We start from the raw sequence: 57,671 nt of genomic DNA, 5'->3' as shown, positions 1-57,671 counted from the left end.
CGAGCATTGACTTCTGTGCCAGAGCCTTGATCGCCCACAGCGATACGCTTACCACGTAAGTCTTCAATATTTTTGATGCCAGATTTTTTGGTGGTGACGATTTGCACCACATTAGGGTACAAGACCGCAATTTGTTGGATGTTGGTAATTGGCTTATCAAAGTTGTTTTTGCCTTCGACCGCGTCGGTGACCACATCACTGAGCGCCAATACCATGTCGACTTTACCTTGGGTCAATAGATTGACGTTTTCGACTGAAGCGCCGGTGGTTTGCGTCTTTGAGTTCACCCCAAAGGTTTTGACATAGACTTCTGATAATGAAGTACCAATGATGTTGTAAGGGCCAGATGCTCCGCCAGTAGCGATGGTAAGAAACTTGGTATCCAGCTTGTCGGCGGCAGTGTCAGTAGCAGCGCTATCTGTTGCCGTACTGTCAGTATTTTCTGAACTTGGTGATGAGCATGCGGTTAGGCCTAAAGTGGCGCTTAGCATCGCTGATAAAAATAACGGAGATTTTAGAGAGTTGAACATTGCATTCATCCTTGAAATAATCGATTTAATACCTCTAACGGCATCACTATATAAATATTAATGCGTTACAGACCTGTAATAGTATAGCAATTCCCACCATAAATAAACCAAAGCCTTTTATGTCTCAAAACCTTGTAGATAAAGCAACTTGAGTTAAAAATAGCGATTCGGAGTATTGATATTTGTTTAGTAAAGTTCTGCTATGCGAAACAAAGTTTCATTATTCAAGCTATTTAAACAAAAATTAAGCACAGTGTAAACCTTTATCATCGTCTTAATAGCATCAAGGTTATTTATTACGGAGTCAAAAAATGCTTACCAAGAATGAATAGGGCGTGTCTTCAGTTCACTCGATAGTCATCTAAATGGGTTAAAAATGGCTAAATCTTGCCAAACATCGTCAAATAGCTAGTTAGTATCCCGATATTGTCTGCATTATTTTGCTTGTTTGACGGCAATTTATCTCATTTTTACTACCATTTTTGAAATGAAGACACGCTTTAAACTATATTTCTGCATTTATTTTGTGTCTGTAATAGATAGTCTCTTAGGATTAACTGTACCTTAGAAAAACATTCTAAATAACTGAAAATCAACGAATAATAATACTACCCTTATCGAAAGCGGCTACACTAGCAAGCTAGGATATGGTCAATACCATATAAGTTATATACGCTGTCAGGCTCGATTAATCTACTATTGCGAGTACTTTCACTCGTCTTAATAGTCTCCAAGTTATATAGAACTGACTATCGTGCTATATTTTGAAACCATAGTTTAGAATCGAAAATAATGATCTCTCTTATAAAAAAAGGATTGACCGATGAGCACCGAATTTACGCCGCAAGAAGGCTCTTGCTCTTGTTATAGCAACACTTATACGATTAACCATACTCCGATAGCTCGCTTTATTTGTCACTGCACTATCTGTCAGGACTATACGGGTAAGGCTTATAACGATGTCACGGTTTTGTTTAAGTCAGATCTCAGCGAAATGGACATCAATAAAACGCGTTTTCGTCGTTGGAAAATGCCACCGAATATCAGCCGTGGACTGTGTAAGCGCTGTCATAAGCCCAGTATAGAGATGGCTGTGGGCGGTGCTCTGGTCTTCATTCCTACCGATAACTATCCTAATGCAGCCGCTCTACCTGAACCGACGATGCATCTGTTTTACAATCGCCGTGTTAAAGATGTGGACGACAATCTGCCTAAATATAACGGTGTTGTGCAAAGTCAGACAATGGCGGTTAAGGAGCTGGCTCAAGGAATGTATAAGAGAGTCACTAAGCGCTAGCAGTATCCGTTCAAAAGACTAGTTATCTTCCTTATTAAGTTTTTTTAGTTAAATACCTATTGTCAAACATCTGGAAACGTCCTATGACTTTAAAAGAAGAAGACACTGTAAAACACTCTGCTGACATCGCTATCATTGGCGGTAGCGGTCTGTATCAAATGGCAGACTTGACTAACCAGCGTAGCGTCAGCATCTCAACACCTTATGGCAAGCCGTCCGATGATATTATCTTAGGGGAATTGAATGGTGTGACCGTTGCTTTTTTGACCCGTCATGGTCAAGGGCATAAATTTACACCTTCTAAAGTACCTTATCGCGCCAATATTTATGCGCTAAAAACTCTAGGCGTGCGCTATATCATTTCAGTATCAGCGGTGGGTTCATTGCAAGAAGAGCTTAAACCGTTAGACATGGTCGTCCCTGATCAAATGATCGACATGACTAAACATCGTGCCAGCACATTTTTTGGTAAAGGTGCAGTTGCGCATGTCTCGATGGCGGATCCTTTATGCCCGAAAGTCGCTGATATTCTGAATCGCGCTTACACTCAAGCGAATATCAATGAAGGGCAATGTCATGCACAAGCGACTTATGTGTGTATCGAAGGCCCGCAATTCTCGACTCGTGCAGAGTCACACTGGTATCGCCAAATGAACGCTGACATCATCGGCATGACGAATATGCCAGAAGCCAAGCTGGCGCGGGAAGCTAGCATCGCTTACGCGACTTTAGCTTTGGTCACAGATTTTGATAGCTGGCATCCTACTAAAGAAGACGTCAGCGCCGATTATGCGATTCAAAACCTCATGAAAAATGCCGATAATGCTCAATCAGTCATTAAAGAAGCGGTTGCTTTGTTAGCCGTTGAACAACCTAAATCAATTGCTCATCATGCGCTTGCTCAAGCGTTAGTGACACCTATTGAAGCGATGAGTATTGAGATTAAAACTAAACTTGCAGCGCTGTTGCCCGAGTAAAATTAAAGGTAATATCAAAAATAATATAAAAAGTAGTATTAATTCTATTCGCATAAAAAAGCCATCAAACTGTTTGATGGCTTTTTTGGTTTAAGCAAGAGAAGGAAAAATAAGTCAAAAATTAGCAATTTCGTCACCATCAAGCCAGCCTTTAGGCAAATACTGCAAATCTTCAGGCTCATCAATATCAGGCAAAGAGTCTAAAAAGGCCAATGACCAGTTTAATTCTGCCAAGCGCTGTTGAGTAATCTTTGCTACGCTCGGCGTGCTCCATTGGATATCATTAAATAAACGAGCAGCAACTTGTTTAAAGCCAAACAGCACATAACCGCCATCAAAGGCTGGTATCATCACGCTATCCTGAGTGTCTAATCGCTGTGCAGCCCGTTGAATGATGATAGAACTAAGGCTAGGACAATCTGTGCCTATCAAAATCACTTGCTTAAAACGCGCTAATGCTTGTTGACTCGCCGTGAACATACGCAAACCCAAATCACCATCTGCTTGCTCTGACCATCGCAGCGAGTCAGGCAAACCAAGCGTTTGCCAGCATGGATCGCTTGGCGCAGGGCTGACACACAGCTCAATGCTAAAGCCCGTAGCCACAGCTTGCTCGATACTATGTAAAAGTAATTGCCGTGCCATTCTCGCTGCACCATCAATGCCAAGCGCAGGTTGCAAACGGGTCTTTGCCATGCCCTGTGCAGGGAATTTTGCAAAAATAATAATGCAGGTTTTTTGATTTTGAGTCATATTGAAATTTTTCTATTATTTATAATAACGCGCGTTAATGTTATCAGCCGACACGCCACGCCAATAATCAAAACGTAACTGCCACATTAAGACAATCGTCCGCCATGTGCCATACTGCTGCCAACGTCTTGCTGATGTGATGACTTTATTTTTCAGACAAGCAGGTTTAGCAATACCTTTTAGTTGCTTGCATAATTCAACATCTTCCATCAACGCTTGATTAGGATAGCCGCCCATTTGCGCAAATAAAGATTGACTGATAAAAATAGCTTGGTCGCCTGTAGCGATATGAGTTAAACGTGAGCGCCAATTAATCATGGCACTGACCACCCAAAGCATCGGCTGACGACTATTTAGCTGCACATCAAAACGTCCCCAGTTTGCTAGTGTCATCGCCCTAGAAATACTATCGATAGCGTCAATTGGCAACCGCGTATCGGCATGTAAAAATAGCAAAACATCGCCAGTGGCTAATGCTGCACCCGCATTCATTTGCCGCGCACGCCCTGCTTTGGACGTAATAACTTGCCAATCAATTTTACACTCACTGCCAAGCACTAACTCATTAATAAAACTTCGAACGATGCCAATAGAATCATCGTTTGAGCCCCCATCGACCAAGATAACTTGCTGTGGCATTGGCTTTAGACTGTTAATATTGGCAAACAAATGAGGCAAATTATTCGCCTCATTTATTACTGGAATAATAATAGAAACCGTAGCTATAGCGGTCATAATTGGCAGTGCTCGCTGTTATGTTTTATCAGTATTATTTCTTATTCAGATTCCAATTATAGCTAGTATAGTCGATCTTAGTTTTGCCACTTTTTAAATCAGCGCTTTGCGATTTATTAAGCCCTAAAGATGAGCTATAACGAGCTAAGAATCCTTCCAAATCTTTGGTACCGCGCCAATTCGACTCAAAGTCTTCTTTATACCATTTAAAAATGGGAGAAACCTCAAGCGTGCCGCCTTTAAGACGGTTACGACTACTATCTGCGAGGAATTTACTTGTGACTTGCTCTAATTGCTTATCCAGTTTGCTACCGGTAAAAGCATCATTTAATAGCGCAGGACAGCCGATGCTAGCACAATTCACCGCAAAGTGAATGCGCGGTTCATTATAGCGTTTAGAGCCACGGATTAGATTGTGCTCGATGTCATCAAGTGAACGCTTTTTGCCTAATAGCGTGACAAAATCTTGTTTCCATGGCGAGCCAAATATCCCACCGATATCTTTGATCGATTTGAGATTCGGATACTTAGTCAGTATCAACTCTACCGTGCCAGCATTGTAGACGTTAATCAAAAATGCCAACTGCTCATCTTTGCTCCAACCATTGAACTCTGATTGACTGACTTTGCTAGTTGCTGCCATGTAGCTATCAAGCTTGCTTTGATCCGCTTTCATACCGTTATAATTAACGACCGAGGCTTTACCACCATTGGTCATAGTGACATTTTTACTCAGCAAGCTATCCCAAGTACTATGATTAAAATCAGCATAACTTGCCATACTAGCCAATAGCACAGAAGTAGCTACTGCTGTCTTAATCAGTAAACGCTTGCTTGAAAAACTACCTGTACTCTTACTTATGTTATTAAAGATGTTCATAATTAACTCCGTTTAGATCGAGGATGTTTTTGCTATTGTCTGCCCTGCTGTCTCTTCTTCCAGCGCGCCACCGCAGCTACTTCCCTGTCCTGCTGTACAGCCATAGCAGTGATCTGCAATCGCAATATCATCGCCAGTAGGATTTTGCGTTAATAAATCGCTCAGATGCCGACGGGACTTGTTGGGTACTGGAATCTCTAACTGCTGGTTAAAGTCACAATCAAATAACTCTCCCAGCCAATTGACACTGATCGTCGAGCGGCACATGACTTCGGCTAAATTGCCAGCCACGTAATTGGCCTTAAGCAAGTCCATATAGGGATGGAATTGGTTTTTGGCCAATAGCACCGCACCAAAGCGCTGAATCGGCATATTGGTCAAAGCAAATAACTGATGAAATTCGATATCGAAATGTTCTTTTAGCTCACGTTTATAGTCCGCCTCTAGCTGTTGCTGATTGGGCGGTAGCGTGGCGCCTTGCGGGTTATAAACGAGGTTCAGCGTTAAGTTTGAGCCAGCTTTGCCATAACCTAAGGCATTGAGCTTATGCAGTCCCAATATACTGTCGTCAAACGCACCCTTGCCGCGCTGCTTATCGACGTTTTCTAATGAATAACAAGGCATTGATGCCACCACGTCGACTTCATTGTCTGCCAAAAACTGCGCCATATCCTCATAGCCTTCTGCCATCAGAATTGTTAAATTACAGCGATCAATCACTTTGACACCCAAAGCGCGCGCGGCGGTAACCAGATACTTAAAGTCTTCATGCATCTCAGGCGCGCCACCGGTTAAATCAAGCGTATCCATATCTTGTACTTTTAGTACGTCCAGTATCAGCTCGACCAGCTCACGCGACATCATCTCCGTACGATAAGGACTGGCTGCCACGTGGCAATGTACGCAGGACATATTGCACAAATAGCCCATGTTCACTTGTAGCGTAGTTAACTCACGACGTTTGATGGCTGGAAAGTCAGTAAATTCGAGTAGTTCAATGGTAGATTTCATAAAATTATAGAATCCGTGTTGTGATATTTACTCAACTGCTTAGGGTCTGTTTACTATTCTTCTAATCGATTTGCAGTTAAGATCAAGTTTATCTAATCAATGATACCCTATTATGTCACTAGCATTTTTAATCATTGTGTATTCAATAAATATATTCAATCTTTATAAGCTATCGAAAATATGTTGAGAGAATAGCTCGCAGTATTAGTGCCAGTCATAGTTGAATTCAAATTATTACGATACAAGGAAGCTGGGTGTAAGCGATACATGAGCACGCTTAGCGAGGATAACGGTGTGGCGGATTTATATGGATTTGACTATAGCTTAATTTGCATTGACGAAACGCTTATCAATATAGCGTTTAAGATACCAAACCCAGCGACCTTGCAAACTCACACTGCCCCAACTGGCAATGGCATACTTATCGCCACAAGATAATAAATACAAAGTGCGATTTTTGGGCTGATAGCTTTGTAAGGGTTTATTTTGATCTACCATAAAAGTTAATAAATTATCTGCTGCGACTGCACCGCCATGTACGGCATGAACCCCTGAGTGCGCGACATCTTTATCCACGCGCGTTGCCACATCACCGACGGCGAATACATTATTATGAGAGACACTTTGCTGCAGCGCATTTACTGCGATAAAGCCGTTGTCAACTGTGGCAATATCCGTACTGGCTGTCCACGCTGCACCAGTCACGCCAGTGGCAGCGATAACCGCATCCATTAAAAAGGATTGCTGCAATGACGCTCTCTCAGTAATCAATGTCCCATTCTGATAGGCGATGGCGCGCTCGTAGATAACTTCAATACTCAGACGATTAAGCTGCTTGATAACACGATGTCTAAACTTTTGATTAAAACCAGCCAATAGCACATCACCGCAGATTAAAAACACTTGATGATTCGGGTGAATATGCTGCAAGGCGACTTGGGCAGCCATAACCAGCTCGATTGCCGCTGCGCCAGCCCCGATAATAGCCAATTGATAATGTGCTGAGCGCTGAGCGGTAGCAAGCACTTGCGACCACTGATTCACAAAGCTATGTAACGGACGAATCGCAATGACACTATTAGTGTCAGCACTATTAGTGTCAGCATTATTAGTGTCAGCATTATTAGTGTCAGCATTATTTAACCAGTGCATATCCGTATCCGCGCCAGTGTTTAACGACACTACCTCATAGCTATGATCATAGTCGTCAGCGGTCATGACTCGCTGTGATTTGGCGTCTATCTTTACGATTGGCTGCTGAATGAAATGCACGCCAGCCTGCTTGCATTGTGCCGCAATATCTATACGGATATCATCTAGTATATAGTGCCCCGCCATCCAGCCAGGCAACATACCTGAATAGATCGACTGCGGTTGCTCGCTGATTAATGTGATATCCGCATTTATTAGAGGCGTCCCACGGAGTCGACGCAACAGACCAATATGCGCATGACCAGCACCTACCAAGAGCAACTTTTTTAAGGGCATTATTTTTATAGGTATATTTTTTATGGGCATTTTATCGCTCAATGTTTTTGATACTTTTAAATAGTTTTGACTGGTTTACTAGGGTGTACCAACGCTGGAAACTTAGGAAAGATAAAAACGCTATCGAAATTAAAACATAAGTTAAAAGCATTTAAAGCAAGACTATTGTACGATAACGACGCCGCAGTAAATAATATTGACCTGATAAGGCTTTATGATTAAATTGATGGTAGCAATCATTCATCCCAATTATAAAACCTGACTGGCTGCTTAATTTGTAAATAAGTCATATTGACCATGCATTTAGCACCCATCGCTCAATGCTTAAAAAATTTAGAAACAGTCTGTTTTCATTCTCTAACCATGCAAGGATTCTACGCTTATGAGTACCTCTGACCAGATCACCTCTTCTGACAATACCCACTATCTGAATCATACATTTTTTGAGCCGCGTGATAGTGATAAAAAAATTAAGGCCACTTTACTAATCGTCCACGGCATGTCAGAACACAGCGGTCGCTATGCGGACTTTGCTCAGTTTTTGGCTGATAATGGTATTGCAGTAGCAACCTACGATCAGCTCGGTCATGGTCAAACGGTAAAAACAAAGGCTGATTTGGGATTTTTTGGCAGTGAGCATCCAGTGCAGTCTTTATTACAAGACGTCATCGTTATGGCTGATAGCCTAAAATCGCGTCATCCTCATGTGCCGCACTTTGTTATGGGTCACTCTATGGGCTCGTTTATCGTCCGTAATGTACTCAAACATCACGCACAAGACTTTGCTGGGGCCATCTTAATGGGCACTGCAGACGCCAACCCATTGACCAAAGTACTATTACCTATTAATAAACTATTGGCCAAAGCGGCACCAAAAAAACCAAATACTGTATTTGCTAAAGTAATGAACAAAGTACTGAATAGCAAACTTGATAACCGTATTTCTGACTCGCAGTTTGCGTGGATCAGTGAAAATCCCGCCAATATCGCCGCTTATGAAGCCGATCCACTCACCGGTTTTGACTTTACTAACAATGGTTTTATGACGCTATTCACCTTGATGACAACAGGTCTCCATAAAGGCTGGGCTGCGACGATTGCAAAAGACTTTCCCCTGTTCTTTGTCAGTGGCAAAAGTGATCCCATCGGTGATATGGGCAGCGGCATTCGCAACATTGTCAGTCGCCTAAAGAAACAAAACTTCAATAATGTGGAAGTAAAGCTCTACCCAAACATGCGCCATGAGCCCCTTCACGAGCAGGCGAACAAGGTGGTGTATCACGATATCTTAGAATGGATAGAACGCAATAGCTCATCGTTCTAAATGGCATTACTTATTATCAATACAGACCTTTGCGCCCAACTTATTTGCTAAAAGTCGTCAAATTAGCGACAATGTGGCAGGCAATATTTTTAGTCGATTTTTGACGCTATCTTTAACTATAAGATTTATTTACTTTTCATTCATCTTAGGAATTTTTATCCATGTCATTACAACAAACCATCGAACAAGCCTTTGAAAACCGCAACGAATACAGCCCATCTACTATGCCACAAGATGTGCGTGATGCTATCGAGCAAGTGCTTGAGCAGTTAGATAACGGTACACTGCGAGTTGCAGAAAAAAAGGATGGCGAGTGGGTCGTCAATCAGTGGGCAAAAAAAGCCGTCTTACTATCGTTCCGCTTAAACGATAATTACGTGCAAGCCGCTGGTGAGCACATACAGTTTTATGACAAGGTGCCAACTAAGTTTGCCAACTGGACCGAAGCACAGTTCAAAGAAGCTGGCGTACGCGTAGTGCCACCAGCCGTGGCCCGTAAAGGCTCATACATCGCAGCCGGTGCGGTATTGATGCCGTCGTATGTTAATATTGGCGCGTATGTCGATCAAGGCGCGATGGTAGATACGTGGGCGACCGTAGGTTCATGTGCTCAAATCGGCAAAAACGTGCATCTGTCAGGTGGTGTTGGTATCGGCGGTGTATTAGAGCCATTACAAGCCAATCCAACGATTATTGAGGACAACTGCTTTATCGGTGCGCGTTCTGAAATCGTTGAAGGCGTTATCGTTGAAGAAGGCTCAGTCATCTCGATGGGTGTATTTATCGGTCAGTCAACGCGTATTTATGATCGCGAAACGGGCGAGATTCATCGTGGCCGTGTACCAGCAGGCTCAGTTGTCGTACCAGGTAGCCTACCATCAGAAGATGGCACACACAGCTTATATGCTGCTATCATCGTCAAAAAAGTCGATGCACAAACCCGTGCTAAAACATCAGTAAATGAGTTATTACGTTTAGCCTAAATATGTACAGTGTATAATCATTTAGCACGTACAATCATTGTTTTACATAAAGATGCTGGAGTCATCCTCCAGCATCTTTTTTGCAGCTTAATATAGGCTGTTGCGTTATAATCCATTTTTTTGGTTTGGCTTTATCCAAACGCAAAACTCCCATACCAGAACCTGCCTTTTTATTACGATTGATAAATGCTTAATCTCATTATCAATCTTTAACTGTATTTGACATATTATGAGTGAATCACTATTACGCACCGCCGCCATTCCTGTCACTGATCCTGAAGCGGGTCTACGTTTGACAGAAATCTTTTATTCTTTGCAAGGTGAAGCACTGACCTCAGGCTTGCCGACGATATTCGTACGCTTGACCGGCTGCCCGCTGCGCTGTGTTTATTGTGATACCGAATATGCCTTTACGGGCGGCGAACGTCAGTCGCTAGAAGCCATTATAGAGACCATCAAAAGCTATCCTTGCAAGCGTATTTGTCTGACGGGTGGCGAACCATTAGCACAGCCGAATGCCATTGAACTGATGAAGCGCTTACTGAGTGATGATTATGAAATCTCGCTTGAAACCGCAGGCGCGCTCACGGTAGAAAACGTACCGCCAGCAGTCAGTAAAGTGATGGATCTCAAAACGCCAAGCTCAGGCGAAGTCGATAAAAACCTATGGTCAAATCTGGACTATCTGACTCAGCATGATCAGCTTAAGTTCGTCATCATGAACCATGCCGATTATGAGTGGGCAAAAGCCATGTTGATCGAGCATAAGCTAAATGAATTGGTCAGCACCGTTTGGTTTTCTCCGATGTTTAATGTCGCAGACGATATTGACGAAGAGGCCAGCCCCGATGTGCCAGTATTGGCGCGCGAGTTGGCTGAATGGATATTGGCCGATGCCCTGCCCGTGCGCTTTCAATTACAACTGCACAAAATCATCTGGGCAGATGCCAAAGGCAAATAGAAAAGCGCATAAAAAAGCAGGTAAAAACCGCTAAACGAACTGACATATAGCCGACGGTAAGGATTCAGGGATGGTCAAACTCATTTTACTCGGCTTGTTGGCGGGTGCGTTCTTTAGTTCCACTTTTATTTTAAACGAGCTGATGAGTGATGCAGGTGGTCACTGGTTTTGGTCAGCCAGTCTCCGCTATGTCTTTATGTGGCTGATTATCACCGCTATTATCGTTATGCAGCATGGTTTTAGTCGTATCAAAGAATTGGCGATTATCTTTCGTCAGCATTGGCGCTTTTGGTGTATCACTGGCAGTATTGGTTTTGGTATCTTTTACACGGGCATCTGTTATGCCGGTGATCATGTCGCCGGTTGGGTGGTGGCGGCGACATTTATGTTTACCGTGGTGACTAGCCTCCTCGTCCTACTGGCATTTGGGCAACGCTTTGACAAAAAATTCATTTTTTACGCCATGCTGGTATTCATCGGAGTGATACTGGTCAATGTCAGCGAAGGTCTGCGCGCTGCTGCGCTCGGAGGTATAAATGCCACCCCAATGGCAGAGATGCTACTGTATGGTGCGCTGCCTGCACTGATAGCCGCTTTTAGCTATCCAATCGGCAATCAGTTGGTCTGGCAGGTGTCTCACAACGCTCGCAAGCATACCGCTGCGCAGCGCAAGGTCAGAGAAAACAGCCTTCTGCAAAGTACTATTGACACTCACAACCAACCACTCGTCACAGAAGCCTACGCTTTACCTGTCGATAGCACTCACTCAGCGGATGCTGATAGTTCTAGTATCAAAACCGACACTGATATTGACCCTGAAAAGCTAAAAGCCAAAACGGCGGCTGAAACGCACTCACCCTTACAAACCTTGATTGCTCGTATCCCCGCTATCGAAACGGTGCTGCTGCAAAATGCCTTTAATAAAGTATGGCTAATGACTCTAGGTAGTTTGCCATTTTGGCTGGTTTTAGGCATTATAGTGCGTCCTGAGTTACCCGAAAGCACACAGCTGTTCAATACTTTGCTCGTGGCTCTGTTAGCAGGGGTAGCAGCAACCAGTATTTTTTTATATGCGCGCGAACAAGCCGTCACCTCCAGTGAAGTGGCGGGCGTTGATTCTACCCAAGCCAGCGAGGTGATATTTGCCTTGATTGGCGGTATATTATTACTCAATAACGAGATACCTTCGGCACTGGGGTTGATAGGTATTGGATTGATTATGTTGGGATTGGTACTATTTGCCAAAGATGGATGAGACCAAAATAACGCTATGATGAATAATTTTATTTTTCCTGATATTCTGCTGTATTTGCTCGATATGGTTGGCGTGATTGCTTGTGCTATCGCCGGTACTTTGCTCGCTCAGCATAAAGGCTTTGATATTGCTGGCTGCATCTTAGTTTCAATGGTCAATGCCATTGGCGGTGGTACGCTACGTGATATGGCGCTAGATCGTCATCCGCTATTTTGGATGTCAGATCTCAACTATGTGATTGTCATCACTATCACCTCCCTTATCCTGCAGATCTTTTTTCATCTCTATCATAAGATTGATAACGCCCTCAAACTCTTCGATGCCATTGGGCTAGCAGCCTTTAGCGTCATTGGTTTTAAGATAGCATTGACCCAAGGTATGTCACCAGTGATTGCCATTATGATGGGCGTTTGGACAGCCATTATTGGCGGTATGCTGCGTGATATTATTTGTAATGAGATACCGTTGGTGCTGCAGCGCGAGATTTATATCTCTGCCAGTATCGCAGGCTCGGTCACTTATCTGCTGCTTGACAGTTTGGGCATGGATGCTGGATTAAATGAATTCGTGATGCTAGGCGTTATCTTTGCGGTGCGTATGTTAGCGCTGCGCTTTGATTGGCATCTTCCTTCTATTCGCTTGGTTAAATAAGACCAGTTTATAGGGTTTAAAAAGTAAGCGCTGTTGTATTGGGGTCTGTTGAACATTCAAATGTGGCACTGGCAGTGGCTATTTTTTAGACAATACGCAGTGAAATTTTTGACGCCTAGTCATTCTAGGTTAGATAATTTCGCCATGTATTGGCAAAAAATAGCCCTGCCCTAAAAGGCTGATACTAAAATCACCCCAAACGTTGTTGTAAACCTAGCTAAGGTCTCGACATTATCGTCGGTTTACGCCTGATTTGATAAAAGGTTTGGGACGATTTTAGCAATCAGCAGTCCTAATATTTGAATGTTCAACAGACCCTGATTTACAATGATTATATAATTATCATAAAAACTTACTGAGACTCGCTCATGTTGACTATCGCATTGGATCCTACGGAACTGATCACGACGTTCGACCCGCGTTCTTTGCTCTACTTGTTTGACATGATTGGCATTGTGGCCTGTAGTATTTCAGGGACGATACTGGCAAAACATAAAAAGTTCGACGTCTTTGGCTGTTTATTGGTGTCGATCGTCACTGCTATCGGCGGCGGCACCGTCCGTGATGTGATTTTGGATCGTCATCCGCTGTTTTGGATGGTAGATATGAGCTATCTGACCGTTATTACCTTCTGCTCATTAGCGACGCAAATATTTTTTCATCCCAACTCAAGGCGCGTCGATAGATTCCTCAAGCTCTCCGATACCATCGGTCTGTCTGCCTTTACCCTAATTGGTATCAAGGTTGCTGATAGCATGGGCACCAATGTACCCGTGGCATTATTACTTGGGGTGATTACGATTATTGTCGGCGGTATCATCCGCGATATGATCTGCAACGAGATTCCGCTGGTATTGCAGCAAGAGATTTATATCACGGCGGCTTTGACGGGCGGCATTCTCTACTTTGCCCTGCACAACCTAGGCGTGACTGATTGGGTTGCTGACATCTCTGCCATGATGACGATTTTTACGATAAGAATGCTCGCCATTCGCTACGATTGGCAATTTCCTGCTCTTGAATGGAAATACTAAACCCTAGGGTGTGTCTTCAATTCATTCGATAGTCATCTAAATGGGCTAAAAATGGCCAAATATCGTCGAATAGCTTGTTAATATCCCGATATTATCTACGCTATTTTTCTTGTTTGACGGCAATTTATCTCATTTTTATCGCCATTTCTGAAATGAAGACACGCCCTAGAATGCAAATATTAAAAAAGCGTCAACTTTAAACTCAGTTGACGCCTTATTATTGTCTGTTCGTGGTCTTATAATAAAGCAATATGCTTATTCACTGACCACAGCTAAATCCCTTACCATCAGCTGTAAGCTTTGTTTGCCGTTCCACTCGTTGATGTCTAGCTGAAACAATACGTGCACTTTTTCGGCACGATAATCCCATACCTCGCTATCGAAGTTAAAATAAATCGCTTCAATCGGATACTGCACATCAGGATAACGCAGTGATAATTTGAGGTGCTTGTCCTTTAGTATCTTAAAGCTCAATACTTCGAACACCCCATCAAATATCGGCGGTGCAAAGCCATGACCCCAAATACTGGCATTGGCCAAATGCTCAGCAAACCATAAGCTAAAGTCGCCTGCTTGCAAGGGGCCATCGGTGAATTTTTGCTCGGCAAAAACCTCATCCTCCATCTCTGCCATAACAGCATCGAAAGCTGTCACGAAGGCGTCAAAGTTGCGACGCTTCAAGGTTAGCCCAGCAGCCATCGCATGACCACCGAAATGGCTGATTAGATCAGGATAGCGTTCAGCAACTTGCTCAATCGCATCACGAATATGCACGCCAGCGATAGACCGCGCCGAACCTTTAATGGCATCGTCGTCACCTGTACGCTCTGTATCTGCTGGCGCAAAAACGATACTGGGCAAATAATGACTTTCTTTCAAACGACCAGCGACGATACCGATAACGCCTTGATGCCAGTCATCTCGATATAAAATAATGCTGCGATTTCGATTATTCACAGTCTCTTTATCAGTTTTAGACTGAATAAGGATTTCATCGCTCTCGTCAGTAGCAGTATTCTCATCGTTTTCATTTGCAACAGTAGCTAATGCTTGCACAATATTATCTGCTTGCGCGCGCATCTCGCCTTCTACGTGACGACGGGTACGGTTTAGCTGCTCAAGCTCTTGCGCCAAGCGCTGCGCCGTACTCCAGTCTTCGGTCAATAAACACTCGATACCAATGCGCATATTGTCCATACGTCCGGCAGCATTGATACGAGGTCCTAACACAAAACCAAAATCTTGCGCCTGCATTTTTTTGGGATCACGGCCCGCTTGCTCAAGCAGTGCCAAGATACCCAGACAACAGCGCCCTTGCCGAATAGCTGCCAGTCCGTGATGCACCAAGATGCGATTGTTCTTATCAAGTACACCAACGTCCGCAATCGTCCCTAGCGCTACCAAATCCAAATATTGACTGACTTGCACGGTAGACTTATTGGCTTCACGGCGCAGCTTGGCTAAACGTCCGAGCACATAAAAAGCCACGCCGACCCCTACGAGCGCTTTACTAGTAAAATTGCAATCGAGTTGATTGGGATTGACCACCGCTTCTGCAGGTGGTGTCTCTTTGGTCGTCAGATGATGATCCGTAATGATGACAGTGATGCCGTCGGCCTGCGCACGCGCCACGCCTTCATGACTTGAGATACCATTATCTACCGTGACGATCAACTCTGGCTGATACGTCTTAATGCCTAATTCGACAATTTCTGGCGTCAAACCATAGCCGTACTTAAAGCGATCAGGTACTAAAAAATCGACGACTGCACCCATTTTCGTGAGTGCACGCATCATCAGCGCGGTACTGGTCGCGCCATCACAATCAAAATCACCAACGATTAGGATACGCTGACCCCTATCAATAGCGACATCTAATAGCCGCACCGCCTCAGTGACGCCGTGTAGCATCTCAGCGGGCAGAAGACCAGATAGTCCAGTCTCAAGCTCGTCGGGCTGAGTAATACCGCGAGCTGCATACAAGCGAGCGAGCGTTAATGATTGGGCGGCAAGTGGTTGCAACGCGGTGGGCAGCTCGTCAGTGCGAGTGCTGGTATAACGGGGGGTTAAATTTAGCATGAGGCTATTCTACTGGCTTTGGCAGAGGGTCACAATGATAAACTTTAGCGACTTGGTTTATCATTCTTTATTGCATTACATTGCAATAAATCATACTTTACTGCCTGCATAAATCAAGTTATCCATGCTTACCTGTCTAGCGCACATAACTGCGCATTTACAAAAACGATGCATAGTGACCGTATTTTTCTGCATTTTGCTACAAAGCAATGATTGTATGCCGCTTATAAATCCATAAAATAGTAACCAACTGAGAGACTTGCTATCTATTGAGACTTTTAATCTGATTTTTTTATTTTAACTATTTATAAGGATGCGTTATGAAAACCACACCACTGGCTGAAAAACTACCAAATACCATCGATCCTAGCTTAGACTTGGAAAAAGTAAAGAAAGACTGCCAAAAGCTGGTCAAAAAACGTGCCAAATATTCTGCTGGTGTCGCCATCGTTCCTGTACCCTTCTTTGATGTCGCTGTGGATGCAGGCATGCTTACTCAGCTATTGCCAGAAATCAGTGAACGCTTTGGTTTGATTGAAGGCCGTCAATCAGCAGTTGATCTAGAGTCGCGCGCGATTCACTGGGGCACGCTGAAAGATCGTACTGTCGATTTTGCAGGCTTAATGGCGACACGCGGTATCGTCAAAAAGACGGTACAAGGTTTCGGTGGTCGTATCGCTGCCAAGCAAGTGACGAAGTTCATCCCGCTGGGTGGTCAAATGGTTGCAGCCACCATGGGCTATATGATTTTCAAAAAAATCGCCAATGACCATATCAATGAGTGCTACAAGCTTGCAAAAGACATTCAGCAAAAGCAACACGGTAAGAATGTCTAACGCTATTAAACAATAGAAAATAGCTTTATAAAATAAACCCGCTAAGACTTATTGCCTTAGCGGGTTTTTTGTATTTGTTGATACTGTTATAAATGCATTCGGTATTTTTTCACTTTAAACGACGATATCCCTAATCTTGTTCCGCTATGTTGATTATCACACTGGCATTCTCAAAACCGCGCTCGATATGTACCTGCCCCGACCAATTGTCTGACAAGCTCATTACCTCGCCAAATACAATTTGCGATTGTTGATCCATTTTTAATAATTCTCTAAGTGGCTTATGCTGAGACGTCACTGGAATCAAGGTTTGCAAAATATCTGCTAAAACTGGCAAGTTGTGTCCTGCACTCGGCTGAATGCTAAAGCGCACACTTTTGGTATCGCAGCCACCCAGTTCGGCGGACACTTGCATATTATTTATATGCAGTTTTTCTTCGACCAGCTGTGTATAGTCATGAATATCAATGGTAGCAATGCGCTTCACACTAGGTGCATTGGCAAATATCCGCTTATCCGTTTCTTCTGACAATTGGCAGTTGTCCCGATAATACGTGCTTATTGGAACGCCTTTTATCCAATTAATATCGAAACTTATCGTTGGCTCTATCAGCTCACCATTGTCATAAGCCTCAGGATGTGAGCGATAGTTAGGCGCGGCGGTATAATGTATGCGATTGCCCTTCACCTCGTACTCGACGATATGTTCACTAAACGGCGCGTACAGTAGCACTTCATGTTCGTTAATAACGCGATTACTCTTATCTAAGAGCAGATAATGCACCGCACTATTGGTCGTCACACTGCCACCCAAAGGCCCAGAAGATTCAATCTCTAATACGATGTCCTTAATTCCATCACGATTAAAATCTTGCGTCATCAAAGGCAATAAACGCAGACTATAATCCATACTTTGCTCAGTGCCATCAGCATCGTCATACTTATCGGAGCAATCATACTCAAGGTCAAGACTTGCCTTAGTTGCCTTATTTACCTCAGAATTTGGTTGTGGGGACGAGCAATGCTGCTCTACTAAGTCCACAATCAATGAATCCGGCAATACCACATCAGCGGCATGAGTAAACGAAACCGCACTTATAGAGAGCATATATAATACAGATAGGCGTAATAACATAGGATTACCCGTAGCAGCCAATTATTGTTAATCATACCCAAAACTTCAGGACAAGATATAGTAATGAACGGTTATTTAAAAATAAAACCTATCCAGATTAGCTATTTAAACCATTTATTATTTTAAAGAATTGGTGAATATTTATAAAAACCACGCAAGTCAGAGGTAAGGTGAGGTTTAAGATAATGGTTGATGGTGTCATTGATAAGTTTTGCTGATAATATACGACCTGCTTGGACAAAACACGTTTCGCCTAGCGATTATCCCTTGCTACCAATGTCAGTTTTATCAAACAGACACTTTAAAATCAATCAAGACCTTAAAGGACTAACCCATGAAAAAAATCTTAATTTCAACGGCTATGCTTGCTACCTTCGCTCTAGCGGGTTGCACGGCGACTGACGGCATGAATACCAATACCGGTAATGCGATTGGTACAGCAAATAATATCGGTATGAACGTATTTAAAGCAGCAGTTGATAATCAGTGCCGTAGTCAGATCGAAAAACAAAGTGCCTGGCGCATTGCCAGTGTAGCCATGACTGAAACACAAGAAGAAGCGATAAAAAGCAATGTCTGTGGCTGTGTCAGTGAGCAAGCACCGCAGCAAGTGACCCTTGTTGAATTGGGTAATGCAGCGATAGACACCCAATACCGCACACAGTTGGTGACCAGAGTCGTCGCCAAATCTCTACAAACCTGTTATGCAAATTTCACCAAATAAATTAAAACGCTTTGTATTTTTGGAGCTAACATAAGCTGGGTTATCGATTGCTTAACTCAGCTTATTTATAGAGATTATTAAAATATAGCCAGCCTTATATAAATCGGATAAATTGTCAAAATCAGTCGACTATTAGCAGTACTTTTAGCTGAATTGCTGTTATCCTAGTTATTTTAAGCTGACTTTAAATGGTCATTACTTTTAACAGATATCAAGGATGATAGATGAAAAGACGTGCGTTTATAAAACTAGGTAGTCAAGTAACGGTGGCGGGTACTTTGTTGACCCAGCTAAGTGCTTGCTCATCAGACGATGACTCCACCAATTCGAATACCTTGGATAAGGTAGACGACTTGGGCTATCAAGGCGCATCACCCTTTGTACATGGCATCGCCAGCGGTGACCCTTTACAAGATAGAGTAATACTCTGGACGCGCATCACCAATGACGGTAGCATCAATGCTACCAGTATTCCTGTCAGCTATACGGTGGCTACCGATCCTGAGCTAAAAAACATCGTCACTCAAGGCCGAGCGTTGGCTACTTCAGAGTCTGATTTTACCGTCAAAGTCGATGCCAAGTCCCTAAAATCCGACACCACCTACTATTATATTTTTGAAGCCTTAGGCTACCTCTCTCCTACTGGTCGCACACGCACTATTCCACAGCCAGACTTGCCTGCGAGCGCAATAGACCGCGTGCGCTTGGCAGTGGTATCCTGCTCCAATTATGGCTTTGGCTACTTTAATGGCTATGCAGATATCGCTAAGCAAGCAGATATATCAGCTGTCCTGCATTTGGGTGATTATATTTACGAGTATCCAGAGGGCTTTTATCGTGACCAGTCACTGATCGAAGAGCGTCCGATAGAGCCCAAAAACGAAATTATTAGCTTAGAAGATTATCGTCGTCGCTATGCCTGCTATCGTACTGATATTGACTTGCAAGAATGCCACCGTCAACACCCCTTTATCGCCGTTTGGGACGATCATGAGATTGCAGACAACTCATGGAAAGGTGGTGCTGGATTCCATACTGAAAGCAAAGGCAGCTATATAGAACGTAAAATGTCAGCGGTTCGCGCCTATCACGAGTGGATGCCCATTCGTGACGATAGCAGCAATGAACTGGATAGCCAGCTGAGGATTTATCGACGCTTTGAGTTTGGTAAGTTGTTTGATCTAAATATGCTAGACACGCGTATATTTGGTCGAGAAAAGCTCGATGCGAAAGCCAGCAATGAGCCTGAACGTCAACTGTTGGGACTTGAGCAAGAAAACTGGCTCTATCTAAATATGAAAGAAGGCAAACGCCGCAATGCGACATGGCAGATACTGGGACAACAAGTCATTCTAGCGCCCTTTAGAGGCACTTTTGCGACCAACTCTGGCGATATCTGGAATGGCTATGCGAGCGCACGTACTCGCTTGCTCGACTTTATCGAAGACAATCGTATCGACAATACCGTCGTATTAACTGGCGATTATCACGCCTCTTTTGCCTTTGATATATGCAAAGATCCGTTTGATGCAAGCCGTTATAATCCAACGACAGGCGAGGGCTCAATAGCGGTAGAGTTCGTCTGTCCGGCGCTGACCTCGTTACCTTTCCCTGAGACAGCAGGCATTGAGCTAAATCCACATCAGAAGTTCAACAATCAGACCGATCGTGGTTATATGCTACTCGATATCACTGAAGAGGCTTGTCAGTGTGAATGGTACTATACCGACACGCTGACTGAGCGTGATGACGGTACGCGCTTTGCCAAAGGGCTGTATACCCAGACGAAGACCAATCATTTGGTTGAGGGCAGTCAATCTCGTCCTATCGCCAATGTCGCGGCTTTAGCTGCTGTAAATAAAGCCTTCGGAGTGAAAATATAAGTATCGTTAAGTACTACAGATATTTAAAGCGTTAAAGTAATGTTCGTTGAGAATACAAAATAATAAAAAGGGTGCGTTATAAATAACGCACCCTTTTTGTTGCTGAGTCTTTGTATCGTTCACTCCTCTCAGCGTATTAGCTTGGCTTAGAACTTGTTTTTATCAACTGGACTCTGTGACAGCGCTGCTGTAAAGGGCAGTATTTTGCTGCGACTAAAATACTTAGAAGAGCCATCGATAATCTTGTCTACTTCTTTGATCAAATCATTAATAACGTCATCATAAACACCATGATATAGCTCAGTTTCGAATGCCGTAAAGGGGTGCTTACGTGATGCCGAGCTAACCTCTGTCACTCCTTGCTTACTATAAAAAATATCGACTCGACCATCACTGTTGAGTACACAATTTAATAATCCGCCCTCTAGCTCCATCTCTACTCGCTCAGGCATAAAAATATAATCGTCTACATTGATGAGTTTTTTTTCTACTTCTCTTTTAAAAAATGATTTGATATCAAACATGGATATATCCCTGACCTTAAAATTATAATATACGTTAGCACGCCTGATTTTATTGCCACTGTCCAGCATGTAATCTGCTGCTTGTTCGTTCGTGCTTTATGAGTCAATACTATAAGATGACGTGATATTTTTTAAGACCGGATATGTAAAACTGCGTTTGATGTTGGTAAAAATGAAATATTAGCTCTGGCTCCTCTATCCTATTGCAATAAAAAAGGGAGGCTGTACGTTAGGCAACTCCCCTTTTCTAATTATGAAACTATTCTATCTGGCTTAATCACACCCAACCCTTTTGACGAAACGACTTTAGTACTTTAATGAAGACAGCCATCTCATCAGGCGTGCCAAGCGTTAGCCGACTGAAACCCTCAATCGGTGGGAACTCGCGACCGACCACAATGCCATACTCGCGCATTCTGTCCATATAAATCTTCACCTCACCGTTGACCTCATGAAAAATAAAGTTAGCTTGTGAGGGCAGATAGCTCAGCCCCAACTCATCTAAAGTCGCTTCAACCATCTGCCGTGATTGATTGGTATTGTGCAAACTGCGGGCTAAAAAACCCTCATCGTCGAGGGTTGCTAGCACGGCAACGGCACCTGAAAGGTTGGTATTATCGATAGAAGTAAAGGCCTCGATAGCCGCAATCATAGATGGATTGGCAATGGCATAACCGACGCGCATGCCAGCCAGAGCACATAACTTCGAAAAGGTACGAACGACAATTAGATTGGCTGTTAGCTGCTGCTTTACCCACTCGACGCCACTCTCAAAGCTTTGGTCGTTGACGTACTCTGAGTAGGCTTCGTCTAATAAGAAATAGTGGTTTGCAGGAGCGTTTGCTACCCAATGTTTAAAAGGCGCGGTTGAGGTAATGGTGGCAGTTGGATTGTTAGGGTTGCAAAGATAAAACAGGCTGATGCCATCAAAATCGTCGGCAGCTTTTTGCAAACCTTGAAAGTCAAAATCGTAGCTTTCGGGCTTCAACGGTACTTTGATGACGGGCACGTCAAGCGAGCTGGCATACAACTCAGCGTAAGCAAAAGTAGGATCAGGCACAATCACTTGGAAGCGCTTGCCGGTCTTAAATGCAAGATTTAATAGCATCTGCACCACGGTTCGGATGTTTTCGCTAGAGCCGTTGCCAAGTGACACTTCGCTTTCGATCACGCCATTTATCTTGGCAATTCGACTAATAAGCGCAGCGCGTTGATCATCTGGATAACGAAAACCGATGCGCAAAGAGTCGAGGATAGCTTGTTTGGCAGAGTCTGCCATGCCCAGTGAGTTTTCGTTAGAGTTCAGCTCTAATAATTGCTTGGTAAGCACTATAGTAATACGCCTAATTTATATCAACACCAAAATTACGATGTGCAGTATCAAACTTACTGCTCTACTATTTTGCATTGGTATGTCAGATGAATGGTAAGCTTTATACCGATAAGTATTAATATGGTAAGGCGCATTCAATGTGAATACAAGTGCCCTACGCGCATCTTGCACGCCATGCATTAGACCCAGCCTTTTTCACGGAACAGCTTTAATACTTTAATAAATGCTGCCATCTCATCAGGCGTGCCAAGCGTTAGGCGGTTGAATCCGGTAACAGGGGGAAATTCACGCCCAACCTTTATGCCATTGTCTCGCATTCTATCGATGTATGTTTTTAAGTCACCCTTTATTTCATGAAAAATAAAATTGGTCTGTGAGGGTAAATAACGCAATCCCAGATCGTCTAACACGGTCTCAATCATCCGGCGCGATTGATTGGTATTGCGCAAGCTGAGTGCTAAAAATTCTGCATCATTTAACGTCGTAATGGCGGCGACCGCACCCGACAAGTTGGTATTGTCCATAGACATAAAGGCTTCGACAGTCTCAATAGCTTGCGGGTTAGAAACCGCGTAGCCCACTCGCATACCAGCTAAAGCACATAACTTTGAAAAAGTATGGATAACAATAAGATTGTCTGATAGCCCTTGTTTCACCCACTCAATCCCACTCTCAAAGCTTGGGTCTGACACATACTCCAAGTAAGCTTGATCTAATAAAAAGTAATGATTATCTGATGCATTACTTACCCAGGTTTTAAGCCTTGAAGTTGATGTAATGATGCCAGTTGGATTATTTGGATTGCAAATATAGAGCAGACTAATACCATCAAAATCGTCAGCTACTTTTTGTAATTCATCAAAATCATAATCATAGTTTTCAGTGGTTAACGGTATCTTGACCACAGGCACGCCAATGGAATTTGCATACATCTCTGCACAATCAAACGTTGGCACAGGAATCACCATTTGAAACTGCTTGCCCTCTTTTAGTGCTTTGTTTTGCAGCATCTGTAAGGTCGCTCGAATATTTTCAGTCGAGCCATTGCCTAAGGAGATTTGGTCTTTCGCCACACCATGGATGGTGGAAATTTTGCTAATGAGCGCCGCGCGTGGATTATCTGGATAACGAAAGCCCTCACCTAAAGACTCTATAATGGCTTGTTTGGCAGAATCTGCCATACCTAGTGAGTTTTCATTCGCATTTAATTCTAAGAATTTATTATTTTTCATGATGGATTATGTGCCTTAACGTCCGTTGTTATAAGTTCATATTGCTCATTGATATCATATTAAGTGGCATTTGGTATAAACACAAGTTTTGATATAACCAATTATTAGTTATAATTATATCGAAAAAAAATCGAGTTTGTTTTGCTGATAAGAAAACCATAAAAAAGGTGAGCTGCACCGTTGGCAACTCACCTTTTTATTAGATACAAACTGATATTAACGACAGTTCAAATAACCTATTAGATCAAATGCGCCTTTAACTCTAGCACTTTATCTCGCGTTTTCGCGGCATCCTCAAATTTCAAGTCACGTGACATTTGCTTCATGAGCTTCTCAAGACGGTTGATTTCTTTCGCCAGCAAATCAGGACTGCGTAAAATGCTGATATCGACATCAGGCAGATTGCTCTTGATAGGAATCACTTGATTGTCATTGGCATTCTGATCGTCACCCGTATCGATTTTATCGGTGATACTGCGACGTGCCCCTTTTGGCGTAATGTTATGCTCAAGGTTAAATGCTACCTGTTTTTCACGGCGACGGTCGGTCTCGTCTATCGCCTTTTGCATACTGTTGGTAATGCGATCAGCATAAAGGATAGCCTTACCATTGATGTGACGCGCAGCACGACCAATGGTCTGAATCAAGGCACGCTCAGAACGCAAGAAGCCTTCTTTGTCCGCATCAAATATTGCGACCAATGACACTTCTGGCATATCTAAACCTTCACGCAATAGGTTAATACCGACCAGTACATCATGCACGCCAGTCCGCAACTCATGAATGATTTGCATACGCTCGACAGTATCAATATCCGAATGCAGATAAGCAACTTTGACGTCGTATTCTTTTAGATAACTGGTCAAATCTTCTGACATGCGCTTGGTCAAGGTAGTTATCAGCACGCGCTCATCTTTTTCTCGACGCTTAGTAATCTCTGATAACACATCATCGACCTGCGTCAATACAGGGCGAATCTCAATCTCAGGATCAATCAAACCCGTTGGACGGACGACTTGTTCAACGACTTGCTCGCTGTGTTCAAGCTCATACAATGCAGGCGTAGCACTGACATAAATAGTCTTAGGCTTGATACGCTCCCACTCTTCAAACTTCATCGGGCGGTTGTTCATCGCGCTTGGCAGACGGAAACCATAATTGACCAAGTTTTCTTTACGTGATCTATCGCCTTTATACATTGCACCGATTTGCGAAACGGTGACGTGCGATTCATCAAGGAACAGCAGTGCGTCTTCTGGAATATAGTCAAACAACGTCGGCGGCGCTTCCCCTGATGGACGACCAGAGAGATGCTGCGAATAGTTTTCGATACCGTTGCAATAGCCGAGCTGTTGAATCATCTCAAGATCATACTGGGTACGCTCTTTGAGACGCTGTGCTTCAATCAGCTTGTTATTTTCACGGAAATATTCTAAACGTGGCTCAAGCTCAGCGCGAATGGTATGACTGGCAGCTTCTAACTTGTTGCGCGGCGTCACATAATGCGATTTTGGATAGATAGTAATACGTGGCACGCTACGTACCGTCTTACCCGTCAAGGGATCAAACCACGTGATTTTCTCCACTTCATTGTCAAATAAATGCACACGTACCGCCAGCTGCTCAGACTCAGCAGGATAAATATCTAGCAGCTCGCCACGCAAGCGATACGTACCACGGCCAAAGTCTAACTCATTGCGCGTATATTGCATTTCAACGAGGCGTTTAATGGTAGCAGTACGATCGATTTTGTCACCGACGACGACGTGCAGCAGCATTTTTAGATAACTTTCTGGATCACCCAAACCATAAATGCACGATACTGAGGCGACGATAATCGCATCACGGCGCTCTAGGAGTGCTCGTGTCGCTGACAGGCGCATCTGATCGATGTGATCGTTAATGGCACTGTCTTTTTCAATGAAAGTATCACTGGCAGCGACATAAGCTTCCGGTTGGTAATAATCATAATAGCTGACAAAGTACTCAACGGCATTGTTGGGGAAAAATGACTTGAACTCACCATATAACTGCGCGGCAAGCGTCTTGTTATGTGCCATGATAATGGTTGGGCGCTGCGTCTCAGAGATGACCTTGGCCATGGTATAGGTCTTGCCAGAACCCGTCACCCCCAGCAGTAACTGCTCATCCATACCAGAATTGATACCCTTGACCAGCTTTTCAATCGCTTGCGGTTGATCCCCTGCTGGCTCAAACTCTGTGACCATCTCAAAAGCACGACTTGATATTTGCGTCCCAGACGCATTAACACCACTAATTTCAGCTTCGCCTTGGAGCTGAGTGGCCAATTGGTTTAACTGACGCGATGAGCGCGGTTCGGGCATACGCATAATGGCTTTCTTCTTCTTTAGGTTTATAACAATATGGGGTCTGACGAGCAGTTTTTAAAGGACAACCGTGAGTCTATTCATTAGGCTAGGCTCGTATAGCCCGTCATAGAACAGCGCTGATAGAGATAGAATTTATGATGAGAAAAATTGCAAATTGTCATAAAAACCGCACACAGACTCTGATAAATTTACAAAGCTTTTCATGGTTAACAAAGTCATTACACGACCACCTAACAAAGCCTAACGCTTGAGGCTACCAACAGTGCCATGAGCTGCTATTATCGTTTATGAAATAACTCGTTAAGAACAAGCACTGTTGAAAATAAGTACAGCCCATAGACAAACTTTATTTATAGCAATCTGTCTTTTTTAACAATATGTCTTTTATAGTAATTGGACTATGGTTACTTTGAATCAACCAATCTAAACAGATGAATTAAACGGTGCTTGGATACCTTTCTAACAAAAAGAAAAGTAAACCCAATAAAATAAATCTAAATAATGGAGTAAAATATGAGAGAACGTTACGCAAGTGGAATAGACGACGCAACCGCAAAGAAAATGATCGACTTATTGAATGCTAATTTAGCAAATCTCATTGATTTGAGTATGGACAGTAAGCAATGTCACTGGAATCTTCAAGGTACTGGCTTTATCGGCGTGCATCAGCTACTTGATGATACCTATAGCCGCTTGACTGAAGCTTATGATACGGTCGCTGAACGTATTGTTATCCTAGGCGGTAAGGCTAATGGTATCTCTAAGCGTGTGGTTGAAGACTCTATCTTAGAGACTTACCCTACTGATATCAGCGAAGTTGATCAGCATGTACGTGAGCTGACCAATCGTTATAAAACCATTGCAGCATCATTACGTGAAGGCATCGATACTGCAGGTGATGCAGGCGATGAAGATACTGCCGATCTACTAACAGAAGTTAGCCGTACTGTTGATAAAGATGCATGGTTCATTGGCGCTAATGCACCAAAAAAATAAATATTTTATAGTGTTGATTAATCTCAATACCGATTAGTCGAATCGCTATAGATAAAGTAAAAAAGAAAAGGTCACTCCATTGGGTGACCTTTTTTTATGCGTGACAAAATTAAGATTGGCGCTAAAATAGCTAAACTATCAATTAAAATACACCTTTGATAATCTCTTGCATTTGCGGTAATAACTCACCCAATTGCGCTTCTGTCTCACTGGTATCATCAGGCAAAGATTGCTTTAAAAAGGCTGCTGTAATTTGTGGCTGTTTAGCCAAGATACTTTGACCAATTACTGTGTCATAAAAGCCAATTTGAGCATCAACTTCCACTTGCGTATAGTAATTTTTTGCTGCGTTAATATACGCTTGGGTCAACGTCTGCTTGTCAGTGGCGTTGCCTATACCATTGGTCATTATCTTGGCATATTGACCCAATACACTTTGAATTTGCTCTTGTAGCTCACGTTGGCGTTTGTTCAGTTTGCCATTGTCTCTTTGTTGAGTGCGCGTCTGTTGCGTATTAATAGCATCGATAGCCGCTTGTTGCCCGTTAACGATAGATTCTATTTGCTCATCAATATGCATCACTTGCATCAACTTAACAATAGACGTATCTGTCGGGAAGATATCATTATTCATGAAAGCGGTATTGTTAATAGAATCGCTATTGGCACTTACTATCTGCTGTTGAGCAGGCTCATTGTGAATAACTAACTCAGCGTTGGCCTGAGTCAGACTGACTACTGTAGTAATCATCATAACCGCCACACTTAATGAACGAACCATGATGGAACAGCCGACTTTACTTTCTACAATAGATTGCAGACTTAGTTTCATATTACTTCTCATTATGAGGCAACTTTATCGTTACTTTTGGGCAAACTGAGCACCTCAGCATTAGGCACTGACAATGTCAAAATGGCTTCTTGGAATAAGGGATCGGCACGGAACTGGCTTTCAATGTCTTCAAATTTTTGCGCGATTTCTTTTTCTTTTTGATTACCAGCGATATCTACTGCCGCCACCATAAATATTTTTTTTGGCCCTACCCACTCTAGATGCAAGTAAGACACACTATCAATATCTGGATGATTGAGCAGCTCGCTCAACGCATAGGAATGCATCCTATCGGATACTTTATAGCCGACCAAAAAGTCGCGGTTACGGCTGATTAAAAAGATAGCAACCACACCCAATAATAGGCCGACGACGATAGAACCTAGCGCATCCCAAAAGGGCTGTCCGGTATAAGCATGCATACCCATCGCAGCCGCAGCGACAAGCAAGCCAATCACAGCCGCTAAATCTTCAAAAAACACACCGCGCAAAGTGGGGTTAGACGTATCGACCACATAGCCGATGGCGCTGACATTGATCGCTTCACCATGCTTTTTGCTTTGCAAGTAAGCCTGTCCTAACGAAAAGCCTTCGAATACAAAAGCTACTGCTAATATAATAAACCCAATCGTATAGTCGGTCTCACTCTCAGCCGCGTTCCACTCGGTAATACCGGTATAAATGGAGACAATAGAGCCTGCCATAAAAACACCAAAAGCGGCAATCATCGACCAGACATACGACTCTTTACCGTAGCCAAGCGGATGGCTTTTATCAGCAGGTTTGATGGCCTTTTTTTCGGCGACAATTAATAAAGTCCCATTACCTGCATCTGCCCAAGAATGCGCAGACTCTGCGATCATAGAGGCAGAACCCGTCATAAAGGCGGCTATGGTTTTGGCAATCGCAATGATGAGGTTGGCCCCAACAGCAATCAATACCGTCGTCAATGAGGCAGAATGTTGCTCATCTTTATCGGCTGCTGGCTTAGACACATCATCGAAGCCAGAACGAGAACTACCATCAGAATGGGTCTTATTAATGAGCGTACCAGTACCGCGAGCACGATTATGATGCGGTGCTGGCTGATCAGTAGTAGGACTATGTGAATTGGTTTTTGATGGCTTTAAACTCATAATAGTCTCAGTAAAATAGCGAATGGGTAACCATTGTCTCTATCCTAGTTTTTGCTTACAGTAAATGCTGTTCTAGTAAATACTTATGAAGCAACCGCAATGGCTAGCATAAAAGATAGCGCAGTCTTAGATAAACTATCAGTAACTTTTTAGTGAATCGCTGTTTACTTTAGATGACCAACACTATCTTAGCTCTTAATTTACAACCCTTGGCTAAGCGTTCTATTTGGCTTAATCTTCACGACTACTTGACAGCTCACCAATCATATCTTCTATATCACAGCTAGGACGGTGTGAGCTTTGCATACGTAGATTTTTACGCTCTAAGCCTGCATCAAAACGACACTGCTGCATCACATTTTTGATATCAAGCGGTGGCGCTGGCGTTGGCTTGCCATTGTCATCAATGGCGACCATCGTAAAGTAGCAGCTATTGGTATGACGAACCGTGCGCGCCCGTACATCTTCTGCTTCGACACGTATGCCTACTTCCATCGACGTTCTACCCACGTAGTTGACGCTTGCCGCAAAGGTGACCAACTCACCTACATAGATTGGCTCTCGAAACATGACTTGGTCGACGGACAGTGTCACCACATAGTTACCGCTATAGCGACTGGCACAGGCATAAGCGACCTGATCGAGCATTTTGAGCAAATCACCACCATGGACATTGCCGATGAAATTTGCCATATCAGGGGTCATTAGCACCGTCATATATAGCTCATGATTTAAAGGGGCTTTTTTGGCAGTTGAGGTAGTATTGTACTGGGGCATAACATTCCTTACGGTTTTCTAAAATTTATTGGTCTTAAGTGACCAAACGGGTTTTGAGCACATGACTTAAACCCCACTCTCAACTTGAAATAAGCAAATCAAACTGAAGAGGCGGATTACCAAGTTTTTTGTTGAGTACAAAGCACAGATTGTGTGAAAGAATCTTACGAATCAATCGATGAGACAAATGCCATAAATCTCTTGCTCGTACCCTTTGTATATTAAATCGTTCTGATAGCTGACCAATGACTGTTTCAACGATACGGCGGGCTTTCATTAGCCGCCTTACCACAGGTTTGGGTCTATCCTCTTTCATGTTGGCTCTGAGTGGCGTTTGTAAATCCACGCCTTGAGCGTCGTAGTACGATGTCAGACTAGGGCTGATATACCCTTTATCAGCGCCAAGTAGCCCATGAATATGAGTGGTGATTTCTGGGGCAACCGCTCTTTCATCAACATTGGCAGGAGCAAAGGTAAAGCCTTTAATCATGCCCGATAAGTTAACAAGCAAATGTCCCTCAAAGCCATAGTATCTCTCTTGCTTAGCCGCACAGTAGCTAAAAGCCGCTAAGTCTTGATAGTTTTTATGCCGATAAGCGCGTCCATAATGACAGACGGGTATCGGAAAACCATCCATAAAATGGATGTTGTCACGGCCTTCAATTTGACTGACGTTATCTTGTATCTGCTGTTTGACTTGCCACAGATTGGCGCAATGCTTTGCGAAGTTAGGGTATGAGCCGATGGCTGGAAACCAGTCTTGCCAATGCTGGGTAAAGTATTGCCAAATTTGTTTGTCTTGATCAAGGTGTAAAAATTCACCGACCATCTCCATGCAAATAACCTCAGGATCACTTAGCTTTGGCGCGTAACCTGCACTTCGCAAGGGTTTGGTGACGACTATTTTGTAATATTGCTCTACCATTAAATAGATATTGATGATAAATTCGTCTATGGGCATCTCACAACTCCATTGTATTCTTGGTCGAAAACAATAGATTAGTGAGGTGCTCTTCTTTTTTCAATCACTTTTAAAGTTGAGAGTGGGGTGACTTAAGTATTTTTTTATAAAGATAACGATTCTCACAATCTATTATAATAGGTTGCATTATAGCAGTCTATTTTGAGTGTTTTATAAATAGGATTTAGGGATGCAAATAGCTGGTTATATTGGTGAGTACTTCAGAGGAATCAATCCATTGTACTGGACAGCTCTATATTGTCAGAGGTTAAGTATCATGAAATAATACTCCTAAAATTAAAGTAAGAGTTGTTCCCATAATCATTGAAGCATCAAACGATCGTTAATAAATCTATCAGAATAAACGAGCAACCCTATAATGAAACAGCGCTTTCAAACCCTTTTAAATCAAGTGGGACTTACCGCTTTAGTGACAGCAGCATTACTATCTGGAACCGTACAAGCAGCAGATAATAATGGCCAACTAAAGAGCGCCGTTGATCAACAAGCCAAATTACTAATGAATGAGCATAATATTTCAGGAATGGCTTTTGGCGTTATTATCGATGGTAAATCACATTTATATTATTATGGTTTGGCTGATAAGAAAGCCAAAATACCTGTCTCAGAAAACACTGTTTTTGAGCTAGGCTCAATCAGTAAGACGTTTGCTGCTACCTTAGCCAGTTATTCAGAATTAAATGGCACACTTAAATTAGAAGATACGGCTGATAAATATATTCCCTACCTAAAAAACAGCACCATTGGCAATACTAAGCTTATAAACCTAGCCACCTATTCCGCTGGTGGTCTACCGCTACAAGTACCTGATGAGGTTAAAAATAATAAAGAGTTGCTCCGTTATTATAAATCTTGGCAGCCAGTCTTTCCGGTCAACTCAAAGCGTTTATATTCCAATGCCAGTATCGGTCTGTTTGGTTATATATCGGCATTGAGCATGGACGTTGATTACACACAATTGATGGAAGAAAAAATACTACCGTCACTCAATATGCCCAACACCTTTATCAATGTGCCTAGTGACAAAATGGCGGATTATGCATTTGGTTATAACGCTGCTGGCGATGCTATCCGAGTCAATGCTGGCATGTTAGACGCTGAAGCCTATGGCATTAAATCCACCATTAAAGATATGACGCATTTTATGGCTGCTAATATGGGTCTTGTGCCGTTGGATAAAGATATTCAGCAAGCGTTAGACAATAATAGAAAGGGTTACTATCAGGCGAGCACTTTTACACAAGGGTTAGGATGGGAGATGTACCCTTATCCTACTCAGCTAGATACCTTACTCGAAGGTAACTCAATGGATGTGGTGCTAAAGCCTCAAGCCATTAAAATAGACAACCATCCAACGCCTATTTTAAACAATGTCTGGGTCAACAAAACAGGCGCTACTAATGGGTTTGGTGGCTATATCGCTTATATTCCTGCCGAAAAATCAGGCATTATCATTCTGGCAAATAAAAATTATCCCAATGCAGATAGGGTCAAAGCAGCGTATATGATTTTAGAGAATGCAATAACTCATTGAGCATGAGCCACCAGCTAAGTACGCTGATATTGTATCAACAGCTCGACCTATTAGCACATATAGACCGGATATCAAGCTTCAAGTCCTCACTCAGGATTTAAGCCTTCATCTGTAGTGACTGTATTTCAACTACTTTGATATGACCTTCTAAGACAGAACCTAAACTTTATCCTGCTTAATATATAGCGCATTTACCCAATAGAACTCTTCCAAGACGTTCATCCATTGATCGTCTAGTCCTGCTTTTAGCAACAATGGCTCACCGGTGACTGGATGGCTAAACGCTAAAGTTTGGGCATGCAGCAGCATGCGCTCGCAGCCATATTGAGTACGAAAAAATCTGTTGTGCCGTCCGTCGCCGTGGCTAGTATCACCCACTATGTGATGAAATAAATGTCTCATGTGTCGACGCAGCTGATGCTTGCGACCAGTCTCAGGTGTTAAGCGCACTAGACTGTAGCGGCTCGTATCATGCTTTTTTGATACCGCAAATGGCAGCTCAATTTGAGCCAAACTCTGCCAGTGGGTCACCGCATCTTGAGCGGGTTTGTCCAAGTTGGCAAACTTATCGGCAATGGCGTCGGGCTTGAAACTCAACGCATAATCAACAGTACCCTGCTCTGGCATAAAACCGCGCACCACAGCTAAATACTGCTTGGTAACGTTATGGGTAGTAAAAGCCTCGGTAAGGCTGCGCGCGACGCTTGGGCTCTTGGCGAACAACAACACGCCTGATGTCGGCTTGTCTAACCGATGCACCGGAAATACATGGCAACCTACTGCATCACGAGTGAGTTGCATGGCAAAGCGGGTCTCGCCTTTGTCCAGCCAACTGCGATGTACGAGTAAACCCGCCTCTTTATTAATCGCCACCAAAAACTCATCTTCATAGATAATCTCTATTAGATTAGCGGTTTGATTGACTGTGCTACCTTCGATATCTATGTTTTCGATGCTCATACTTTAGTTACTATTATTTTAAATAATGTAATTATATATCTACTGTCTTTTATATATACCCTTTTTATTTTATTGCCCTTGTAGTGACATAATAAATTCGGACTGTGTTTCAGAGAAATAGGCGGTATATGCTGGTTAGCTCAACCAATGAAAACGGTACGCCAGCCAAGCGACGATCGCACTCACTGAGCCAGTTAAAATTCCGCCCCACGCAAAATCTACTAACGCGGTATCTAAGGTAAAGCCTTTATACAAAGCTAAGTTGGTAAAGTCATAAGTGCCATATGCCATCAGTCCTATCAGACCACCCAGTAAGAAGATATGGCCGACCGATGCCTGTGCTTTGATTTGCGGATACAGAACCAATATACAAAGTGCCAATATGTAAAACATATAAAACACGCCAGCGGCCATCATATTGGGCTCATCAGCCAATAGATGACCGATACGCGACTCATAAAAAGCCCCTTTCATGGTCGTAAGCCAAACTGCATCAACACCCAAAAATATGACAACAGCAGCCAGATAGATAAATACGTAAGCCATAATAATATCCTTTTATCAGGGTTGCTCAGCATTAGGCGCTTTTGCACCAATACGCAACCTCATGTCAAACAGTGCGTTAAGCGGATACCTTGTCTGCCGCTGGTAAATCAGAAAAATGTAGCGTGTCGATGTTATTTGGTTTGACCGCTGTTACTTGTACCACACCGATGGTACGCTCCAAAAAGCCGCCTTCACAGTAGCAGAAATAAAACTCCCACAAGCGAATAAAGGCTTCATCATAACCGAGTGCTTTGATTTCATTGCGCTGCGCCATAAAAGCTGTGCGCCAATCGCGTAATGTATAGGCATAATCAAAGCCATAATCATGCAACTGTTTGATGACCATATCGGTCTGCTCAGTAAACTGGGTATTGAGCTCTTGGTTTGAGAGCAGACAGCCACCAGGGAAAATATGGGTCTGGATAAAGTCGACCGAATCGATATAGTCTTGATAGTTCTGATCATTAAAGGTAATCGCTTGCAGCACCATCAACCCTGTTGGCTTAAGCAAGCTATTACACTTGGCAAAAAACGTCGGCAAGAATTCATGTCCGACCGCTTCAATCATCTCAATACTGACCAGCTTGTCATACTGCCCAGTCAGCTCACGATAATCCTGCTTGAGAAGAGTGATTTTATCAGACAGTCCGGCAGCTTCGACCCGCTGCTGTGCCTCATTATACTGCGCATCTGAGATGGTCGTTGTCGTTATATGACAGCCGTAATGCTTGGCGGCATAAATAGCAAAGCCGCCCCAGCCAGTACCGATTTCAATGACATGATCGTCAGCGCTCAGTTGTAGACGCTGACAGATAAGCGCTAGCTTATGCTGCTGGGCATCGCTCAGTGTCGTATCAGGCGACTGATATACTGCCGATGAGTACATCATGGTATCGTCCAAAAACCGCTCATACATATCATTGCCCAAATCATAATGCGCTAAGATATTGGATTTTGAGCCAGATTTATCATTACTACGCAGTCGGTGCTTGGCTTTTTCAAAAGTTTTGCTGACCGCAGCGAAGCGGTTTTCTAACTGGTTAAGCACGGCTAAGTTGCGCGCTGCCTGTCGAATCAAGCCTGTCAGATCATCCGTATCCCACTCGCCATTGATATAACTATCTGCTAGGGCAATCGAACCACCAAATAACAATTGGCGATAGACGGCACTGTCATGAATCATCAATGTGACGTTTAAGGGATGGCGACCCACTGCTGAGCTGCTCATCTCCTCAGATGCCTTGATACCAAAGCTCTGGGTCTTAGGCGCTTGCTCATCGAATGCTTCGATCAATGTGAGGCTGCCAAACTGCACATGCTCCAACGCGCGAAAGATCAACTTTCGTGCCAAATTATTAATACGGTCATTGACTGGTCGCAATACGGCGCTGTCATTGACGGTTTTATTGATACGTGCGGTAAATCTTCCTAATGTCGAAGCTGGATTTCTATTGGTCGGTCGTGCTGACATCGTCTACTTATCCTTATCTAAAGGCCTTATGTTTGGACATTAGGCTCTTGAAGTCGCGTGGCTTAATTCTGAAACTTGATTTCAATTCTGTACTGAGTTTTACATTTATACCGAATGTTAACTTTGCACTGGCTAAATGATGTCTTTTTTATTAGCCGCTTGCTGCTGTTTGCTATCGGCTAGCTTTTCATCATAATTAATATAAGGCACTTTTTTAATCGCATAAAGCTTAAACGCATGCCAGTAAATACGCGTTAGCGAGGTCATATTCATCAGCGGATTTTTGCGTAAGCTATCGCGAACCGTTGCCTCGGTCATCGGCACCCCAGACACCTTGATACCAGTCTTTAGCACCTCTCCCCGCTCGTCGCTAATATCGATGGCAATACGCACTTGTAAGCAGTTATCTGGCTGTTTTTTAACTTTAACCTGCCAGCGATAGAGCTGGTCGATAGGATTAAATGGTGAGACATGAAAGTCTTTATCATGGCAGAATTCGGTATCCGTCCCATCTAATAAAAATCCGTAATAGTGACGTTTATTCCACGGCGTATTAGAGACCTCAGCCAGTAAATGCGTTGGCTGTTGCTGCTCATCAAAACCCAGATAAAAATTCACGGGGCTAAAATATATACCAGCATTGCGGCAGACAACCAAGCCCAGCATGTCACCACTTGGCGCGCTACCAGCATGGGTCATAAAATCCTGACGCAGTCTTTGCTCAAGTTTTTGATAGCTACTGACGTTAGCTAATTTATTGTTGGCTACTCTATTATTAGCTTCTTCACCGTTTTTAGCATTTATATCAAGCGATTTTCTGGCATCATTTGGATTATTACTTTCACTTAGGCTATTTGGCTCTTGCGACCTTAATCTTTGTGATATGCCTTGTAAATAATCATCAGGATAAAACTGCTGTAATGCCTTTTTTCCTGTGGAAAATAGTGGCAGCCCTTTTAGGCACTGACGTTTGCCATAGCCTGCTGTATCGACTTCAGGGAGCGCCTGCCCTGCTGCTAACGCGCTAATATTGACACCCCAATAGCGATACGGGTACACAAACTTATGCACATTTGGCAGTAGCCGACTGTGCCACGTATTCCCATGAAATAACTGGTGCGGCAAGCTGTCAGAGGTACAAGGTAACTCATGAGTTGACATTGCGTGAGACGGATGCACTGGGGTCATCATAATGCTCTCTTTTATTTCACTCATTACTATGCTGCTTGGTACTATGTTGCTCGGCTTTACGCCGACCAAATAAGCCACGTTTTTTCTTTTGCGGCGAGTCAGTAGCGGCAGACTGTAAACGGTGAACGTAATCAACCAATTCTTGATTGGTCGTTGCCGTCACTACCTGACGCTTTGTCAGTGTGCGCGACTGTTTATCGGCTTTTACTGGCAAGTCTTTATAACGAAACGGCGTGTGTGCGCTATCACTATCCGGCAAGTGACTTGGGTCGACTTCGTCTTTTATGTCAATATCATACCCAAGCGCTTGGCAAACTCTTAGACCACTGCGTACACCATCTTCATGAAAGCCATTGAACCAATACGCACCGCAAAAATGCGTATGCAAACCACTGCCAGAGATGCGTGACCATTGTGTCTGCGCCTCAATCATCGCCTTGTCGAAGATAGGATGGCTATAGTCAATACGCTTAATAACTTGTCTGTCATCAATACCTTTATCAACGGTTGCTGGATTGAGGGTGACCAAATAATTATGCTTTTTGGTCAGCCGCTGCAAGATATTCATATGATAAGTCAGTACTGGCTTTGAGGCAGCCTGCTTGCCAGCATCAATCACGTCATTTTTTAAAGCATCCTTTGCATCTGTCTCATTACCAATAAGATAGTTCCAGCTTGCCCATGCTAGAGGCTTGTTGGGCAACACCTGAGTATCAGTATGCAGGACAGCGGTATTTTTGCTAAAGCGGAAATGACTCAACACCTCAGCTTCATCGGTACTGGCATCTGCTAGAATCTTGAGCGCGGTATCTGCATGACAAGCAAAGATAACGTCATCAAACACAAGGTGTTCAACCTTATCATCAGTGCGGCTCTTATCTTGAATGGTCAACGTCACCTTGTCGCCATCATCAGCACCCATACGAGTAACAGACTGCACCGGGCAATTTACCCTTACCTGGCCGCCTGCCTTGACAAAGCGTGGCAGCAATTTATTGACATATTGTTTAGAGCCGCCTTTGATGGTGAACCATTGCGGACGATTGACTACATCGAGCAGTCCATGATTATCAAAAAACTGGGCAAAAAATACCAATGGGAAATCTTGTACGTCATCCAGACTGGCTGACCAAATAGCAGACACCATAGGCAGCAGATAATTATCGGTAAATAGCGACCCATAGCGTTTTTGCGCTAGATAATCGCCCAATGTTTGCGCAGTAAAACCGCTGACATCTTGCCCCTGTGCACGCGCCGCATCATAATCTTGGCGTAGCTGCTTGATATGCTTATTAAACTGTAGGATATCTTTGATAAATTGCCAAAACTTAGGATTGAGGACATTCTTGCGCTGCGATAATAAGGTATTGAGCGTGTGACCGTTATACTCAAAATGACGCGCGATATTTTTTACTGAAAAGCTCATATCCGTTGCTTGAAACGGCACTTGTAACTCATGGAGTAAGCGAAAAAAGTTGGGATAGGTACGCTCATTAAAGACAATAAAACCGGTGTCTATTGCGCTGTTTTCTACTTTACTGCTCTTTGCTTTTTTGCCATCTTGTAGCGCCACATCAATGGTATTTACATGCCCGCCAATATAATCACTGGCTTCAAATATCGTCACCTCATGCTCTGCGACCAAATAATGAGCACAAGTCAGTCCTGAGACCCCCGATCCGATGATAGCGATACGCTTTTTCGCGGGCGCATTAGCTGAATCTTTAAAGGCGTTGGGCTGTTTTTTATTGGTTGACACTGTATTCGTACTGGCACGCTTACGACGGTTAAACAGCATAAAAGCATTCCTTTCTATATTTTTGTTTTTGCTATTATTTGGACGAGCGATATTTTATAAACACAAGGGCATTTCATTCATTTAATCGTTAGAGCATATCCTCTATCCAACTGAAACTCATCTCAAAGGGCTAACAATGAAGACATGCCCTAGGCTGTTATTTTTTACTCAGCTTACTACCCACTTGTTGCCAGACCAAATCTGGCAATGTACCCAGCACTTTTAATGGCAAGGTGAGTTTTTTAGGGAATTCGATAACATCATGGCCACTGGCAATACCATCGCGTATCGCTTGGCTTGCCTGTTTTGGTGTTTGGATAAATGGCATGGGAAAATCATTTTGTTTGGTCATCGGCGTTTCGACAAAGCCGGGAACGACTAAGCTCACCGAGATATCCTGCGGAGCAAGACTAATCTGTAAGGTTTTCATAAGATAATGGATAGCGGCTTTTGAGCTACCATAGGCTTCGGCACGAGCAAAAGGCACGTAAGCAGAGGCTGAGCCGATACCGACCAAGCGACCTTTTGAAGCAATCAGCTTTGGCAACACCCCTTCGATGGCGTGCGATAACGTGCCCATATTGACTGACATGACTTTCATAAACACACTACTGTCAAAGTTTGGCATGTCTAAATACTCACACATGCCAGCACCGCAAATGGCCACATCAATCTGGCTAACCTTATCAAAGGCGGCAATGACTTTTTCTCGATCCATAAGATCCAAATCAATCGTCTCTGCCCCTAATGCTTTCAGCTCAGCCAGTGCTTCATCATCTCGTCCAACGGCATAGACATGATGACCGTCTAGCAGATAGTCTTTAGCCAGTTGCTTGCCAATACCTGAGGTCGCGCCAGTGATAAGTATGTGTTGTTTTTCGGGAGCGTTTGTCATCGTTAATATCCTTGTTAACCATTTTTATCATATAGAAATTGTGACGGGTATAAAGCACTTATAATTCGTTTTTTGTTTTTATTGAGAGTGAGTATTAGTAACATTTACATTAACTAAGTACATCACTTATTTATCAAATCTAAATAATTATAGTATAAGGCTGCGGCGCTATTGTTGTGACTTCGCAATCAATGACGCACAAGTCATGCTATCAATATGACATATATTTGATCAAATAAAGGCTAAAACCCTCTGCAAAAGCGTCATTTTCTGTTACTGCCTCTATGAGACAGCGTAATAGCAGCATGCTACAATGCCAAAACTGGCAAGCTTTATATTGAGCGCTAACGACTTATTATTCAGTAATAGCCATGTATTATTCGACGATGCCTGATATGAATAATAAAATGATGCTAAAAAACGCTTAAACTACCTTATAACGTGTCCTGATAATGCTTAAAACGTTATATAATTACCAGCAGATTTTCACCAACCCACTCCCATACGAAAAGGAGCTCTCATGAGCGAATTGCAATTGTCTGACCGTGTCAACAACATCAAACCATCCCCTACCTTAGCAATCACCAATAAAGCCAAAGAGCTAAAAGCCTCAGGCAAAGATATCATTGGTCTAGGTGCTGGCGAACCTGATTTTGATACGCCAGAACATGTCAAAAAAGCAGCAATCGATGCCATCAATGACGGCTTCACCAAGTACACTGCTGTCGATGGCACCCCAGAGCTCAAAAAAGCCATCATTGAGAAATTCAAGCGTGATAACGACATCAGCTATGAGCCAAATGAAATCTTGGTATCGGTCGGTGGTAAGCAATCCTTCTTTAACCTTGCCCAAGCTTTTATCAATCCTGGTGATGAAGTCATCATTCCAGCACCGTACTGGGTCAGCTATCCTGACATGGTCATCATCGCAGAAGGCGTGCCAGTCATTGTTAAATGCCCAGCTGAGCAGGACTTCAAAATTACTCCAGAGCAATTAGAAGCTGCCATCACTGACAAAACCAAAATGCTGGTATTGAACAGTCCTTCTAACCCAACGGGCATGATTTATACGCTAGATGAGCTAAAAGCTATCGCTGACGTGCTGAAAAAGCACCCACAAGTCTATGTGGCCTCTGACGACATGTACGAGCACATTCGCTGGACGGGTGATAAGTTCTACAATATCTTGAATGCTGCGCCTGAGCTTAAAGACCGCGCTATCATCCTAAATGGCGTATCAAAAGCTTATGCGATGACCGGCTGGCGTATCGGCTATGCTGGTGGCCCTGCTAAGCTGATTGGTGCGATGAAGAAAGTACAATCGCAATCTACCTCATGCCCGACCTCTATCAGTCAAGTCGCTGCCGAAGCTGCTATCAGTGGTGACCAAAGCGTACTAGAGCCTATGGTCGCGGCATTTGAAAAGCGTTGTGATTTGGTCGTTGATGGTCTAAATGCCATTAAAGGCATTACTTGCCTACGCCCTGATGGCGCATTTTATGTCTATCCTGACATCAAACCACTCATCAAAGCGGCTGGTCTATCGTCATGTACTGAGTTTTCCGCATGGTTGTTAGAGAAAGTTGGCGTTGCGGTCGTTCCTGGCGATGCCTTCGGTCTGGGCGGTTATATGCGTATCTCTTACGCCACTGATGAAGCAACACTAAAAGACGCCTTATCGCGTATCGAAAAAGCGGTTGCTGATTTAGACGTTGCTGAATAACGATTATATTTAATCTACTATAAACAGTAATAAGCATTAGAAATATGTAAATAAAAAAGACGCCCACATATCCTTTATGTGAGCGTCTTTTTTATTGTGGTTTTAACAACTACCGATAATGAAAAACGTCTTAAAAACCGTCATCATCCTATTAAAAACCATTAATGTTGTTAATTATGCAAAAAAAGCTTGACGTATTTTTTATCTTTGCTAGAATACGCCCCACTTAGCAAGAACTCGTTAGAGACTTTCTAAGCTCGTTGTAAGCCATGAAACACTTACAGCTTATTCTCCAATAGCTCAGTTGGTAGAGCAACGGACTGTTAATCCGTGTGTCCCTGGTTCGAGCCCAGGTTGGAGAGCCATATTTTAGTAGTAAATTTTTTGAGTCATCTTTGATTCGATTATGGCATTTGCCAAGACCCTCATCACTTTGATGGGGGTTTTTTTATGGGTGCTATTTATTGCTTTATGTTTTAGATATTACTGAAAATATTTTACTACCGACTCATGAAAACGACCGTCAGTACTTATAGTCAGTCCAATATTAAAAAGATACAGCTGGACTGGGATGAATTTTTTGCAGCCTCTGTCGGCATAGGCACAGCAAGCCAGAAAAATTCATCCCAGTTCCGCGTTATTAAACAACGTATCCATTTATTTAATATTAACTATAACTAACGGCCGTATTTTAAATTATTATCGGTAACTATCTCTCGGTAAATATAAGGTAAATATCTCTCGGTAAATACAAGCAGTTACGGTAAGAAAATTGAAATATGCGCTTGCTCTTTATTTTCTTGGATGACGTTATCATAAGCTGAGAGTTGATGATCCGTGAAGCTATTGGTCAGATACCACATAGTTGTAAATATCGCCGTCAATAGCACTGCCATTACGGCAACGATGATCCATAGCGGTGTCTCACTGGTCAGTGTGTGCTTAATCTGATCAGGAATCGCCCAAAATGGCGAAAACTCGTTTTTATTACCACGCAAATGCTCAATCTCATCACCCAAACGCGAGATAAGATAGCGTATCTTTTCTGGCGCCTCTAAACGATACTTTCCTTGAAAGCCAAGCAACATCGCATAATGATAGACTTCTAACGCTGGCAGACGCCTCTCCCCTTGTTCGCGCAGACCATCTAAGCGCTCAAAGAACTCATTGCCAGCGATTTGCGAGCCAAACAAATCTAACTGTAAAGGGTTTAGCTCCCAAGCATCCTTTAACGTTTGAAACTCTGGCTCTTGCGACGTCATGATTGTCTCATCAATCAGCGCACAATAAGCGTACTTGGCTTCGTGAATATCTTCTGACAAAAAGCCCTTTTTACGAGCGTTCATTTCGAACTTATCTAAAAACTCGTATATTTTTTGACGGAACTTACGCGGTTCGGTACTAAAATAATGATTACGCAATAAGAAAACCAAGTAAAAGCCGTCATACATGATATCAACCAGCGACTGGCTGCTGATGCGTCTATCAAGGCCATTCGCTGATACTTTTGATGCCACCTCGCCTGAATCTAGCAATGAAGGCGCAGAACCCGTTGAATTGTTTGCTGACATGATCGTTCCTAATACTAATTATTTGAAATACAACTGAATAAAAGGGTTTGGTTAAAGATTATCCATAAGCAAAAATTGAGTGAGATATTTTAGATATAAACATCAATTTCTCATAAACCCTTATTCATAACATTTCTCAGAAAAACTACTGCACGATGGCCATCAGCTCTATTTTTAAGTCATCAAAGCCGTTCGGTACATAAATACAGATAGACTCAGACTTAATCATCTCATCATACAGCTCACCGACCGGTTCGATAGTGAAGTAGCTAAAGCCTGGTCTTACCGGTATCGCACTAGGTACTTGGGTGACATGCGAGACTGGTGACCCCGGTAGTGCTGATAGTACCCGCTTCTCTACCGCGTCTGGCGTTGCCACTTTAAAGCGTCTTGGCACGATATCAATGAGCTCATGCATCGGTAGCGATGAGCTAACCGACAGATACAGCTGTGAGCTGCGAGTAATCTTGTCACTGCTCAGCTCCCCTGTGTAGTAAGACGGTTTATTTTGACGCAAAGGAATAGAGATAAAGTTGCTAGCAATCACCGTATTGAGCAGTTCGCGAATGATCAAAATGATACTGATAAAAGACTCATTGGCATTGTTATGCTGATAAGAGGGCAAATCACCTACTTTATATAATGAGCTAAAGGTCGCCAATTGACTGGCAACATTCAATAGCGCCTCATAAAGCCGTTCTGGATGTAGCTTGGCATTATTGTATAAATGGCTGAGCTGAGAGTATGCGGTATTTAGCGTATGCAAAAGCCAAAAAGACGCAATGTCTGATGAGCGAAACTCTAGCAAATCATTGTTAGATTGACGATGATGGTCATAGAGAGAGGTGGACTTGGTATTAATCATCGTCATCAAGCGATAGACTTGGTTGACCAATGCAGGATTACTGGTGATATGGACGCTAGGCACAATATAATCCTCGTCCACTTGGTAGACACCTTGGGTGGTACGCAGCAACTTAGCAACTAGCAAAGAGACGGTATCTTGACTGGGCGCTTGAGCAGAATGGCTCAGCTGCAAGCTTGGTGACAGTTGAATAACATCGATCATCGCTTCGGCAGCTTGACTGTACAGATCTTGTGCCTCGACCGTATTTCTCACATAGCGTGCTGGGTTATCGCTTTGCTCTGTCTGTATATTGCTACCGCCACTATGAACAATCTCAAGGCTCAAAAACACGAATATCTCATCGTCGTTACGGTGAGTATCAAGCGTGATTGGCTTTGGCAGCGCATCGGTACGTGGCGCTTGATAGATAGTACCGTCTGGTAGCACACCGTAGATGCTTTGGAAGCTTAATAAATTGCTCTCTAGTAATTGTTTATCAATTTGCACGTCTGCTATGCCATAAGCATAAGGGTGCATCAGTGTCATACTTAGTGCACGTTGCGAGTTATGATAGCTGTCTTGAATCTGAAAATGCTGGGGTCTTAAAAACAGTCCCTCTCCCCATAATACTCTATGTTTACTCAAGGCTATCTCCTACAAGCAGCTAACCAGCGGTTGCTGATAATATTTAAGTTTGGTGGTAAAGTCAGGCACTAACTCTGGATTGACGCCTTCTTTGATATTGATATCACAAGCGCCGATATTTAAAACCAGCGCTCGGTCAAAATCGATACTATCAAGTGGTATCAATACCTGCGAGCGTTTCTGCGTATGTCTCAGTCCAACTTTGATGGCAATAAACTGTGCATCCTGTGGAATACTTAGCTTAAGACTGGTGGCACGATTGGGAATGACGCTAACTTCTTTAGCAGCCCGCTCCTCTACCTCAGCGAATTGATTCTCTTCTTCTAAAAATCCAATATAAGCCGTACTCGCGGTGCCTTGTTTGGCACGTCCAGCATTGGCATTAGCCGCAGGCAGGATTTGCAGAGTAATACTTTGACGTTTTAGCTGTTCTTGCAAGGCTTTTTGCTCGTCATTCATTGACTCAAGCCGCTGTTGCTGTTGCTCTAGTTGCGCTTTTAGGTTTTGTAAATCTTCATTCATTGCCGTGCTTTTATGGCTAATAACGTCTTTCATGCTATCGATGACGGAGGCTTCGTTATTGGTGTCTGACTTGCCAGCCAGTACAGACGCATTACTATCAGACTTACTAGCGCCACTGAGGCTACATCCTGATAGCGTGGTCGTTAATACCCAACCAAGAGCCACTGCCGCTATAGATAATTTCATACATTTGTCCATATTATTTCTGTATTTTGCTTTGTTATTGTCGTTATTGACTGGTCAAAATCTCTGCCATTTGCGGGCGACCAAGCACGCCTTTTTTGCGCAGCTCAACATGGCCCAAATCCATCATACGCCAGTCGCCGCCCCACACTAGTCCAGCCGATTTTGCTACTTTACCATATAACTGGTAGCCCTGCATCGCCCATGGATCCTTTTCAGTAATCACAATTTTACCATTTCTAATAAAGGCGCTATCGCCTGCTAGACCAAACTGATGATAGCTCTTATAAGATCCTGCCTTGGTGACATTTGGGCCTTTTTTGAGCAAGCGTGCTTGCCTTCCCGGACTACGATAGCCCTCTAGCAGCACCATGTCATAACCATATTGATCACTCATAACCTTATAGACAGTCAACAGCCGTTGGACAAACTCAGAGTTCATCTTATTCCAATTACGGTCAGCATTTCTGATGTTAATGTGCCCATTGCTGATATGCGATGCCAAAATATCACCCGAGTAGCCCGTACTGTGGTCTTGGGTATTTAAATCAGACAGGTCAGGTTCAGGGAGCATTAAAGGCCTTTGTACTGGTGACGCGTCCGTCGCCACCTCCGGCCAATAGCCCTCGTCGGTTTGCGTGGCTTGATAGCTGGCAATCTCTGCTTCTAGCTCAGCGAAAAGCTCAGCAGGCGGCGCAGGCGGTGGTCGCAATCGCTCCCCGACCAGTAATTGACTGATTTGCGAGTTGGCAGTATTCAACGAGTCATCTTGAGCATGATAAACCTCAAGAGAGTTATGCATAATCAGAAAATAACACCCCACTGTCGTCGTGAGAATGGCTAAAACAGATAAAGCAGGAACAATAGGAATGCTGTTAGGCGAGATACGTGGCAGAACTGGTAGCTTGAGCGTGGGGCGTTGAAGTTTGATCACCGAGACGCCTTGCCAAACAGTGCTCACCTTATCAAACAGTCGCTCATACAGCTGACGATCAAAAAGCATGATAATCACTGTAATGGAGACAAGCGTAAAAAGGATAACGACCAAATAAATCATAAGGAAAACAATGGCACAGTGAGGCATAAAGAAAAATAGCGGGCAAAGTATTGGAAAATACTAATGTTCAGCCATCAGCATGTCGTAGCTGGCTATTATATAGACAGATGAGATATTTTTTTATAAAAAACCCAACTTAATTGTATTTTTTATTAACTGGCTATATTGACTAATGATATAGCATGGCGATGAGCAAAAATCGAGAAGAAAAACTATTTTATACTAATTAACCAAGCAAAGTAATGATACATGGTAGCGAGAAATCTTCAAATACCATAAACTACCTCTAATAAAATTATGTAGATAAGGGGTATGGCAAGTGGGCGTAAAAAAGCTAATAACTTACGGGCGCTATGCTCTTGCACTTTTTTTAGTCATTTATCTGTTATTGGTTTGGATGTACTTTAAAGATAATACGCTGCAACTTACCTCTGCAAGACTGCTGCTATGGTTTGTGATTATTCCAATAATTTTGTTTGGCTTTATCGTGTTTATTAGATGGCGACAAAAAAAATCAGAAGCAGAAGAACTAGCGCCAGCTCAGAAAATAAGCAAAAAAATAAAGGCGCCACCTATCGATTCTTATCAATTGTTTATAAATAGTAGTATCTGTCTACCCGAAGGGATTGATTGGCCTGAAATCATAGACAATGATAACGATCTCACGGTATTGAGTGAAGCGCTATCAGACTTTGACGGCTTACCAATATTAACCAAGCCGATTGAGGGTGTCATCACCGAACGAGCAGCGCTCTACGCTTACGATAATGAGCTAGATAACGAGACATATCCTGAAGACGCGGCTGAAAGCCTAAATGAGCTAACCTTGCGTCTATGGGCATTGATTGATAATCAACTTACCGCAAGTGATGATGCACTAAGTGTACTGGCTCAGCATTTTGAGCGCATTATGCAACAAAATATCCATGAGCCAAACTCAGCGCTGAATATCCATCCAGAATGGCAGCAACACTACATCGCGAGCACACCAGAAGACTCCTCTGCAGAGGATAGCCTTCCCGTTATCTCATTGTCTACGCTGTCTGTTTATTTGTCTATTCCTGAGCTGGCTGATGCTAATTATCTGGTTGAAAGGCTAAAACAGCAATTGGCAACCTATGGTATTCCCGAGCAGCTACTCACTATTCAAACCATCATCGCTGATAAAAATCCTCGTCATACAGACTCTTTTCATAATAGCCATGACGGTGCTGATAGCGAGACCTATCAGCCGCTGCAATTTATTCACGGGCAACTTATTGCTCTGACCAAAGCTGCGACCCCCGAGATTTGTCTTTTTATCACCGTCGACTCACAGATTAATGAGCAATGGCTTGAAGCAAACTTATACGTAGACAACGCCTCCAATCTCTTGCCTACCGAAGCCGGTATATTGCTGATTTTCTATAACAAAGCCGCCAAAGACCTTCTCGATCTAGATCACAAGGTACGTTTTTCCATGACTGAAATTGGCGAGGCGCTACCCAATGATGCCAGTAGTATGGCCGCTGAGGTGCCGCAGCAGGCTTATAGCAATACTCGCCAGCATTATTTAGCAAATTTGAAAACGATAAAACAGCTGTTACTAGATAATTCATTTGCTCTATTAGATCGCCATGACGACAAAACCAAGGCAGAAGAAAAAAAGTCAGCGCAGGCCATTGACAATAAAACAACAATGACAGATACGTTAAGCGAAAATAGCATCACCCTCTTGTCAGACATTAATCCATCAACACAACCTTACGACTTATCCCTACTTATGACATTTATCGATGAATTTATAGCGCAAGGGGCGCTAGTAAATGACCACCATTTAGGGCATTATATGCCTCTGAACTCATGGTTACAGCCTTTTTTATGTCTCGCACTGTTGGTCAGCGCTGCCAAAGAACAGCCACAGGAGTCTGACATTAAACTCCTTATTACCCAACATAAGCACCGCTGTATGTTGTGGCTTGCAGAGCCCAACCAAACACTTTAGCCACTTTTAGTTCAGTTAATATTGCTCGTTTTATCGCTTATATCAGTCATTGTTTATGATGAAATGATGACTCTCTATTATTTCAAGATCACATTAGGTAGCAGGCATGTTCTCAAGGTTTTTTCATCTCATCTACAATCCAAGAGTGTTATTGGTCTTAGCTATCATAGTCGCTCTGGTCTTACTCTATGATTATGTCGCGCTACAAACCTTCTTCGTCATTATCGGTGTCTCCATAACCTGTCTGCTACTAGCGTGGTTTGGCTACTACTGGTGGAAAAAGCGTAAAAAGGCGGCCGCTGAGCTCGCAGATTTAGTAGAAGACAATAACGATGAAGGCGCTAATAGTGCCAATAGTAGTGCTGCTAAAGACGAGAATGCACAAGAAGTACAGGCCTTACGTCAGCAAATGCAAGACGCTATTAAGACCATTCGCAAGTCTAAAATTGGCGATCAAACTGGCAAAGCTGCACTGTACGAGTTGCCATGGTATATGGTCATTGGTAACCCAGCAGCAGGTAAAAGCTCGGCGGTACTTCACTCTGGGCTAAAATTCCCGTTTATGGAAAAAACCAACAAGCTGTCGGTACAAGGTGTCGGCGGTACTCGTAACTGTGATTGGTTTTTTTCTACCGAAGGCATCCTACTCGATACCGCAGGACGCTACTCTGCCTACGAAGATGACCGCTCAGAATGGCTGTCGTTTTTAAACCTATTGAAGAAGAACCGCCCCAAAGCGCCTATCAACGGTATTATTATCGCCGTTAGTATCGCTGAGCTTACCAAAAATGACCCCAGTTACGCACTAGACTTGGCCAAAAACCTGCGTAGCCGTGTGCAAGATTTAACAGAGCAATTAGAAGTTTATGCCCCCGTTTATGTGGTCTTCACAAAAATGGATTTGGTATCAGGCTTCCGTGACTTTTTTAATGATTACGAGCAAGAAGAGCGCGGGCAAGTATGGGGCGCGACGATTCCCTATCCCGAAGACCCTGATAGCATCAATATCAGCGATGTGTTTGAAGAGCATTTTGGCGTGCTGGTTAACGGTCTAAAAGATCTTAGCACCACTAAGTTGTCTCTGCGTCACCAACGTACGGTATCTCCGAGTCTGATGACTTTTCCCATGGAGTTCCAATCATTACGGCCGATGATTAGAACGCTGATGCACGCCTTATTCGAAGACAACCCTTTTCAGTTTAAGCCCATACTACGTGGATTTTACTTCACCAGTGCCTTACAAGAAGGGCAAGTCAGCAGTCAAATGACCTTACAAATGGTGCAAAATTACGACTTGCAACCACCTGCAGTGCCTTTAAGTGCTCAGCAAGAAGCCGCCGACAAGCCTTACTTCTTGCATGATTTATTTTCTAAAGTCATCTTAAAAGACAAGCATTTGGTCAAACAACATAAAAACCGCAACAAGCGTAGCCATCGCGCGCTGGCCACCCTCGCCTCTGTGGTGGTGCTATGTACAGCGGTTGGTTTATGGACTTGGTCTTATGCCAATAACAAGCAATTGACTGAACGTGTAGAAGCTGACTTGCAGCAAGTCGCACTAATGCAAAAAAATGCTAATGGTGATTTGCAGTCACAACTTGAGTCACTCACTATCCTGCAAAGTCGAATAGAGCAACTCGAAGGCTACGACGAGAATCGTCCGTTGTCGCTGAGCTTTGGGTTATATCAAGGAGATAAGCTCAAAGAAAAACTGCTATCTGAATATTATAATGGTGTAGGCATTATCGTGTTAGCGCCTACCAAACAAAACATTGAAAGGTTTTTGACCGACGTCAATACGAATGCGGCAGACCTGAAAGTGCAGGAGGCAGAAACGTCAGCAGCTGAATCCGAAACCGTGAGCAACGACGCTTATATACAATCTGACCCTACCGACGTAGAGGATGCTTATAATGCGCTGAAAGCTTATCTGATGCTGGGCAATCATGAGCACTTAGAAACCAGCCATTTGAGCGATCAAATGACACGTTTTTGGCGCACTTGGCTTGAGTCCAACCGTGCTGATATGCCGCGTGACAAGATGATTCGTCAGGCTGAGCGCATCTTAAGCTTTACGCTTGCTCATGTCGACGACCCCGCCTTTCCATTGATTCAAAATGACTTGGGACTGGTGGATAAAACCCGTACGACGTTGTCTAAAGCCAGTAAAGGCCAACCTGCCCGTGAGCGTGTCTATTCTGAGATTAAAATGCGCTCCTCTGCTCGCTTTCCATCGGTGACTGTCGCACAAATTACCCAAGACAGTGCCAATGAAGTACTGCTAGGCAGTTATGTGATCTCCGGCACCTTTACCAAGCAAGCATGGGAATCGTTCGTGAGTGATGAGATTGATAGAGCTGCTACCAATAGAGTGGTTGCCGACGATTGGGTACTTGCGACCAGTAGCAAAGATGATTTGACGCTGACAGGCAGCCCTGAACAAATACGTCAATATCTGGTCAATCGCTACAAACAAGAGTACATCATTGAGTGGAAGCGCTTTTTATCACAGGTCTACATCCGTGATAGTAAAGGCTTCGACGATCATGCGCTCTTATTAAATCAGCTGTCTAACGCCACCGAATCACCGCTAAAAACACTATTTGAGACGGTAGATCGTCAGACCCAGTGGGACAATAAAGCCGCAAACCAACCCGCAGCGAATGGCTCCAACTCTCGGCGCTCATTTGTCAATTGGTTCAAGCAAACGATCCTGCGTCAAAGCCCAGCTGAGCTTCGTCAAGCAGAAGCGGCGATGAATAATGGCAGTAATAACAGTACTAATGAAGCGGCAGCCGTCCCTGCCAGCACCGGCATGGTAGCGCAGGAGTTCTCCTCAATACACAACCTAGTCACCCCAAGAGAAGACAATCAAGACTTATCGCTATTGGATAACTATTTGGCAAGCTTAGGAGATATTAGAACGCGGTTCAATAACATAGCCCGTAGCGATGATATCGGTCCTGATGCCTTGTTATTTGCTTCGCAAACGCTCAGCACTGAAGGTTCAGAGATGACCAAGTCCTTGCAGATCTTAGATGAGCAAATACTTAGCCAAGCCAACTCTGAAATAAAACAGCTGGTACGTCCATTGCTAAGCGAGCCGCTAACTCGCTCATTTACGATGCTCCTCACCCCGACTAAGGCTGAGATTAATAAAGTCTGGCAAGCACAAGTATACAAGCCCTTTTTGGATAACTTGGGCAATAAATATCCATTTACCGCCAATGCTAACTTGGAGGCAACCCCTGCTGAGATTGGACAGTTCTTTGGGGAAGATGGCTATGTCGCCAAGTTTGTTAACGAAACCTTATCGCCTTTTATCATCCGCCGAGGCGATCAAATCTCAAGTAAAATTTGGAATGGTGCAGGCTTAGGTCTGAATCCTAAGTTCGTCGCTGATTTTGGCAGATATTTTGTCAACTATACTGGTGGCAATGCTGGAAGCGCGTCAGGCGCGAGTGGTGGCAGTGCCACTGCCAATCAAACCACATTCCAAATCATGCCTTTACCGGTAAGCGGTTTGACCGAATATACGATCGTCGTTGATGGACAGCAGCTGCGTTATCGTATGGGTACGCAAGCATGGACGACGTTTGTATGGCCAAATCCAAGTAGCCAACCAGGAGCCAGCATCAGAGCCAAAAACTACGATGGCAGGGATTACACCATATTTGAGGAAGCTGGTAGCTTTGGCGTTGAAAGGCTGATTAATAGCGCCCGCCGCACTGAGCTTGGCGACAATATCTTTGAGATGGCATGGTCAGGTGATGGCATCACTATTCCGGTACGTTTTAGAATCATCAGTGGTAGCAGTAGCACAGCCAGTCAAGGGCGCTCTAACAACCCCTTTACTGGTATGAAACTCCCTAACGAGGTGATTGCCCTTGGGGTCACACGTACGGCAAGACCTGTTACGGATAATAGCGCAGCGGCTAATAGCAATAATGCTCGTGAATCAACCGGTCAAAATACTGAGCAAACGAGTACAGCCCCTCCAGTAGCAGGCGTGTTGAACTTGGCTCCTAGTACAGACGCCAATACAGATGCTAATACCAGTGCTACCACGAGTAACGTTCAGAACACCGAGGACAATAGTGGCAATGGCGCACAAACTGCCTCGTCTCCAACTACGGCTACCTCTGAACCGCGGGAGCCAACGCCATGACTCCTGAATCACTACCCCTAGTTTATTTTGGCAAATTACCAGCTCGTGGAGACTTTATCAGGGCGCGCGCTCATATCGCTGAGACCAATGCAATTGATCAATGGGTCAGTCAAGCCTTGGCGATATCAGAAAACTTATTCAGTGACGCGAGTGACTCGTTGATAGACAGCCCACCGACGAACAACATTGCTTTTTTGAACTTTAGTCACGTAGATACGGTATCTAACGAGATTATTACCGGCGTCCTGCTTCCTAGTCATGACAGTAGCCATAGAAACTATCCGCTTATCGGTTTTGGTGTGCTTCATCTCGATAAACCAAAAAGCTGGATGAACTACCTGCCCGTTAAGTCATTAACGCTGTGGAATGAGACTTATGAAGTCCTAAGCGTGGCTAAATCTAAAACCGATAGCGCTGAGGTTATGGCGGGTCTGAACGACGGTCAGCTTACCGTCAATAAAAACGCCAGTACCCACTATTACGATTTTATCAATACCACCACATTGCACGACATCGCGATATTGATGAACATCAGTAAATCACAACTGATACAACAAATCATAGCCACAGGCTTGTTATTCTTACCGACTTATAGCAAAGGCTTTAGCGGTCTGAATAAAGCCATATATTGGACCCTGACCTCTGACAGAGAAAATGCCATACATATGGCGACTTTTTGGCATGATCTTATTAGCGGTTTTTATCAGCCACACCAGCTCTATCTGAATACGTATCTGTACCGAGTTTCAAACTGCTACCGCCTGCTATTGAGCTTTACCAAGCCGGACGGTTGCATGCTTAGCCAGCTGGCAAGTAGTGAGGACAGTCATCCCGATGATTGGGTAATCATTGCTCATAGTGACTGGACACAAAGCTATATCGATGAAGATATCGGCTTAACTCGGTTTAACAAAATATTGTTGCAAGATGACCTTTATCTGTACGATACTAGACAACTGTTTAAAAAAACCTTCTTGGCACAGTAGCTATTCGATAATTGGTCGTTAACAAGCATGCTCTCAATAACAGTAAGATTAGAAAAGGTATTTTTATGCTAGCCCAAGTCTCAACCACAATACCTAAATTAACACGTCGTAAAAAAAGCCTATTATTCGCTGCTGTTACTTTGTCTATGAGTGCTGCGGTGTTTGCGGCTCATAATGATGCTCATATTAATAATAGCCCTGAAGATGTGCCTGTGGTCATTAAAGGTGTCGTAGCTACCAGCTCGGATAAGCAGCAACTCCTTGAAAAGCTAAAGGCGCAATACCCTAACAAGCCCGTCAGAGATGAGATCGAAGTGCGTTCTAACATTAGCATACCGACCAACTGGCAACAGGTAGCGACCGCTATTATCGATAGTGATATCTCCAATATCCGTCAGGGTCGTATTGATATTCATGGGACTACCATTAGCTTGCATGGCAAGGTGAGCAGCATTGAGCAAAAGCAAGCCATCCAAAACCGGATACACACGCGCCTCACCGATCTTTACCAATTAGAAAATCAATTGGTCGTCGTAGAAGGTGAGCAGCGACTTATCGATGACACCTTGGGCAACCGTATTGTCGAGTTTGAATCCGGCAGCGCGAAGTTGACCTCAATGGGACTGGGTATTCTAGACGATATGGCTGGCGTCCTGCAGCGTGTTGGCGATAAGCCAGTGACCATCATTGGACATACTGATAATGTGGGCAACCCAAGCGCCAATCTGGTCTTATCTAACAAGCGTGCCGAAGCAGTTAAGCAATACCTCATCGGTCGTAACATTGATGCGGCCCGTCTAAGTACCGCTGGTAAAGGTGACGCTGATCCTATCGCGAGTAATGACAATGAAGAAGGACGCACTCGTAACCGCCGGATCGAATTCAATCTTGGTGAATAACGCTGCTATATACGTTGATCATGGCAGCTAAGCACTGATGCTTATGATGCCGTCTCTGACACAAGAGGGACTACCCCTATGTTACGCTTGACCAACACCGTGCTTCCGATGCACCCTGATAGGCTGTATGCGATTGAAAGCAATAGCCAAGCCCCTTACGCCAGTGCTCGACAAGATATGGCGGCTCACCGAGCGTGGCTACAGAAACTGACTCATGCTCATGAGGAAGCACACATCATCGCTCAGCTGAACCCGAACGGCTGTCACCAGCAAGAGCAGCACGGTATTGATACCTATCTATTACACGTCTATATCCATGAGCGCCATCATCCCCCTTTCACACCGTTGACGGCTTTAATCGGTAGTGCATTAACCTTGAGCTTTGATACGCCGAGCGGATTGACCTATCGTCATCTCTATATCACAGCCATTCGTCAATTGGATCATGATGGCAGTTATGGCTATTACCGTCTGCTGGCACAGCCGATTACCTATCGCTTGCATCAGCATCTACACAGTCAAATAGACACCAATTTATCTGTTCTCACTATGGTCTCAGAGCGCCTCAGCACACTAGATGTGGACGTGGTCGATGACAGCAGCAACGGTGAAAATGATACGAACTGGATACCCGCTCGTATGACTCAGTGGCAAATGAGTCACTGGTCACATATTTGTGAGCGCCTCGCGCGTCAAGGGCTGACGGCTTATCTGCGCCATGAGCAAACAGACGATCACAGCCTGCCAAAGCTCATTATCACCTCCGCCCATCCCAGCGATAGCGATGGCGTCAGCCTAAATATTGGCGCATTACGCTATCAACAAATATTACACGACCGTGTCCATGCGCCTGTCTTGGCCATCAGTGAGCAGGTCATCACCCAACCAAACTCAGTAACGATGCAGCGCTTCAATGCAGCAAATGTCGCACACCCAACCCAGTCAGCCGATATTGCGACGAGCAATAATGGGGATAAAGAAAACAATCAAACGAGTAGTCATTCACTCACTTTAGACAGCCCAGCCGCCTTTGCACCAGTAACCGATACTGAAACTATAGATGAGGCAAGCATAGTCGCTCACAGCCATCAAAGCAGATATAGCGTCTATCACGCCCTCGCCCATGCCACGGATTTGAATGTTGCTGATACTTTTATGCTTGTCGATCACAGTGCGCTCAATCAACACTACCGTGCTACCCATATCGTTCATTTGGCACGCAATAGTCTGGCACATGTGACTGGACTCACCATAAGCCGCCGCCATCATCAGCGCCATGCCTCCTCTTTGGAAGCTGGCATTCACTTAACCCAGCTGAGCCTCATTACCGCTGATACCCCGTGGGTCGGTCCTCTATACAGCAGACAGGCTCTACCGCCGATGACAGGCATTACAGACAGTCAAAGCGATACAGACAGTCGCAACCATATGACCCCGACCAAAAGCTACTTACTGGATAGTCCAGCCCAACCTATCAATCGCCTTGAAGCACAAGCTGGCGCTAACTATGGCACACACTTCACCCATCGAGCGGACGACCAAACTCTCCTGCAGTCTATCGGTGATAGCGAGCATCTAATCAATACTGGCAGTCTATTGTCGTCTACGCGCCCAAGCCTATTTGCCACGGATAATGAACAAGCGGTCGAAAGTGGTTATCGCAACACGGGTAACGGTTTATCGGAATGGATCACTGATCACCGTACAGAAAAAGCGTACTCTCAGCTAAAAGTAGACAGTGCTGGGATATCTGCCAGTCTAAAAATGGGGGTCATCAATCCATCAGACACCGCCAAACGTCAAGGTATCAATGCGGCTACTAATGCCCAAATCAATATAAAATCAGGCGAAGCCCTCGTTCTCTCCACCCAAGCACAAACCCACGCTCAATCTGGACAGCATAACTATCAGCAGTATACCCCGACTCTGACCCAAACTGCATTAGGTGGTCAGCACTTAACTGAGCGTTTAACCCAGCTGGCTACAGGACTGGGCAGAAACGTTAAAGACCATGCCAATATTAAGACTCAGTTAGAGAGTATCGCCAAGGAACAAGACACTAAAACCCATCAGCAAACACCTTACACGCTAATCGATAGCGCAGCGGATAGTGCTTATATCAGTGACGATACGCTAATTCAACGGTCAATGGGTGAGATGATCAGCACCACTCAGCAAGATATGATGATTAGTAGTGGTGATAGCCATAACCAAGTCAGCAGCGAGTCACTCAATATAGTAGCCGATGGTCAATTTAGCATGACCAATGCCAAAGATAATATCACCCTCTCAGCGCATACAGGCAAGCTGGAAGCAACTGCCAAGCAAGATGTAAACATCGCCTCTTCTACTAAAGAGGTTGAAGTAGTGGCGACGAATAAAATTACGCTAACGGCTGGTGGAGCTAGTATCACGCTTGATGGTGGTGATATTACGATAGCGGCAAAGCAATTTATGGAGAAGGCAGGTAAGCATAGTAAGGCTGGAGGTGGGATTGATAGTAGTTATTTATCGCGGCTACCTTTTGATAAGTTAGTAGAAAAAGAGTTCTTTGATGAGCAGATTCAGTTGGTTGACCCAATGGGTAATCCATTGCCTGATATGAAATATCTATTAACGGGTAAAAATGTAAATATAAAATCAGAATCAGATATTGAGGGTAAGACGCCTCGTATAGATTCGGGAGATCAGGAAGATGAACTGAAGATGCAACTAGTCTGGTCTACTTTTTTAAATAATAATAAATAGGGTGAAGGCATGGTTACTAAAGCGAAAACCAATACAACTATAAATAGCTGTACACCGAAAGCTTGTACCTGCGAAGAGTTATGGTCTGTCTCTCAGCAGTTTTGCCTAGAGCGTATGAGCGAAAAGGTCTCAAATAACACTTACAACTTCGTGGACAGTTATAGTGTAAGAGCACGACGTATTGCAGGTACATATGCTAGGTTTTATTTAGAAACTGAAAAGAATGGAGATCCACGTAAAAAAGGTCGTTTTTATTGGATGGCTTTAGGTGCGTTCGCTAGTAAAACGGTAGCTTGCACTTTGGAGCATTGGACTCTTACAGTAACTAAACACGGTATTGCAGTCACTGCTAGTGATTGGTTTGGACAAGGTAACTTTTGGCTGTTCCAAGATATTGCGGGATGGCATCATTACTATAGTAGTTATGGGTCTAAAGTTTTCTTTAACTGTATAAGTAAACGACATTCAAATAACCTCGTTCCACAAATAAAAACGGCAATAAATAAAGCCGATTGGGCAGCAAAATCTTTGCCTAAGATTAATTATTTAAAGACCAACGAACATATTCAAGCAGGGTTTGCTGAAGTTAGAAAGTTCGAAGAACTTCCTTCAAGTGATAAAGTTAAATCACAAAGAGCTCAAGCTCAATATCAAAATGTACTCATTATCGCTCAACATGAACAAGGAAAAGTCCTTCAACCCTTAATTTATGAACAATGGCGGCATAAGCGTGAGATTAATGCAATGGAATTAGCAGGTGGACTAGCACCTGAGGTTAAGCTATTTTTCTCAAATACTTGTAATGTACCGCAAGTCACAGTATACCCAACGTATCGTTATCCTGGCAGTCATCCTGAAAATAAAGACGACCCTAAATATGACAAGTATGTCTCTAAACCGGAATCAGATATTTTATTGTATAGTTATAAAAGCCGTATGAAATGGATTAAAAAAGCAGCAGAGAAATTTCATGGTCTAATGCAAACAGAAGAGAGCTATATGTTAGGCCAACTCCAAACGATGGCAGGTTGGTATCATAAACCTGATAAATTTTATCCATTTAACTAAAAGAAAAATACGATGCGATACTATCTACAACTTGCTTACGTTTTGTTTTTAAGCTTCTTTATAACCGCTTGTAATGCCCAAGATAAGGTAACCCCTATAATGCCTGATAAACCTTTAGAAATTTCATTAAACATGACTGCTAAAGAGTTATACGATGCCAACCCTGAGTATAAAGC

Annotated in this window: 46 protein-coding genes and 1 tRNA gene (1 of these 47 running past the window's edge); 21 read left to right on the top strand and 26 right to left on the bottom strand. The window is 43.6% G+C overall.

Translation table 11 applies throughout. From position 1 onward, the window contains the following. Positions 1-530, bottom strand: partial view of a TAXI family TRAP transporter solute-binding subunit gene (locus AAEY79_RS04965; protein WP_025650975.1) — the 5' portion only. 490 nt of this gene lie to the left of the window's left edge; the window shows 530 of its 1,020 coding nt (coding positions 1-530); its start codon is at positions 528-530; its stop codon lies off the left edge, out of view. Between the two features lie 823 nt (positions 531-1,353). Between AAEY79_RS04965 and AAEY79_RS04960 the strand changes: the two genes are divergently transcribed. Both AAEY79_RS04960 and mtnP read left to right on the top strand, forming a co-directional pair. Next, positions 1,354-1,827 carry a GFA family protein gene (locus AAEY79_RS04960; protein ID WP_101211505.1) on the top strand — a complete coding sequence of 158 codons (474 nt, stop codon included), beginning with the start codon at positions 1,354-1,356 and terminating at the stop codon, positions 1,825-1,827. A gap of 83 nt (positions 1,828-1,910) precedes the next feature. Beyond that, positions 1,911-2,804, top strand: coding sequence for an S-methyl-5'-thioadenosine phosphorylase (gene mtnP / locus AAEY79_RS04955; RefSeq protein WP_350588248.1), 894 nt, complete (start codon positions 1,911-1,913; stop codon positions 2,802-2,804). A gap of 114 nt (positions 2,805-2,918) precedes the next feature. Here mtnP and AAEY79_RS04950 read toward each other — a convergent pair whose 3' ends face one another. The 5 genes from AAEY79_RS04950 to AAEY79_RS04930 form a co-directional block, all read right to left on the bottom strand. After that, complete coding sequence (locus AAEY79_RS04950; protein ID WP_201616873.1) at positions 2,919-3,557, bottom strand: TIGR04282 family arsenosugar biosynthesis glycosyltransferase; 639 nt, start codon at positions 3,555-3,557, stop codon at positions 2,919-2,921. A 15-nt stretch (positions 3,558-3,572) separates the two neighbouring features. Beyond that, a complete protein-coding gene (locus AAEY79_RS04945; protein ID WP_025650972.1) occupies positions 3,573-4,292 on the bottom strand; it encodes a TIGR04283 family arsenosugar biosynthesis glycosyltransferase in 720 nt (239 codons plus the stop codon). A 34-nt stretch (positions 4,293-4,326) separates the two neighbouring features. Further along, a complete protein-coding gene (locus tag AAEY79_RS04940) occupies positions 4,327-5,172 on the bottom strand; it encodes a DUF547 domain-containing protein (RefSeq protein ID WP_201566621.1) in 846 nt (281 codons plus the stop codon). Between the two features lie 12 nt (positions 5,173-5,184). Next, the gene (gene arsS, locus AAEY79_RS04935) at positions 5,185-6,183 is read right to left on the bottom strand and encodes an arsenosugar biosynthesis radical SAM (seleno)protein ArsS (RefSeq protein WP_201566623.1); all 999 of its coding nucleotides are present in this window, start codon (positions 6,181-6,183) and stop codon (positions 5,185-5,187) included. 324 nt (positions 6,184-6,507) lie between these two features. Next, entirely contained in the window at positions 6,508-7,701 is a 1,194-nt protein-coding gene (locus tag AAEY79_RS04930) for an FAD-dependent oxidoreductase (protein WP_350588247.1), read from the bottom strand. A gap of 352 nt (positions 7,702-8,053) precedes the next feature. On the opposite strand from AAEY79_RS04930, the gene AAEY79_RS04925 reads away from it, so the two are divergent. The 6 genes from AAEY79_RS04925 (at position 8,054) to AAEY79_RS04900 (ending at position 13,879) form a co-directional block, all read left to right on the top strand. Further along, complete coding sequence (locus AAEY79_RS04925; protein WP_173240148.1) at positions 8,054-8,995, top strand: alpha/beta fold hydrolase; 942 nt, start codon at positions 8,054-8,056, stop codon at positions 8,993-8,995. Between the two features lie 161 nt (positions 8,996-9,156). After that, positions 9,157-9,978 (top strand): 2,3,4,5-tetrahydropyridine-2,6-dicarboxylate N-succinyltransferase, encoded by an 822-nt coding sequence (dapD, locus tag AAEY79_RS04920; RefSeq protein WP_025650967.1) that lies wholly within the window; start codon positions 9,157-9,159, stop codon positions 9,976-9,978. A gap of 229 nt (positions 9,979-10,207) precedes the next feature. Beyond that, the gene (queE, locus tag AAEY79_RS04915) at positions 10,208-10,939 is read left to right on the top strand and encodes a 7-carboxy-7-deazaguanine synthase QueE (RefSeq protein ID WP_025650966.1); all 732 of its coding nucleotides are present in this window, start codon (positions 10,208-10,210) and stop codon (positions 10,937-10,939) included. A gap of 70 nt (positions 10,940-11,009) precedes the next feature. Further along, on the top strand, positions 11,010-12,194 hold the full coding sequence (locus AAEY79_RS04910; protein WP_350588246.1) for a multidrug resistance efflux transporter family protein: 1,185 nt from the start codon (positions 11,010-11,012) through the stop codon (positions 12,192-12,194). Positions 12,195-12,209: 15 nt separating this feature from the next. Beyond that, positions 12,210-12,845: a trimeric intracellular cation channel family protein gene (locus AAEY79_RS04905; protein ID WP_201616865.1), complete on the top strand. Its 636-nt coding sequence runs from the start codon at positions 12,210-12,212 to the stop codon at positions 12,843-12,845. Between the two features lie 368 nt (positions 12,846-13,213). Further along, positions 13,214-13,879: a trimeric intracellular cation channel family protein gene (locus AAEY79_RS04900; RefSeq protein WP_173240147.1), complete on the top strand. Its 666-nt coding sequence runs from the start codon at positions 13,214-13,216 to the stop codon at positions 13,877-13,879. A gap of 255 nt (positions 13,880-14,134) precedes the next feature. On the opposite strand, the gene recJ is transcribed toward AAEY79_RS04900, so the two are convergent. Then, positions 14,135-15,958: a single-stranded-DNA-specific exonuclease RecJ gene (recJ, locus tag AAEY79_RS04895; RefSeq protein ID WP_101211493.1), complete on the bottom strand. Its 1,824-nt coding sequence runs from the start codon at positions 15,956-15,958 to the stop codon at positions 14,135-14,137. 320 nt (positions 15,959-16,278) lie between these two features. Here recJ and AAEY79_RS04890 point away from each other — a divergent pair, with 320 nt between their 5' ends. After that, a complete protein-coding gene (locus AAEY79_RS04890; RefSeq protein WP_101211492.1) occupies positions 16,279-16,794 on the top strand; it encodes a hypothetical protein in 516 nt (171 codons plus the stop codon). A gap of 130 nt (positions 16,795-16,924) precedes the next feature. Here the strand turns inward: AAEY79_RS04890 and AAEY79_RS04885 are convergent, their stop codons facing one another. Then, positions 16,925-17,929 (bottom strand): hypothetical protein, encoded by a 1,005-nt coding sequence (locus AAEY79_RS04885; RefSeq protein WP_157824058.1) that lies wholly within the window; start codon positions 17,927-17,929, stop codon positions 16,925-16,927. A gap of 334 nt (positions 17,930-18,263) precedes the next feature. Between AAEY79_RS04885 and AAEY79_RS04880 the strand changes: the two genes are divergently transcribed. Further along, a complete protein-coding gene (locus tag AAEY79_RS04880; RefSeq protein WP_025652103.1) occupies positions 18,264-18,653 on the top strand; it encodes a hypothetical protein in 390 nt (129 codons plus the stop codon). A 224-nt stretch (positions 18,654-18,877) separates the two neighbouring features. Further along, positions 18,878-20,536: an alkaline phosphatase gene (locus AAEY79_RS04875; protein ID WP_025652102.1), complete on the top strand. Its 1,659-nt coding sequence runs from the start codon at positions 18,878-18,880 to the stop codon at positions 20,534-20,536. Between the two features lie 146 nt (positions 20,537-20,682). On the opposite strand, the gene AAEY79_RS04870 is transcribed toward AAEY79_RS04875, so the two are convergent. The 4 genes from AAEY79_RS04870 to uvrB all read right to left on the bottom strand — a co-directional run bounded on the left by AAEY79_RS04870 (position 20,683) and on the right by uvrB (position 25,976). Then, positions 20,683-21,060 (bottom strand): hypothetical protein, encoded by a 378-nt coding sequence (locus AAEY79_RS04870; RefSeq protein ID WP_025652101.1) that lies wholly within the window; start codon positions 21,058-21,060, stop codon positions 20,683-20,685. A 277-nt stretch (positions 21,061-21,337) separates the two neighbouring features. Beyond that, positions 21,338-22,390, bottom strand: a complete 1,053-nt coding sequence (locus AAEY79_RS04865) for a histidinol-phosphate transaminase (protein ID WP_173240142.1) — start codon at positions 22,388-22,390, stop codon at positions 21,338-21,340. A 182-nt stretch (positions 22,391-22,572) separates the two neighbouring features. After that, positions 22,573-23,625: a histidinol-phosphate transaminase gene (locus tag AAEY79_RS04860; protein ID WP_352287488.1), complete on the bottom strand. Its 1,053-nt coding sequence runs from the start codon at positions 23,623-23,625 to the stop codon at positions 22,573-22,575. A 239-nt stretch (positions 23,626-23,864) separates the two neighbouring features. After that, a complete protein-coding gene (uvrB, locus tag AAEY79_RS04855; protein ID WP_101211489.1) occupies positions 23,865-25,976 on the bottom strand; it encodes an excinuclease ABC subunit UvrB in 2,112 nt (703 codons plus the stop codon). Positions 25,977-26,489: 513 nt separating this feature from the next. Between uvrB and dps the strand changes: the two genes are divergently transcribed. After that, on the top strand, positions 26,490-26,972 hold the full coding sequence (gene dps / locus AAEY79_RS04850; RefSeq protein ID WP_025652096.1) for a DNA starvation/stationary phase protection protein Dps: 483 nt from the start codon (positions 26,490-26,492) through the stop codon (positions 26,970-26,972). A gap of 142 nt (positions 26,973-27,114) precedes the next feature. Here dps and AAEY79_RS04845 read toward each other — a convergent pair whose 3' ends face one another. The 4 genes from AAEY79_RS04845 to AAEY79_RS04830 form a co-directional block, all read right to left on the bottom strand. Further along, entirely contained in the window at positions 27,115-27,804 is a 690-nt protein-coding gene (locus AAEY79_RS04845; RefSeq protein WP_025652095.1) for a DUF2059 domain-containing protein, read from the bottom strand. A gap of 11 nt (positions 27,805-27,815) precedes the next feature. Continuing rightward, complete coding sequence (locus tag AAEY79_RS04840) at positions 27,816-28,940, bottom strand: cation diffusion facilitator family transporter (protein ID WP_352287485.1); 1,125 nt, start codon at positions 28,938-28,940, stop codon at positions 27,816-27,818. Positions 28,941-29,171: 231 nt separating this feature from the next. Next, positions 29,172-29,717, bottom strand: a complete 546-nt coding sequence (locus AAEY79_RS04835; RefSeq protein WP_025652093.1) for an acyl-CoA thioesterase — start codon at positions 29,715-29,717, stop codon at positions 29,172-29,174. A gap of 79 nt (positions 29,718-29,796) precedes the next feature. Further along, the gene (locus AAEY79_RS04830; RefSeq protein ID WP_193011376.1) at positions 29,797-30,678 is read right to left on the bottom strand and encodes an IS982 family transposase; all 882 of its coding nucleotides are present in this window, start codon (positions 30,676-30,678) and stop codon (positions 29,797-29,799) included. 379 nt (positions 30,679-31,057) lie between these two features. Between AAEY79_RS04830 and ampC the strand changes: the two genes are divergently transcribed. Beyond that, complete coding sequence (gene ampC, locus AAEY79_RS04825; protein ID WP_352287482.1) at positions 31,058-32,233, top strand: class C beta-lactamase; 1,176 nt, start codon at positions 31,058-31,060, stop codon at positions 32,231-32,233. A 159-nt stretch (positions 32,234-32,392) separates the two neighbouring features. On the opposite strand, the gene truC is transcribed toward ampC, so the two are convergent. The 6 genes from truC to AAEY79_RS04795 all read right to left on the bottom strand — a co-directional run bounded on the left by truC (position 32,393) and on the right by AAEY79_RS04795 (position 39,094). Beyond that, positions 32,393-33,193 carry a tRNA pseudouridine(65) synthase TruC gene (gene truC, locus AAEY79_RS04820; protein ID WP_352287479.1) on the bottom strand — a complete coding sequence of 267 codons (801 nt, stop codon included), beginning with the start codon at positions 33,191-33,193 and terminating at the stop codon, positions 32,393-32,395. Between the two features lie 135 nt (positions 33,194-33,328). Then, positions 33,329-33,739: a DUF2177 family protein gene (locus AAEY79_RS04815; RefSeq protein ID WP_025652090.1), complete on the bottom strand. Its 411-nt coding sequence runs from the start codon at positions 33,737-33,739 to the stop codon at positions 33,329-33,331. Positions 33,740-33,815: 76 nt separating this feature from the next. After that, positions 33,816-35,210: a cyclopropane-fatty-acyl-phospholipid synthase family protein gene (locus AAEY79_RS04810; protein WP_201567083.1), complete on the bottom strand. Its 1,395-nt coding sequence runs from the start codon at positions 35,208-35,210 to the stop codon at positions 33,816-33,818. A 132-nt stretch (positions 35,211-35,342) separates the two neighbouring features. Beyond that, positions 35,343-36,425, bottom strand: coding sequence for a DUF1365 domain-containing protein (locus tag AAEY79_RS04805; protein WP_201633655.1), 1,083 nt, complete (start codon positions 36,423-36,425; stop codon positions 35,343-35,345). Next, positions 36,418-38,199, bottom strand: coding sequence for an NAD(P)/FAD-dependent oxidoreductase (locus tag AAEY79_RS04800; RefSeq protein ID WP_025652087.1), 1,782 nt, complete (start codon positions 38,197-38,199; stop codon positions 36,418-36,420). Before AAEY79_RS04800 ends, AAEY79_RS04805 begins: the two co-directional genes overlap by 8 nt. Positions 38,200-38,356: 157 nt before the next feature. Beyond that, positions 38,357-39,094 (bottom strand): SDR family NAD(P)-dependent oxidoreductase, encoded by a 738-nt coding sequence (locus AAEY79_RS04795; RefSeq protein ID WP_025652086.1) that lies wholly within the window; start codon positions 39,092-39,094, stop codon positions 38,357-38,359. A 520-nt stretch (positions 39,095-39,614) separates the two neighbouring features. Here AAEY79_RS04795 and AAEY79_RS04790 point away from each other — a divergent pair. Beyond that, positions 39,615-40,817: a pyridoxal phosphate-dependent aminotransferase gene (locus tag AAEY79_RS04790; protein WP_025652085.1), complete on the top strand. Its 1,203-nt coding sequence runs from the start codon at positions 39,615-39,617 to the stop codon at positions 40,815-40,817. Between the two features lie 289 nt (positions 40,818-41,106). After that, positions 41,107-41,182 (top strand) — tRNA-Asn (locus AAEY79_RS04785). 393 nt (positions 41,183-41,575) lie between these two features. On the opposite strand, the gene icmH is transcribed toward AAEY79_RS04785, so the two are convergent. From icmH to AAEY79_RS04765, 4 genes are all read right to left on the bottom strand, one after another. Next, positions 41,576-42,388, bottom strand: coding sequence for a type IVB secretion system protein IcmH/DotU (icmH, locus tag AAEY79_RS04780; protein ID WP_025652084.1), 813 nt, complete (start codon positions 42,386-42,388; stop codon positions 41,576-41,578). Positions 42,389-42,533: 145 nt separating this feature from the next. After that, positions 42,534-43,880: a type VI secretion system baseplate subunit TssK gene (tssK, locus tag AAEY79_RS04775; protein ID WP_025652083.1), complete on the bottom strand. Its 1,347-nt coding sequence runs from the start codon at positions 43,878-43,880 to the stop codon at positions 42,534-42,536. 9 nt (positions 43,881-43,889) lie between these two features. Beyond that, positions 43,890-44,588 carry a hypothetical protein gene (locus AAEY79_RS04770; RefSeq protein WP_201617370.1) on the bottom strand — a complete coding sequence of 233 codons (699 nt, stop codon included), beginning with the start codon at positions 44,586-44,588 and terminating at the stop codon, positions 43,890-43,892. A 43-nt stretch (positions 44,589-44,631) separates the two neighbouring features. Further along, positions 44,632-45,588, bottom strand: a complete 957-nt coding sequence (locus AAEY79_RS04765) for a M15 family metallopeptidase (RefSeq protein ID WP_227674862.1) — start codon at positions 45,586-45,588, stop codon at positions 44,632-44,634. Between the two features lie 451 nt (positions 45,589-46,039). Here AAEY79_RS04765 and AAEY79_RS04760 point away from each other — a divergent pair, with 451 nt between their 5' ends. The 6 genes from AAEY79_RS04760 (at position 46,040) to AAEY79_RS04735 (ending at position 57,495) form a co-directional block, all read left to right on the top strand. Further along, positions 46,040-47,626 (top strand): hypothetical protein, encoded by a 1,587-nt coding sequence (locus AAEY79_RS04760; RefSeq protein WP_350588235.1) that lies wholly within the window; start codon positions 46,040-46,042, stop codon positions 47,624-47,626. 106 nt (positions 47,627-47,732) lie between these two features. Further along, positions 47,733-51,794 (top strand): type VI secretion system membrane subunit TssM, encoded by a 4,062-nt coding sequence (gene tssM, locus AAEY79_RS04755; protein ID WP_201576490.1) that lies wholly within the window; start codon positions 47,733-47,735, stop codon positions 51,792-51,794. Beyond that, the gene (gene tagF, locus AAEY79_RS04750; protein ID WP_025652078.1) at positions 51,791-52,780 is read left to right on the top strand and encodes a type VI secretion system-associated protein TagF; all 990 of its coding nucleotides are present in this window, start codon (positions 51,791-51,793) and stop codon (positions 52,778-52,780) included. Before tssM ends, tagF begins: the two co-directional genes overlap by 4 nt. A gap of 65 nt (positions 52,781-52,845) precedes the next feature. Beyond that, complete coding sequence (locus AAEY79_RS04745) at positions 52,846-53,679, top strand: OmpA family protein (RefSeq protein WP_025652077.1); 834 nt, start codon at positions 52,846-52,848, stop codon at positions 53,677-53,679. A gap of 78 nt (positions 53,680-53,757) precedes the next feature. After that, the gene (locus AAEY79_RS04740) at positions 53,758-56,427 is read left to right on the top strand and encodes a DUF2345 domain-containing protein (protein WP_352287472.1); all 2,670 of its coding nucleotides are present in this window, start codon (positions 53,758-53,760) and stop codon (positions 56,425-56,427) included. Positions 56,428-56,436: 9 nt separating this feature from the next. Then, the gene (locus AAEY79_RS04735) at positions 56,437-57,495 is read left to right on the top strand and encodes a DUF2515 family protein (RefSeq protein WP_201567872.1); all 1,059 of its coding nucleotides are present in this window, start codon (positions 56,437-56,439) and stop codon (positions 57,493-57,495) included. Positions 57,496-57,671: the final 176 nt, after the last annotated feature.

This window comes from Psychrobacter sp. GW64-MNA-CIBAN-0177, from assembly GCF_040309585.1.
GTDB classification, from domain to species: Bacteria; Pseudomonadota; Gammaproteobacteria; order Pseudomonadales; family Moraxellaceae; genus Psychrobacter; species Psychrobacter okhotskensis.
This window is presented reverse-complemented; position numbering and strand designations above follow the sequence as displayed.

Coding starts and splice junctions, on each gene's coding strand:
- AAEY79_RS04945 (WP_025650972.1), bottom strand. CDS start 4,292: ATGACCGCTATAGCTACGGTTTCTATTATTATTCCAGTAATAAATGAG.
- AAEY79_RS04870 (WP_025652101.1), bottom strand. CDS start 21,060: ATGTTTGATATCAAATCATTTTTTAAAAGAGAAGTAGAAAAAAAACTC.
- AAEY79_RS04795 (WP_025652086.1), bottom strand. CDS start 39,094: ATGACAAACGCTCCCGAAAAACAACACATACTTATCACTGGCGCGACC.
- mtnP (WP_350588248.1), top strand. CDS start 1,911: ATGACTTTAAAAGAAGAAGACACTGTAAAACACTCTGCTGACATCGCT.
- ampC (WP_352287482.1), top strand. CDS start 31,058: ATGAAACAGCGCTTTCAAACCCTTTTAAATCAAGTGGGACTTACCGCT.
- AAEY79_RS04815 (WP_025652090.1), bottom strand. CDS start 33,739: ATGGCTTACGTATTTATCTATCTGGCTGCTGTTGTCATATTTTTGGGT.
- AAEY79_RS04745 (WP_025652077.1), top strand. CDS start 52,846: ATGCTAGCCCAAGTCTCAACCACAATACCTAAATTAACACGTCGTAAA.
- AAEY79_RS04760 (WP_350588235.1), top strand. CDS start 46,040: ATGTACTTTAAAGATAATACGCTGCAACTTACCTCTGCAAGACTGCTG.
- AAEY79_RS04905 (WP_201616865.1), top strand. CDS start 12,210: ATGATGAATAATTTTATTTTTCCTGATATTCTGCTGTATTTGCTCGAT.
- tagF (WP_025652078.1), top strand. CDS start 51,791: ATGACTCCTGAATCACTACCCCTAGTTTATTTTGGCAAATTACCAGCT.
- dps (WP_025652096.1), top strand. CDS start 26,490: ATGAGAGAACGTTACGCAAGTGGAATAGACGACGCAACCGCAAAGAAA.
- AAEY79_RS04830 (WP_193011376.1), bottom strand. CDS start 30,678: ATGCCCATAGACGAATTTATCATCAATATCTATTTAATGGTAGAGCAA.
- icmH (WP_025652084.1), bottom strand. CDS start 42,388: ATGTCAGCAAACAATTCAACGGGTTCTGCGCCTTCATTGCTAGATTCA.
- AAEY79_RS04770 (WP_201617370.1), bottom strand. CDS start 44,588: ATGAAATTATCTATAGCGGCAGTGGCTCTTGGTTGGGTATTAACGACC.
- AAEY79_RS04845 (WP_025652095.1), bottom strand. CDS start 27,804: ATGAAACTAAGTCTGCAATCTATTGTAGAAAGTAAAGTCGGCTGTTCC.
- AAEY79_RS04810 (WP_201567083.1), bottom strand. CDS start 35,210: ATGTCAGCACGACCGACCAATAGAAATCCAGCTTCGACATTAGGAAGA.
- AAEY79_RS04960 (WP_101211505.1), top strand. CDS start 1,354: ATGAGCACCGAATTTACGCCGCAAGAAGGCTCTTGCTCTTGTTATAGC.
- AAEY79_RS04835 (WP_025652093.1), bottom strand. CDS start 29,717: ATGCCCCAGTACAATACTACCTCAACTGCCAAAAAAGCCCCTTTAAAT.
- tssM (WP_201576490.1), top strand. CDS start 47,733: ATGTTCTCAAGGTTTTTTCATCTCATCTACAATCCAAGAGTGTTATTG.
- AAEY79_RS04930 (WP_350588247.1), bottom strand. CDS start 7,701: ATGCCCATAAAAAATATACCTATAAAAATAATGCCCTTAAAAAAGTTG.
- AAEY79_RS04885 (WP_157824058.1), bottom strand. CDS start 17,929: ATGTTATTACGCCTATCTGTATTATATATGCTCTCTATAAGTGCGGTT.
- AAEY79_RS04740 (WP_352287472.1), top strand. CDS start 53,758: ATGTTACGCTTGACCAACACCGTGCTTCCGATGCACCCTGATAGGCTG.
- AAEY79_RS04900 (WP_173240147.1), top strand. CDS start 13,214: ATGTTGACTATCGCATTGGATCCTACGGAACTGATCACGACGTTCGAC.
- AAEY79_RS04860 (WP_352287488.1), bottom strand. CDS start 23,625: ATGAAAAATAATAAATTCTTAGAATTAAATGCGAATGAAAACTCACTA.
- AAEY79_RS04940 (WP_201566621.1), bottom strand. CDS start 5,172: ATGAACATCTTTAATAACATAAGTAAGAGTACAGGTAGTTTTTCAAGC.
- AAEY79_RS04765 (WP_227674862.1), bottom strand. CDS start 45,588: ATGCTTTTTGATCGTCAGCTGTATGAGCGACTGTTTGATAAGGTGAGC.
- AAEY79_RS04805 (WP_201633655.1), bottom strand. CDS start 36,425: ATGAGTGAAATAAAAGAGAGCATTATGATGACCCCAGTGCATCCGTCT.
- queE (WP_025650966.1), top strand. CDS start 10,208: ATGAGTGAATCACTATTACGCACCGCCGCCATTCCTGTCACTGATCCT.
- AAEY79_RS04735 (WP_201567872.1), top strand. CDS start 56,437: ATGGTTACTAAAGCGAAAACCAATACAACTATAAATAGCTGTACACCG.
- uvrB (WP_101211489.1), bottom strand. CDS start 25,976: ATGCGTATGCCCGAACCGCGCTCATCGCGTCAGTTAAACCAATTGGCC.
- AAEY79_RS04925 (WP_173240148.1), top strand. CDS start 8,054: ATGAGTACCTCTGACCAGATCACCTCTTCTGACAATACCCACTATCTG.
- arsS (WP_201566623.1), bottom strand. CDS start 6,183: ATGAAATCTACCATTGAACTACTCGAATTTACTGACTTTCCAGCCATC.
- AAEY79_RS04880 (WP_025652103.1), top strand. CDS start 18,264: ATGAAAAAAATCTTAATTTCAACGGCTATGCTTGCTACCTTCGCTCTA.
- recJ (WP_101211493.1), bottom strand. CDS start 15,958: ATGCTAAATTTAACCCCCCGTTATACCAGCACTCGCACTGACGAGCTG.
- truC (WP_352287479.1), bottom strand. CDS start 33,193: ATGAGCATCGAAAACATAGATATCGAAGGTAGCACAGTCAATCAAACC.
- AAEY79_RS04875 (WP_025652102.1), top strand. CDS start 18,878: ATGAAAAGACGTGCGTTTATAAAACTAGGTAGTCAAGTAACGGTGGCG.
- AAEY79_RS04950 (WP_201616873.1), bottom strand. CDS start 3,557: ATGACTCAAAATCAAAAAACCTGCATTATTATTTTTGCAAAATTCCCT.
- dapD (WP_025650967.1), top strand. CDS start 9,157: ATGTCATTACAACAAACCATCGAACAAGCCTTTGAAAACCGCAACGAA.
- AAEY79_RS04790 (WP_025652085.1), top strand. CDS start 39,615: ATGAGCGAATTGCAATTGTCTGACCGTGTCAACAACATCAAACCATCC.
- AAEY79_RS04840 (WP_352287485.1), bottom strand. CDS start 28,940: ATGAGTTTAAAGCCATCAAAAACCAATTCACATAGTCCTACTACTGAT.
- AAEY79_RS04800 (WP_025652087.1), bottom strand. CDS start 38,199: ATGCTGTTTAACCGTCGTAAGCGTGCCAGTACGAATACAGTGTCAACC.
- AAEY79_RS04910 (WP_350588246.1), top strand. CDS start 11,010: ATGGTCAAACTCATTTTACTCGGCTTGTTGGCGGGTGCGTTCTTTAGT.
- AAEY79_RS04890 (WP_101211492.1), top strand. CDS start 16,279: ATGAAAACCACACCACTGGCTGAAAAACTACCAAATACCATCGATCCT.